The sequence below is a fragment of the Ruegeria sp. AA6 genome (assembly GCF_056542865.1).
The window spans coordinates 1-55360 of the sequence record NZ_JBQGAN010000023.1; the positions used below are offsets into that span (position 1 = coordinate 1).

52 protein-coding genes and 2 pseudogenes are annotated in these 55360 nt (G+C 53.6%); 25 read left to right on the forward strand and 29 right to left on the reverse strand.

Annotated elements, in window-relative coordinates; all coding sequences use genetic code 11:
- Window positions 1–182: 182 nt before the first annotated feature.
- Complete coding sequence (locus ACR0LN_RS19445) at window positions 183–1178, reverse strand: LysR family transcriptional regulator (protein ID WP_170570592.1); 996 nt, start codon at window positions 1176–1178, stop codon at window positions 183–185.
- A 79-nt stretch (window positions 1179–1257) separates the two neighbouring features.
- Here ACR0LN_RS19445 and ACR0LN_RS19450 point away from each other — a divergent pair, with 79 nt between their 5' ends.
- The 3 genes from ACR0LN_RS19450 (at window position 1258) to ACR0LN_RS19460 (ending at window position 3309) form a co-directional block, all read left to right on the forward strand.
- The gene (locus ACR0LN_RS19450) at window positions 1258–1572 is read left to right on the forward strand and encodes a hypothetical protein (RefSeq protein WP_170415507.1); all 315 of its coding nucleotides are present in this window, start codon (window positions 1258–1260) and stop codon (window positions 1570–1572) included.
- A gap of 75 nt (window positions 1573–1647) precedes the next feature.
- Window positions 1648–2628, forward strand: a complete 981-nt coding sequence (locus ACR0LN_RS19455) for a haloalkane dehalogenase (protein ID WP_170570589.1) — start codon at window positions 1648–1650, stop codon at window positions 2626–2628.
- 69 nt (window positions 2629–2697) lie between these two features.
- Window positions 2698–3309, forward strand: a complete 612-nt coding sequence (locus ACR0LN_RS19460; RefSeq protein WP_170415503.1) for a glutathione S-transferase family protein — start codon at window positions 2698–2700, stop codon at window positions 3307–3309.
- 204 nt (window positions 3310–3513) lie between these two features.
- Here the strand turns inward: ACR0LN_RS19460 and ACR0LN_RS19465 are convergent, their stop codons facing one another.
- Complete coding sequence (locus tag ACR0LN_RS19465) at window positions 3514–4320, reverse strand: class I SAM-dependent methyltransferase (RefSeq protein WP_170817445.1); 807 nt, start codon at window positions 4318–4320, stop codon at window positions 3514–3516.
- Window positions 4321–4462: 142 nt separating this feature from the next.
- Here ACR0LN_RS19465 and ACR0LN_RS19470 point away from each other — a divergent pair, with 142 nt between their 5' ends.
- Window positions 4463–5170 carry a winged helix-turn-helix transcriptional regulator gene (locus tag ACR0LN_RS19470; RefSeq protein ID WP_170817444.1) on the forward strand — a complete coding sequence of 236 codons (708 nt, stop codon included), beginning with the start codon at window positions 4463–4465 and terminating at the stop codon, window positions 5168–5170.
- Window positions 5171–5350: 180 nt separating this feature from the next.
- Here the strand turns inward: ACR0LN_RS19470 and ACR0LN_RS19475 are convergent, their stop codons facing one another.
- Together ACR0LN_RS19475 and ACR0LN_RS19480 are read right to left on the reverse strand one after the other, a co-directional pair.
- Complete coding sequence (locus tag ACR0LN_RS19475; RefSeq protein WP_480432008.1) at window positions 5351–7027, reverse strand: adenylate/guanylate cyclase domain-containing protein; 1677 nt, start codon at window positions 7025–7027, stop codon at window positions 5351–5353.
- A gap of 149 nt (window positions 7028–7176) precedes the next feature.
- On the reverse strand, window positions 7177–8139 hold the full coding sequence (locus ACR0LN_RS19480) for a LysR family transcriptional regulator (protein ID WP_480432011.1): 963 nt from the start codon (window positions 8137–8139) through the stop codon (window positions 7177–7179).
- Window positions 8140–8161: 22 nt separating this feature from the next.
- On the opposite strand from ACR0LN_RS19480, the gene ACR0LN_RS19485 reads away from it, so the two are divergent.
- Window positions 8162–8383 (forward strand): hypothetical protein, encoded by a 222-nt coding sequence (locus ACR0LN_RS19485; RefSeq protein WP_170825504.1) that lies wholly within the window; start codon window positions 8162–8164, stop codon window positions 8381–8383.
- Window positions 8384–8484: 101 nt separating this feature from the next.
- Here the strand turns inward: ACR0LN_RS19485 and ACR0LN_RS19490 are convergent, their stop codons facing one another.
- Complete coding sequence (locus ACR0LN_RS19490) at window positions 8485–8877, reverse strand: RidA family protein (RefSeq protein WP_480432013.1); 393 nt, start codon at window positions 8875–8877, stop codon at window positions 8485–8487.
- Between the two features lie 116 nt (window positions 8878–8993).
- Between ACR0LN_RS19490 and ACR0LN_RS19495 the strand changes: the two genes are divergently transcribed.
- On the forward strand, window positions 8994–9794 hold the full coding sequence (locus ACR0LN_RS19495; RefSeq protein WP_480432015.1) for a methyltransferase domain-containing protein: 801 nt from the start codon (window positions 8994–8996) through the stop codon (window positions 9792–9794).
- Window positions 9795–9840: 46 nt separating this feature from the next.
- On the opposite strand, the gene ACR0LN_RS19500 is transcribed toward ACR0LN_RS19495, so the two are convergent.
- Together ACR0LN_RS19500 and ACR0LN_RS19505 are read right to left on the reverse strand one after the other, a co-directional pair.
- Window positions 9841–10620: a methyltransferase domain-containing protein gene (locus ACR0LN_RS19500; RefSeq protein WP_170825506.1), complete on the reverse strand. Its 780-nt coding sequence runs from the start codon at window positions 10618–10620 to the stop codon at window positions 9841–9843.
- Window positions 10621–10895: 275 nt separating this feature from the next.
- Window positions 10896–11126: a hypothetical protein gene (locus ACR0LN_RS19505; protein WP_480432017.1), complete on the reverse strand. Its 231-nt coding sequence runs from the start codon at window positions 11124–11126 to the stop codon at window positions 10896–10898.
- Window positions 11127–11237: 111 nt separating this feature from the next.
- Here ACR0LN_RS19505 and ACR0LN_RS19510 point away from each other — a divergent pair, with 111 nt between their 5' ends.
- Complete coding sequence (locus ACR0LN_RS19510) at window positions 11238–12422, forward strand: alpha/beta hydrolase (RefSeq protein ID WP_480432019.1); 1185 nt, start codon at window positions 11238–11240, stop codon at window positions 12420–12422.
- A gap of 231 nt (window positions 12423–12653) precedes the next feature.
- On the opposite strand, the gene ACR0LN_RS19515 is transcribed toward ACR0LN_RS19510, so the two are convergent.
- The 4 genes and pseudogenes from ACR0LN_RS19515 to ACR0LN_RS19530 all read right to left on the reverse strand — a co-directional run bounded on the left by ACR0LN_RS19515 (window position 12654) and on the right by ACR0LN_RS19530 (window position 15450).
- On the reverse strand, window positions 12654–13226 hold the full coding sequence (locus tag ACR0LN_RS19515) for a carboxymuconolactone decarboxylase family protein (RefSeq protein ID WP_480432021.1): 573 nt from the start codon (window positions 13224–13226) through the stop codon (window positions 12654–12656).
- A 224-nt stretch (window positions 13227–13450) separates the two neighbouring features.
- Window positions 13451–13657 (reverse strand): annotated as a pseudogene (locus tag ACR0LN_RS19520) (transposase); the annotation flags it as partial.
- A 98-nt stretch (window positions 13658–13755) separates the two neighbouring features.
- Window positions 13756–14568, reverse strand: coding sequence for an SDR family oxidoreductase (locus ACR0LN_RS19525; RefSeq protein WP_170709464.1), 813 nt, complete (start codon window positions 14566–14568; stop codon window positions 13756–13758).
- A 12-nt stretch (window positions 14569–14580) separates the two neighbouring features.
- Window positions 14581–15450, reverse strand: coding sequence for an SDR family oxidoreductase (locus tag ACR0LN_RS19530; RefSeq protein ID WP_170709466.1), 870 nt, complete (start codon window positions 15448–15450; stop codon window positions 14581–14583).
- 163 nt (window positions 15451–15613) lie between these two features.
- Here ACR0LN_RS19530 and ACR0LN_RS19535 point away from each other — a divergent pair, with 163 nt between their 5' ends.
- Window positions 15614–16504, forward strand: coding sequence for an AraC family transcriptional regulator (locus tag ACR0LN_RS19535; RefSeq protein ID WP_170709468.1), 891 nt, complete (start codon window positions 15614–15616; stop codon window positions 16502–16504).
- A 161-nt stretch (window positions 16505–16665) separates the two neighbouring features.
- On the opposite strand, the gene ACR0LN_RS19540 is transcribed toward ACR0LN_RS19535, so the two are convergent.
- Window positions 16666–18375, reverse strand: coding sequence for an adenylate/guanylate cyclase domain-containing protein (locus ACR0LN_RS19540; protein WP_480432023.1), 1710 nt, complete (start codon window positions 18373–18375; stop codon window positions 16666–16668).
- A 224-nt stretch (window positions 18376–18599) separates the two neighbouring features.
- Here ACR0LN_RS19540 and ACR0LN_RS19545 point away from each other — a divergent pair, with 224 nt between their 5' ends.
- The gene (locus tag ACR0LN_RS19545) at window positions 18600–19880 is read left to right on the forward strand and encodes an adenylate/guanylate cyclase domain-containing protein (protein ID WP_170709473.1); all 1281 of its coding nucleotides are present in this window, start codon (window positions 18600–18602) and stop codon (window positions 19878–19880) included.
- A gap of 391 nt (window positions 19881–20271) precedes the next feature.
- Here the strand turns inward: ACR0LN_RS19545 and ACR0LN_RS19550 are convergent, their stop codons facing one another.
- Genes ACR0LN_RS19550 through ACR0LN_RS19565 form a run of 4 tightly spaced genes read right to left on the reverse strand, consistent with a single transcriptional unit; the run spans window position 20272 to window position 23844 of the window.
- Window positions 20272–21399: an HlyD family secretion protein gene (locus tag ACR0LN_RS19550; RefSeq protein WP_170709476.1), complete on the reverse strand. Its 1128-nt coding sequence runs from the start codon at window positions 21397–21399 to the stop codon at window positions 20272–20274.
- Window positions 21396–21668, reverse strand: coding sequence for a DUF3302 domain-containing protein (locus ACR0LN_RS19555; RefSeq protein ID WP_174823519.1), 273 nt, complete (start codon window positions 21666–21668; stop codon window positions 21396–21398). The genes ACR0LN_RS19550 and ACR0LN_RS19555 overlap by 4 nt, the downstream gene beginning before the upstream one ends.
- Window positions 21669–21724: 56 nt before the next feature.
- A complete protein-coding gene (locus ACR0LN_RS19560; RefSeq protein WP_170470028.1) occupies window positions 21725–22801 on the reverse strand; it encodes a DUF1254 domain-containing protein in 1077 nt (358 codons plus the stop codon).
- A complete protein-coding gene (locus tag ACR0LN_RS19565; protein ID WP_170470025.1) occupies window positions 22798–23844 on the reverse strand; it encodes a DUF1214 domain-containing protein in 1047 nt (348 codons plus the stop codon). The genes ACR0LN_RS19560 and ACR0LN_RS19565 overlap by 4 nt, the downstream gene beginning before the upstream one ends.
- A 412-nt stretch (window positions 23845–24256) precedes the next feature.
- Between ACR0LN_RS19565 and ACR0LN_RS19570 the strand changes: the two genes are divergently transcribed.
- Genes ACR0LN_RS19570 through ACR0LN_RS19580 form a run of 3 tightly spaced genes read left to right on the forward strand, consistent with a single transcriptional unit; the run spans window position 24257 to window position 25933 of the window.
- Entirely contained in the window at window positions 24257–25105 is an 849-nt protein-coding gene (locus tag ACR0LN_RS19570) for a DUF1269 domain-containing protein (RefSeq protein ID WP_480432026.1), read from the forward strand.
- A gap of 57 nt (window positions 25106–25162) precedes the next feature.
- Window positions 25163–25462: a hypothetical protein gene (locus ACR0LN_RS19575; RefSeq protein ID WP_170470019.1), complete on the forward strand. Its 300-nt coding sequence runs from the start codon at window positions 25163–25165 to the stop codon at window positions 25460–25462.
- A gap of 9 nt (window positions 25463–25471) precedes the next feature.
- Entirely contained in the window at window positions 25472–25933 is a 462-nt protein-coding gene (locus ACR0LN_RS19580) for a hypothetical protein (protein WP_170558236.1), read from the forward strand.
- A gap of 3 nt (window positions 25934–25936) precedes the next feature.
- Here ACR0LN_RS19580 and ACR0LN_RS19585 read toward each other — a convergent pair whose 3' ends face one another.
- On the reverse strand, window positions 25937–27151 hold the full coding sequence (locus ACR0LN_RS19585) for an AI-2E family transporter (RefSeq protein WP_170470013.1): 1215 nt from the start codon (window positions 27149–27151) through the stop codon (window positions 25937–25939).
- Between the two features lie 225 nt (window positions 27152–27376).
- Between ACR0LN_RS19585 and cls the strand changes: the two genes are divergently transcribed.
- Together cls and ACR0LN_RS19595 are read left to right on the forward strand one after the other, a co-directional pair.
- The gene (cls, locus tag ACR0LN_RS19590) at window positions 27377–28789 is read left to right on the forward strand and encodes a cardiolipin synthase (protein ID WP_170554407.1); all 1413 of its coding nucleotides are present in this window, start codon (window positions 27377–27379) and stop codon (window positions 28787–28789) included.
- An 86-nt stretch (window positions 28790–28875) separates the two neighbouring features.
- Window positions 28876–29109: a hypothetical protein gene (locus ACR0LN_RS19595; protein ID WP_170470006.1), complete on the forward strand. Its 234-nt coding sequence runs from the start codon at window positions 28876–28878 to the stop codon at window positions 29107–29109.
- Between the two features lie 26 nt (window positions 29110–29135).
- Here the strand turns inward: ACR0LN_RS19595 and ACR0LN_RS19600 are convergent, their stop codons facing one another.
- The 8 genes from ACR0LN_RS19600 to ACR0LN_RS19635 all read right to left on the reverse strand — a co-directional run bounded on the left by ACR0LN_RS19600 (window position 29136) and on the right by ACR0LN_RS19635 (window position 37873).
- On the reverse strand, window positions 29136–30287 hold the full coding sequence (locus ACR0LN_RS19600) for a mechanosensitive ion channel family protein (protein WP_170470003.1): 1152 nt from the start codon (window positions 30285–30287) through the stop codon (window positions 29136–29138).
- Between the two features lie 378 nt (window positions 30288–30665).
- Window positions 30666–32057, reverse strand: coding sequence for a DUF1214 domain-containing protein (locus ACR0LN_RS19605; RefSeq protein ID WP_170470000.1), 1392 nt, complete (start codon window positions 32055–32057; stop codon window positions 30666–30668).
- A gap of 310 nt (window positions 32058–32367) precedes the next feature.
- A complete protein-coding gene (locus ACR0LN_RS19610) occupies window positions 32368–32649 on the reverse strand; it encodes a type II toxin-antitoxin system RelE/ParE family toxin (protein WP_170724935.1) in 282 nt (93 codons plus the stop codon).
- On the reverse strand, window positions 32646–32930 hold the full coding sequence (locus tag ACR0LN_RS19615) for a CopG family ribbon-helix-helix protein (protein WP_170724936.1): 285 nt from the start codon (window positions 32928–32930) through the stop codon (window positions 32646–32648). Before ACR0LN_RS19615 ends, ACR0LN_RS19610 begins: the two co-directional genes overlap by 4 nt.
- 141 nt (window positions 32931–33071) lie before the next feature.
- A complete protein-coding gene (locus ACR0LN_RS19620) occupies window positions 33072–34121 on the reverse strand; it encodes a helix-turn-helix domain-containing protein (RefSeq protein WP_170724938.1) in 1050 nt (349 codons plus the stop codon).
- A 177-nt stretch (window positions 34122–34298) separates the two neighbouring features.
- Window positions 34299–35267: a plasmid partitioning protein RepB gene (repB, locus tag ACR0LN_RS19625; protein ID WP_170724939.1), complete on the reverse strand. Its 969-nt coding sequence runs from the start codon at window positions 35265–35267 to the stop codon at window positions 34299–34301.
- A complete protein-coding gene (gene repA / locus ACR0LN_RS19630; protein WP_170724940.1) occupies window positions 35267–36451 on the reverse strand; it encodes a plasmid partitioning protein RepA in 1185 nt (394 codons plus the stop codon). Before repA ends, repB begins: the two co-directional genes overlap by 1 nt.
- 366 nt (window positions 36452–36817) lie before the next feature.
- Window positions 36818–37873: a tyrosine-type recombinase/integrase gene (locus tag ACR0LN_RS19635; RefSeq protein WP_170724941.1), complete on the reverse strand. Its 1056-nt coding sequence runs from the start codon at window positions 37871–37873 to the stop codon at window positions 36818–36820.
- A gap of 1258 nt (window positions 37874–39131) precedes the next feature.
- Here ACR0LN_RS19635 and ACR0LN_RS19640 point away from each other — a divergent pair.
- A complete protein-coding gene (locus ACR0LN_RS19640; RefSeq protein ID WP_170825404.1) occupies window positions 39132–40106 on the forward strand; it encodes a YbaY family lipoprotein in 975 nt (324 codons plus the stop codon).
- 239 nt (window positions 40107–40345) lie between these two features.
- Here the strand turns inward: ACR0LN_RS19640 and ACR0LN_RS19645 are convergent, their stop codons facing one another.
- From ACR0LN_RS19645 to ACR0LN_RS19655, 3 genes and pseudogenes are all read right to left on the reverse strand, one after another.
- Entirely contained in the window at window positions 40346–41326 is a 981-nt protein-coding gene (locus tag ACR0LN_RS19645; protein ID WP_170825403.1) for a hypothetical protein, read from the reverse strand.
- 80 nt (window positions 41327–41406) lie between these two features.
- Window positions 41407–41727, reverse strand: coding sequence for a hypothetical protein (locus tag ACR0LN_RS19650; protein ID WP_170744553.1), 321 nt, complete (start codon window positions 41725–41727; stop codon window positions 41407–41409).
- A gap of 195 nt (window positions 41728–41922) precedes the next feature.
- A pseudogene (locus ACR0LN_RS19655) lies at window positions 41923–42036 on the reverse strand (IS6 family transposase); the annotation flags it as partial.
- A gap of 179 nt (window positions 42037–42215) precedes the next feature.
- Here ACR0LN_RS19655 and ACR0LN_RS19660 point away from each other — a divergent pair.
- Window positions 42216–43382 (forward strand): MFS transporter, encoded by a 1167-nt coding sequence (locus ACR0LN_RS19660; protein WP_170825402.1) that lies wholly within the window; start codon window positions 42216–42218, stop codon window positions 43380–43382.
- A gap of 84 nt (window positions 43383–43466) precedes the next feature.
- Here the strand turns inward: ACR0LN_RS19660 and ACR0LN_RS19665 are convergent, their stop codons facing one another.
- The gene (locus tag ACR0LN_RS19665; RefSeq protein WP_170825401.1) at window positions 43467–44153 is read right to left on the reverse strand and encodes a Crp/Fnr family transcriptional regulator; all 687 of its coding nucleotides are present in this window, start codon (window positions 44151–44153) and stop codon (window positions 43467–43469) included.
- Window positions 44154–44513: 360 nt separating this feature from the next.
- Here ACR0LN_RS19665 and ACR0LN_RS19670 point away from each other — a divergent pair, with 360 nt between their 5' ends.
- The 9 genes from ACR0LN_RS19670 (at window position 44514) to ypfJ (ending at window position 55261) form a co-directional block, all read left to right on the forward strand.
- Window positions 44514–46433 carry a DUF3604 domain-containing protein gene (locus ACR0LN_RS19670; RefSeq protein ID WP_170825400.1) on the forward strand — a complete coding sequence of 640 codons (1920 nt, stop codon included), beginning with the start codon at window positions 44514–44516 and terminating at the stop codon, window positions 46431–46433.
- 13 nt (window positions 46434–46446) lie between these two features.
- Window positions 46447–48336, forward strand: coding sequence for a DUF3604 domain-containing protein (locus tag ACR0LN_RS19675; protein WP_480432033.1), 1890 nt, complete (start codon window positions 46447–46449; stop codon window positions 48334–48336).
- Between the two features lie 13 nt (window positions 48337–48349).
- On the forward strand, window positions 48350–50221 hold the full coding sequence (locus ACR0LN_RS19680) for a DUF3604 domain-containing protein (RefSeq protein ID WP_170744548.1): 1872 nt from the start codon (window positions 48350–48352) through the stop codon (window positions 50219–50221).
- Window positions 50222–50278: 57 nt separating this feature from the next.
- Window positions 50279–51280 carry a SphA family protein gene (locus ACR0LN_RS19685; protein WP_170744547.1) on the forward strand — a complete coding sequence of 334 codons (1002 nt, stop codon included), beginning with the start codon at window positions 50279–50281 and terminating at the stop codon, window positions 51278–51280.
- A gap of 17 nt (window positions 51281–51297) precedes the next feature.
- Window positions 51298–52071, forward strand: a complete 774-nt coding sequence (locus ACR0LN_RS19690) for a hypothetical protein (RefSeq protein WP_170825398.1) — start codon at window positions 51298–51300, stop codon at window positions 52069–52071.
- A gap of 19 nt (window positions 52072–52090) precedes the next feature.
- A complete protein-coding gene (locus ACR0LN_RS19695) occupies window positions 52091–53005 on the forward strand; it encodes a peptidyl-prolyl cis-trans isomerase (protein WP_170825397.1) in 915 nt (304 codons plus the stop codon).
- Window positions 53002–54012: a HupE/UreJ family protein gene (locus tag ACR0LN_RS19700; protein WP_170825396.1), complete on the forward strand. Its 1011-nt coding sequence runs from the start codon at window positions 53002–53004 to the stop codon at window positions 54010–54012. Before ACR0LN_RS19695 ends, ACR0LN_RS19700 begins: the two co-directional genes overlap by 4 nt.
- A gap of 26 nt (window positions 54013–54038) precedes the next feature.
- Complete coding sequence (locus tag ACR0LN_RS19705; RefSeq protein WP_170825395.1) at window positions 54039–54227, forward strand: hypothetical protein; 189 nt, start codon at window positions 54039–54041, stop codon at window positions 54225–54227.
- Window positions 54228–54415: 188 nt separating this feature from the next.
- A complete protein-coding gene (ypfJ, locus tag ACR0LN_RS19710) occupies window positions 54416–55261 on the forward strand; it encodes a KPN_02809 family neutral zinc metallopeptidase (protein WP_171212900.1) in 846 nt (281 codons plus the stop codon).
- The last annotated feature ends 99 nt before the right edge of the window (window positions 55262–55360 follow it).

Consider the following 55360-nt stretch of genomic DNA (forward strand, 5'->3'; position numbering starts at 1 on the left):
TGCTTGTAGCTGATCGACGATGAATTCATCGATGTCACCTATGTCCAAATCCAAGCATGAGCAACCGAACGACGGTTAACGTGACAACACCGCCTTAACAACAATTGCCATCGCTATGCACAATAGTTTCGAAGAGGCGGTTCAAAATGGCAGCAGGGGATCAATTAGCTTGAAAGACGATTTCAGCCAGTCTGTTTTGGCAGCTCTATCGTTACTCCACTCTCACCCCTGAATACACTGATCAACTGCGGAAGAGAGCGTACCAAATGATCACTCAGAACGCGCACACGGGCATTGTCGCGAAGTTCCGCATGGCGCAACAGCCAAAGATCCTGACGTGGAACGAATTCGGGATCTGTTATCCTCACCAACTCGGGGTCCTGGTCGCAAAGGACACAAGGCAAAAGAACCAGACCAATGCCCGCGCGACAGGCCAACTGCTGCGTTCGCATGTCACCTATCCGCATGACTGTAGGATGGTTTGGGAAGGGGGTGCTTTTCTTCCAGGACTCTGAAGAGCCACTGGGACTAAAGCTGATCCAACCCAAGTCATCAAATGGCTTGCCGTTTCGAATTTTCTGAGCAAGTGCCTTGGAAAGATAAATCGCGCGGGCGGTTTCAGTCAGTTTGCGACCAACGAGGTGGTCGTCCGGGCTTTGTCCGAACCGCAATGCAAGGTCGGCATCACGTCTGTCCAGGTCGGACAGCGATGCGCTCGTTATCACACGCAGATCGATACCAGGATGTCTTCGCCTGAATTCGTCCAGAATCTCCAGCATCGGTTTGACCGCCAGAACATCCCCCATCGACAGGGTGAGCGGTCCGGAAATCTCGCGGCTTTGCCCGAAAGTGCGGCGATCCAAGTTGGCAATCTCATCCTCAATGGTTGCAGCTGTCGAAAGCACTTCCTGTCCAGTTTGAGAAAGCTCGATTTTGCTACCTTTTCGCTGATAAAGTGGTGCACCCGCCAACGCGCTCATCGCCTCCAACCGGCGCGCGACGGTAGAATGGCTGATTCCGAGAGCCGCGCCAGCAGCCCGAGTAGAGCCACTTCGCACAAACAGCAGAAAAAGTTTCAAATCGCCCCAGTCCATCTGTCTCATATGTGCACCAATATGTCTCAATTCAGGAAATTGCGTACCGATAGTGAGACTACTAGCTTTGGCCTGTTCGAGCAACTCTGCCCGAGATCATGCCCCAAACGCCGTCTGTGAGGCCGTGCCTGGGGTGAGAAAAGAAACACATAGGAGAACCGAAATGGCATATATTCTTGTTGACATTCTTCCCTTCAGGGAAGGCAAAACCATCGAAGATGCGCTATCCTATTTTGAGAAAGTCCGCCCGGCGATGGAACGTCATGGTTTGCGGCGCGTTGATGCCCCGCTTCGGGCGCTCAAGTCGCTGCGAGGGGCGCAACAGGCTGACCTCATCAACTTGTTCGAGACCGACGATCCCGAAACCTCGATGCAGGGCATGGCGGGAGATGCAGAGTATCAATCTCATATTGCACTGCGCGACTCGATATTCGACCTAGAGAGCGCGTCGATCATTCTGACCACGAAGCGCGCCTGAGCTATCAGGCGCCTTGAAACCGGACGAGCAAGCAGTCCTTGTCCGGAAGAAACCAACTACCTTCAAGGAAATACCATGAAACTCAAGTCAAGTATTCTGGCTTTGGCCGGAACGATGGCGCTCGCCTCGACGCCAGTTGCTGCGATGTCCGAAGGCGCAAAACTGCCGATCCCTGCAGTGTCGGAGGAACTGACGCTCGCTCCACAGAGTGTCGATGTTCTGTCTTCTTCGATGTCATATATCGAGACAGGTTCCGGGGATCCGGTCCTGTTTGTGCATGGAAACCCGACCTCAAGTTATCTTTGGCGCAATGTCATGCCACATGTGGCCGAAACGCATCGCGCAATCGCAGTGGATCTGATCGGTATGGGGACATCTGGCAAACCGGACATCGACTATTCCTTCGCAGATCACGCTCGGTTCCTCGATGCATTTGTTGCCAAGATGGGCCTTACAGATATTACGCTCGTGGGGCATGACTGGGGTGCCGCACTGGCGTGGGATTTTGCTCGGCGCAATCCCGATCTCGTAGTCAGATTAGCCTTTATGGAAGGCGTTCTTCCACCCGCGATGCCGCAGCCCAGCTATGAGGCAATGGGCGAGGAGATGGGCGGCATGTTCCGCGCACTTCAGGATGAAGAACAGGGATACGAGATGGTCATGGAGGGCAACTTCTTCGTGGAAGGCATCCTGCCCATGATGGTCAACCGCACCTTGGGCGAGCGGGCAATGCAGGCCTATGGCGCACCCTATGCAACTGTCGAAAGCCGTCTTCCAACCTGGATGTGGCCGCGCGAAGTACCGATTGGGGGAGAGCCGACAGAGAACGTTCAACTGATGGCCGACATTCAATCCTTCATGGGCGAAACGGATATGCCTGTCTTGCTGACCTACGCGGAGCCGGGCGTTCTGGTGCCGCCACAAGCCGTTCCTTTCTACAGCAACCTGATCGGTGATCTGGAGACAGTGTTTATCGGTCAGGGCTTGCACTTCATCCAGGAAGACCAGCCGGTCGCGATTGGACGCGCCATCGCGGACTGGCTGCGTCGCAACTGAGAATGTCGGGGAGCGGGTGCATTCTTCGCTCTCCATCCGCCACTACATAAATCCACACATGAGACTGAGATGACCAAGTTTTTCCACTTGCCTGCCAGCTGCTCTTCAGCGGTTCACGCGGCACTTACAATCACGCAAACCCCATTTGAGCTCGAAGTCGTCGATCTCGGCAACAAGTCACAGGCGTTTGAAGAGGCCAACCCGCTTGGAAAAGTGCCAGCACTCTTGGACGACGGCGGGCCTGCCTTCGAAGGCGGAGCCATCAACCTATGGCTCGCAGCAAGGAACCCTGAGGCAGGCTTGATGCCAGAGCTTTCTACTTATGAAGGGCGTGAAGCGTTGAAATGGTTGTTCTTCTGCTACGCAACGATTCATCCGATTTGGATCAGGCTGTTCTTTCCGCAGCGTATTGCGGGGGAAGGTGATCTTGCAGCGGTTTCCAAGCTGGCTGAGACTGATTTGATGGATAATTATGCCTTACTGGACGCGGCCCTTCGGGATCAGGATTTTCTCGCTGGCGATACGATGAGCCTGGCCGATTTATATGTGGCGTCGACACTGCACTGGGAGGCCAAGATCGACGGTAAGATCACACAAATTTTCCCTGCGCTTGCTGCCTTGAAGCAACGCGTTTTGGGTGTTCCCGGCGTGAGCAGGGCCTTTGCCGGAGAAATCACTTAGGCGACCTAACCCAAGCCAAAAACCGCAGGGCGCACAACGGACATTCATGCGACCTGCGGCATTTGTCAAAACGGGCTCGATCCTACCATTCGCCGCCTTGCAGCGGGTGCCAACCGTTTGGACAGCGGTTAAGCGGGCAAAACGGCCATTGCTCTGCAGTTCTTCAACGGCCGCTTTTGAGGGCTAGGTTTTTCGCGCCAAGCACTATGCGTTTGGTGACTTGGCCAGAACCACCTTAAAGGTGGCACCGAACTCGATCAAACCATTTGCCTTGCGGTATGGTGCAATGGCCGAGCGATGCGCCTTATCCACCGCATCTTTTCCTGCCAAGCTTATTGCTTTGGCCGCGACACCAGATGCGGCAAGACCAGCAATTGCAGCCGGTTCATCGGGATAGGACCAGGGACTGTCGACGTCGAAGACATCGTATGCTTCGAACCCGCCCTCCTCGACGAACTGACGCAGCACGGTGTCATCAGACAAAGCAAATGGGCCCGGTGCGTTGGGCAGCGGAGGTGGCAAAAGAGGCTTTAAAACTGTCACGACCTCGGCTGCCTCCATGCCTTCTGGGTCGCCCCAAGTCGCGATGGCTATTGCGCCACCGGGTGCAAGGACGCGTTTTACCTCTGACAAAGCCTCGGCGACATCCCCGGCATACTGGATGGCGTTGAAACTTGTCACCAGATCAAAGCTGTCGCTAGGGAACGGGAGTTCCTGCAAATCCCCTACGTGAAAGGCGGCTGCAGGTAACCGAGACTGGGCAATATCGATCAATGCGCTTGATGCATCGAGACCAGTCACCACCGCCCCCAGAGCGCTGGCCTTTGCTGCCGCCAATCCCGCCCCGCAGCCAATATCAAGATATCTGGTCCCCTCGCTCACGCCAGTTCGCTCAAGAACCGTATCAAATACCGGAGCGATTGAGGCTTCTTGATACTTAGCCCAATCCTGCGCCCGGCGGCCCCACAACTCCCCGTTGGTGATCCCCGTCATGGCGGTGTTCTGTGTCATCGTATTCTCCTCAATTTGCGATGACCAACTCCACCATGGCGCAATCCTTTCAGAGTAGTGCGTGGGAAGTACTGATGCTGGTATTTCAGACGTACTAGCCCAAGTGGCTTTGCTGGGTATTATGGACGCTGAGGAGTTTCTTATGAACGTCAAACCATACGGTCTTCTATGCCCGATTTCCCGCGCCAGCCAATTGCTGGAACCTCGATGGACCATTCCAATCCTGACCGAGATTTGGGCCGGAGCCACCAGGTTCAACACGTTGCGACGACGCCTTGGCAGCATCTCCCCCGGAGTTCTGTCTCGGCGACTTTCCGAAATGGAGCGCAATGGTCTGGTGGAGCGTGTCGAAGATAATGCGACCGGTTCTGTAGACTACTTTCGCACGCCCAAGTCCGAAGCTCTGGAACCGGTCATCAAGGCGCTCGGGGTCTGGGCACAACAGAATATCGAAGCTGAGGTCGCTCTCGCGGGAACGCTGGCCTCGCCGATGATGTGGAAATGTCAAAGCGTGCTCCAGGTAGATGCTCTGCCTGACAAGCGGTCAGTAATCCGCTTTCATTTCAGGGATGAGCCAACGGACTACGACACATTTTGGTTTCTGGCCCAGCGAGGAACGCCCCCTGAACTTTGCGTTCACGATCCTGATCTGGATGTCGATCTGTATGTGGAAACTACGTTGGTCGCGATGGGCGGCATCATAATGGGGCGAACCACTTTAGCCAAAGAGACGGAACTGGGGTCATTTTTTCTAAGTGGCGATCCAAGACTGGCTCGCACATTTCAAAACTGGCTGCCCCCCGCACCCTACGCAAGAGTTCCCGACATCCTTCCATTGCGACCGGAATGAGAAACCGGACATCTGCTCAAAGCGCAGCATTTGGTAGGTAAGGGCTCGATGCGGCCATTCTCCGCGGCTTGCATGTTTGGCAAGTCCAGCCCTAAGCGGCCCTTCAAATCCGAGCTTTGCAGTTACTGAAATGCGCGATCAAGCTGCCGGTTTTCCCAGCGCAACTTGGTTCCGGCACCGCTAATCTGGCAACCCTGCCCGGCGAAGCGCTTCAAAGTAACGTTCAGCGCCTTCTGAACCGCCATAGTCCACGTTGCTACGCCATTTCGAGATCGTTTCATCAGGTTCCATTTGCAGCATTTGCGCCAACGCCGCAGACGCCTTTTCAGGTTCCCCAAGCATAGCGTGAGCAGCGGCTCTCGTGCTGTGAAGTGCGGCATAGTTCTTTGAAAAGCGCAAACCTGCCTCAGCATAGGCGATAGCATCATGGTCTCGACCAAGCATTACGCAAGAGGTGGCGGCCCCTCCGGAAGCACCCACGAAAACGGCCCCATATCGGCCCAACCGGAGCGCCGTCTGAAAGCAGCTTAGTGCCATTTTAGGAAACCCGGCCCAGTTGTATCCCCAACCCATGAACAAATGCAGGCGGGCATCTAGTGGCGCTCGTTGCCGGATTTGCTCCAGCGCCACGGAAAGTCGATCCGCGTCCCCGTCGACATTGTAGTCAGCCACTGCAACACTCAGATCAAGCGTTGGGCTTTGACCCGCCATGTGTCGTCCGGCCTCGATCCAGTGTGGCAGCTTCTCGTAGTAGGATGACAGATCGCGTCGAAGATCATAGGTTCTCGCACCATTCATTGTCCAAATAGCTTCGGCATAAGCGGCGGCGAGGGTTGGTTTGGCCTCGATGGCCCTGGCGTGGTACGACAACGTCTCTTTATAGCTGTCGATGCTGGCCTCCGACCATGTGATCATGCCCATCAAGACGCACTGTTCGGCAGTCAGCTCGTCTTCAGGTAAAGCAGAGAGCTTTGCGGTCAGCGACTGGATCAAGATCCCGCTAACGGCATCCAACAGCTTTTCTACAACCTCGTCTTGCCAATCAAAGATAGCTTCGACCGAACCGTCGAACTTCTGAGTCCAGATTTCAGAACCAGAAGAGTCATTTAAGCGTGCTTCCAGACGCAATCGGTCGCCGTGTCCACGCAGCACGCCGCGAAGTGCATATCCCTCTGATGCTTCCGTGGAGGTTATTGCCGCGTTTAACCAGTTGATCGTCCGAAAATAAGAACCGAAATCTGAAGTGAGAGCTGCGGCCATTTCCTTGAGCTCAGCGCGTTGGTCGCTGCACGTGACAGGATGGATGGATAGCTTTGGCAAGCTCGTCTCTGTAAAAGAAGGCGAACTTTGCGGTGCACTCAGTTGTGGTCCATCGTGAATCCACACATCCAGGCTGCGTTGGATGTTCTTGAGCCTCTTCTTCCCAACTGCTTTGAAAGCGTCTGCCAGATTGTGTTCAAGGTTCAGATGTACGGGTTCAGAAATTGCGATACCACCGGTTGGCGCAATGCTCTCAAGCCGTGCGGCAATGTTCACACCGTCACCCAGGATGTCATCACCTTTTTCTGTGATGTCACCCACATGAACACCGATCCGCATGTTTATTAACGAGTATTCAGCCAACTGCTCTTGTAGCTGCATTGCTGCGGTTACAGCTTGCGCCGCGCTGTCAAATTGCACCAGCCAACCATCGCCCATGCTCTTCACGACACGACCTGATTGGCCGGCTATCGTTGGGGTGACGATGTCGCTTTCCAGGTGATCAAGCATTAGAATTGTGGCTTGCTCATCTTTGTGCATAAGCGCCGAATACCCAACGACATCCGCGGCTAGAATTGCCGCCAACCTTCGTTGCAACTGTTGTCCCTTGTTCGACATGCGTTCGACGATAGATGATGCGGCCCTCTACTCCAACTGCCTGAATGCGAGGTTCGCTCGGGGCTCTTTACTGATGCTCTCCGCCCTTGGCATCAGCGTCAGTTCGCGGTCCAATGCGGGGATAACCATCACTTGTAGATTGCCGCATAGCGAGGTGCGAAGAACTTGACGAAGGCTCTGACCTCGGGCCGGCGATAAGCTTCCGGCGAAATGAGCATCAGGTGCGGCACCGCAAGTTCGGGGATTTCGTCGAAGCACCGGATAAAGGAGTCGTCTGTTTCAACCAGTTTCACATTGCTGATCCCAAGGCCTTGGCCTGATCTGATCGCTGCATGCATCAGCTCGAGTTCAGTGAAAGACATAGCGATCTGGTCCGGTGCCACATGATTGGTCAACCATTCGTGGAATACATTCGGAACATCGTCCCGCTGAAAGGTAACAAACCGATGCCCGGCCAGATCATCGGTTGACTCCGGCAAGCCAAATTTGTCCGCGTAATTTCTGCTGCCGAACAAAGACCAGCGGGCCGTGCTGATCTTACGACAGATCAGGTCAGGATCGGGATCGGTTCGAGCCAGGCGCAACGCGATATCAGCCTCACCGGCCATCAGGTCCAGCGCCCGAACGCTGGACAAGAACTCGAATGCGACATCCTGATTGTCGGCAGAGAACTCGTTTACGATCTCAATCATGCGTGCAGAGAAGTTTGCTGAATAAGCTGTAATCCGGATGGGCTGTGTCGACGTCAATTCCTTCGCGCAATCGGCAAATTCGCGGACTGAAGCCTCGATTGCTTCGGCGAGAGGAACGAGGCGAAGGGCTTCTGGGGTTGGTTTGAACCCGTGCGTACCGCGCTCAAAAAGCGTTAAGCCTGTTTCTCTTTCGAGAACATCAATGCGTCGGGCAACCGTTGGTTGGGAGACCTTTAGCTTTCTAGAGGCCGCAAGCGTCGACCCTTCTCTGAAGACGGAGAGGAACACACGAATATCCGACCAATTTCGGAACCCATTCTTCATTTTTGTAGAACAGCACAATCTTGTGCCGGATACCAGAAAAACAGGTGAACAGTTACCTTTGTTGCGACAGCGCAAGTAACTCGGAAAGGAACATGAGATGGCTTCCCATACAATGTCACCCAGCATCTGGACCGTATTTGGTGGACTGTTCGGTTGGACCAAAAGAGCCTGCCCCGAAACCCGTAAGCCGCAGCCTACAGCCAACGATCTTCACGCGGAACGCGACTATATTAATGACGTGATCTGGAGTAATCCCGCTGCGTTTTCGAGTGAACTGGACGTGCAGAACATGATGAGTCTGTATCCAGGAAGGTTCTGACGACACTTGGTGACAATCGGCCAAATAAGGCAACGAGATCACATCCAAGGCAGTTGCGAGCTGTAAGTGACAGCTACGTAACCGCGTAGTGGCCTTCTCAGCTATGCGTCGTCGGCTATGATTGCATCGACTTCGATCTCGACCAACCATTCAGGGTTCACAAACCGATTGATCGCCATAATTGTGTCGACGGGTCGTGCATCGACGCAATACTTCTTCCTTGCCTCGATGGCTTCTTTCCAATTGTCGATATCTGTCAGTATGACTCGCGTCCGAACAATGTCTTGAATTCCGGAACCTGCCTGTTCGAGAGCCGCCTTGATGATTTCAAAGCACTGGGTTGTTTGGGCAAATACATCTCCGACCCCTACGGTCTTGCCTTCAGCATCGACAGGTGCGGTGCCGCCAACAGATATGTGGGGACCAACCCGAACTGCTCGGCTGAACCCAACGATTTCTTCCATCGGATTTCCATTTGAAACTAGCTGACGCATGGCATGAACCTCCTGTTTGTCCCAAGTATACCCATTTTGGCACGGCTTGTTCTTGGTTCAGGTGATGTTAGGGTTTTTTGGTAGAAAATACTGAGCATTAATGGAGGGTGGTTGGGATGGCTGATCCGTTTCAAGATGTAGATGCTGCGGGTGCGGAGTTCATTTCCGCATTTGCCGACTCGATGGACGCGCGTCAGGCCGATCCCACAATGGAAAAGATCGTTTCAAACTATCTGACCAAACTTGAGTTTGCCAAAGATAGCCTGACGGTTGAAGTCGGGTGCGGTGCGGGAGCTGTCACGCGCCGCATTGCGGAGAAGGCCAAACCCGCGCGGGTCATTGGTTTCGAGCCGTCTGTAGGCTTTGTGACCGAAGCAAGAGCGCGGGTTGGGGGCCACGACAATGTGGAGTTTGAGGTCGCTGGTGGAGCGTCGCTGCCCCTGGATGATGGCTCAGTTGATAATGTGGTAATGCACACAGTGCTTACCCATGTTGCAGACCCGGAACCTCTTTTGACCGAAGCAGGGCGCGTTCTAAGGTCGGGAGGGTGTCTCGTGGTGTGTGACGCTGACTTCTCGAAAGCGTCACTAGGAAACATGCCAGACGATCCTCTGGACGCATGCGCCAAGATATTTGTGAACGAGTTTGTCACCGACCCATTTGTTGTCGCCAAGCTGCGCGGCCTGGCCTCAAATGCGGGTTTCATAGTCGAAGACTTCAGTCTTCAAAGCAGAAGTATACTAGACAATGACCAAATGCTCCCCTGGGTCGAAGAAACGGGAAAAGTGTTGATAAAACGCGGTGAAATTGGAGAGGACCTGCACAATGGATTGGTCGCCGAGTATCGCCGTCGAGCAAGAGAGCGCACACTTTTCGGCTATCAGGTCTTTGCAACACTGATTGCGAGGCGGCCATAATCTTGTAGCCAGCGTGGCCAAGGTCAAGCGGCGCATTGTAGAACAATCAACCCTTTTTGCGCGCCACGACGATAAATTGGGTCATGGAGAAAAAGAAGCGTCCAACTTCTGCAAGGCTAAGTTGTTCGTCGAACCACGATTGCGCCACGGCGGGATCAACATGGTCATTTGCGACAGCGTATTGCTTGATAAGGTGCATCATCATGATTGCGAGGCCATCAGGCTTTAGCTGGTGATCCGTCATTGTGAACGACAAAACATCTTCCACATGGTCGCCACGCGCTTTGATCAGTGCGGGCAGTCTTTCCGGGAGGGAACCACTCACAAAGTGATGGTTCCAGGAAGTCAGCATCTTTTGCATTCTGTCGGGCTCTTCGCTGAACCAAATCAAGCTGCCAAAGTGCAGATCGCTAATGACGAGACGTCCGCCGGGTTTGACGCATCGCAGCGTGTCATCCAGTGCACCGTCTACGTCTTCGATGTACTCAAAGACCTGTACCGAGACGGCCTTGTCAGCACTCTCATCCTCAATGGGCAAGCTATTTGCGGCACCAGCCCGAAACTCCACGTTTGCGTAGACGCTGCATCGTTCTTTAGCGGCTGCTGTCATGTCAGTGCTTGGGTCGATCCCGATGACACAGCCATCCGAGCCAACTGCGCGAGCCAACTCCGCTGTTAACATCCCGTTGCCACAACCAACATCCAAAATAGTCTCACCGGGAGCCGGGCACAGCGCATCAAATGAAGCCTGTCTTCGCCGCGTCAGTTCAGCTCCCTGATAGGCGATTTCAAGTAATTTCGTTGTCTCCGCGTCAAACTTAAGCAAGTCATTACCCCCCCAAATTACCAGCCTTCTATTCGCACGACCTTACCAGACATACAGAACTCCTCGAATGACCATTTTGTTGGCAAGGCGACAGACCTTGATGGTTTACAACGAGCGAAACTCTGTGCTTCAGTTCGGAAGGGCTGATCCATATGTCCAGCTTTACTGAAGAGAGTGAAAAGGCGCGTAAGCAGTGTCGTTTAAGGCCAGCAGAAGTTGATTAATTGCAATGCAAGAGGAACCCTTCAATGCGACCCACGCGGGTGACGGTTCTTTTAAGAGTTCACCGACTTCGACGAAGAAAACTCTTGGGACAACTTAACAAGCTGTGTTTTCGGCACCACTAAGCGTTCCGCTAGTTCGACGTCGTCATTCAACAAGGCGCGACAAATTTCGTCCTCCAATTGATTTGCCAAACTAAGTAACGCGCTCGCGGTTTTGACGGAAGTTGAGGTCTCTCTAACGAGCGCAGCGCGGTTCAGGTTATTCGATGAGATCTGCGGCATGGTCTGTCTCCCCACTGGCTTCATACGCAAGCTTATCCGCATCAATTCGCCGAAACCGTTGACATATCGTTGCTGCATCGTTGAATTTTGTAGATAGCGTTGGAGGTATGCATGCGGCAGTGGGTGTTAGATCGGAGAGACGGTAAATTGTCTTCCGGTCAAGAGCATTCGACTTTGTCGCCAAAAGCCACGGAAGTATTAGAGTGCCTGATCGCTGCGAACGGGGAGGTCCTGTCGCGGGAAGACATACTTCAGTCCGCATGGCAGGGCTTGCACGTCAATCCAGATCTGGTTCGAGAGTACATTTTCGAAATTCGCAAGGCGTTGGGCGATGACGCGAAAGATCCAAACTACATAGAAACTGTTGGTCGGCGTGGGTTTCGCTTGATTGGGGCGATTTCAATTAACCCTGCGGCAAAAGACCTCTCAAATTCTAGTTCCGTGTGCAGTCAACCCAATCCTCTGCCGCCTGTAAAGTTTTGCCATTCCAAGGACGGGACTTCCATTGCTCATACTGTCTCTGGCGCGGGTTACCCTTTGCTGATTTCCGGCAGTTGGATGACCCATCTGGAACAAGACTGGCAGAACCCATCCTATGGCGATTACATCCGGCACCTTTCGGAAAAGTTCTCTGTCATTCGATACGATCAACGCGGAAATGGGCTGTCCCAATGGTCTGACGTCGACATCAGCTTTGAGGGCATGGTCGATGACATGGAAGTCGTGATCAATGCCTATGGTCATGACAAAGTGGCGATACTTGGTTTGTCACAAGGTGCGTCTGTGTCTGTGGCCTACGCTCTGCGACGGCCTGAACGAATTTCCCACTTATTGCTCAGCGGTGGATATTCACGTGGGCGCAAGCAACGCGGCAATGTCGCTGAGTTCGAGGAAAGCGAAGCTCTGGTCAAATTAATCCGCAACAGTTGGGGTAACGAAAACCCTGCTATTCGGCAGATTTTGACGACCATGTTCATGCCCGACGCGACCAAGGAAGAGATGAATTGGTTCAACGAGTTTCAAAAGCTTTGCGGGCCAGCTGAGAACATCGCACAGTTTCGCGCCTTGTTTGACGATATTGATGTGAGTGACCTTTTGGCAAAAGTCTCTGTCCCAACACTGGTGCTTCACAGCGACAGGGACGCTGTTGCACCGCTCTCCGAAGGGAAACTGCTGGCGTCTGAAATTCCGAACGCATCGTTTGTTCAGTTGAACAGCCCGAACCACTTACTATTTGCGTCCGAACCAGATTTCCCAAGAATGATTGAGAGTATTGAGAGTTTTACTCGAACATAAGGACGCGGGCATGTCGGTCGTGCCGCCTGTTTTGGTCACCGAAATTGGGAGCTACCGATACACTGGCGCTGACTATACCAGCAATCGGCGGTAGAAATGCTGGAAGTCCTGTTTGTTTGCTTGGCAACCAAGCTTAGAACTTTAAGAACTTTTGGAGCCTGAAAACCAAGCAGCCGCCCTTGCCGCGCTGGCAAAGTACATCAAGATTGAAGTACCTGGAACGTCTTCAGCTCAAGGTATATCGAGGCCATTCTCCCGTCCAAAATCGGTATAGAAAGTGTCGCTGCGGTATCGATCCAAAGTGGCTTCGTCTGCTTGTCTTGGGTCGTTGCCAGGGCTCTGGACACCGGTTCCTTCTATGAAGCGGTTCACGAGATTGAAGACACCGCAGACCTGGATAGCATCGAACAGCGCGCTCTCTGACCAGCCTGCCGCGTAGACTGCTTTTGCGTCGGCTTCTGTCATTCGGGATGGCGAGACAGTGAGCTTTTCAATGTATGCCAGCAATGGTTTGAGACGATCTTCGATTGGCGCCGTATCGCGGTCTTCCATCAGTGCCTCGATTGTTTCGACCTCAATGCCGTAGGCTTTGGCGAAAACGATGTGCGCCCCATGGCAATACGCACACGCATTCAAGCCCGAAACATAAGCTGCTATTAATTCACGTTCAGCAACTGAGAGGTCGCTCTCGCCCCTCATAACAAGGCTTTCGTATGCACAAAGCGGAGAAAGTTTGTCTGGAAAGGCTTGATAGACACTTCCAAGCGTCGCGTTCTCCGGCAGAGATGGAAACAGGCGTTTCATTCAATTCTCTTTCAATCTTGCTTTGGATTACGTTTTCTCAAAGTGAGGAACCAACGTTGTTTACGCAACCCCAAAACAATACTTGGCCGCGCACAAAAACTTTGTGTAAACACGGCAAACTGCAAGTTTGCCCGGCCACACCACGACATGTTCGTCGATTGGTGATAGGTCAGTTCTTTGGTGCCGTTCTTGAAAATTTGCAAAGTCAGCTTTCTGCGGTGAATTCAACTGATCGCCGCAACACATTCTGTGAACTTCTCAGCTGGTGTTTGATATTGCAAGGTTTTGCGAGGCCGCTCATTGAGCTGTCTTGCGATGGCACTGAGTTTCGCTTGCGAGTGCACCGATAAATCGGTTCCACGTGGTAGGTATTGGCGAAGAAGGCGGTTGGTGTTCTCGTTTGAACCGCGCTGCCACGGCGAATGTGGATCGCGTAGAACGGCCCAAACCGGACTCTCGTCGTGTCAAACGATGCCGCAGCGCAGCTTCCCGAAAGCGGACCTCGCTGTCGCTGCGGTTCCGCCAAACCTTACTCCTTCATCAACTCTTTGATCCCGCCGATAAAGGTCGCGTCGTCCTGTGTCTTGCGCCTGTCGAGCAACTCCACCGCATCCACTCCTGCCCGGTACCTGAGGCGGTCACCGCTATCATTGGCAGCGTCCCAGATGACGTCTGCAACCGTCTCTGGGGCGGACGGACTAGACGCCAGCTTTCCGAAGACTCGCCCCATGGCTTCGGCCATCGGGGCATAATCGGCGAGCCCCTCTTCCATGGCGAAGTCGAATGAACTCCCGCCAAAGTTGGTTTTGATCATGCCGGGTTCGACAATGCGGACATGGATTCCGAGTGGTTCAAGCTCGTAATGTAGTGCTTCCGACAGACCTTCGACCGCGAACTTCGTCCCATGGTAGAGCGTGCCGAGCGGGAATGTGATCTGGCCGCCGATGGATGAGATGTTGATGATCTTGCCTGCGCGGTTTGCACGCATATGCGGCAGCACGGCTTGCGTGACCTCCATCAGTCCAATCACGTTGGTATCGAACTGGCGGCGGATGCGATCCATCGAGAAAGCCTCCAGCGCGCCGTATGCTCCGTAACCCGCATTGTTGAGAAGGACGTCGATCTTGCCAAAACGGTCGATGCCGGCGGCGACGGCGTCCGTGATCGAAGCGGGATCGGTGACATCGAGACGCACGACCTGGACGTTGTCTAGTTCGGCTAGGTCGCCTGCGCTGTCGGGGTTGCGCATGGTGGCGACGACGTTCCAGCCGTTGGTTTGGAAATGTTTGGCAGTGGCCTCTCCAATGCCCGAGGAGGCGCCGGTAATCAGAATGGTCTTCATGGGGTATCTCCTTCAGGCGTTGAGCTTAAGCATATCTTCGATGCCGAAGCTGGTCATGACAGTGCGGGTGACGTCGTGAAGCACGTCATTGTACCTTTCGATCTGCGGACCAACGCCCACGTGATCCACAACGGTACGGAATGGCTTTTGCCCGAAGGGTTTGTCCAGAAGATTGACGACCGCTTCCGCGATCCGTTCGGGGCGTTGATCGGGTGTCGCCTCCAGCATCTCGGCCAAGCCGGCGGCCGACATGGCGGGCACCGCGGCAAACTCCCCGTACTGCGCCTCGCGGTCCCAGTCGGCTGGCGCGACCATTCCGTCAAAGAAGGCCGTCGGCATGGCGCCGGGTTCGATGATGCAGGATTCCACTCCGAACCCCGACAATTCGGTCCGATAGCATTCAATAATCGCTTCCAGCGCCCATTTCGACGCGGAATAGGTTCCATAGAACGGTGTCGCGATCCGGCCGATAAGGCTAGAGGTGTAGAGAACCGTCCCCCGCCCTTGCGCCCGCATATGGGGCAACGCCGCGCGCATGACACGCTGCACGCCCATGACATTCACATCAAAGACACGCGCCATATCCTCGGGCGACATCAACTCTTGAATACCGTATGAGCCAATCCCGGCATTGTTGAACAGGACGTCAATGCCTCCCAGATGTGCAATGGCTTGGGCCATCCCACGCTCGGCGCTTGCCGTGTCCGTCACGTCCATTTCGACGATGGACGCCCCCGCCGCTTCAAGCTCCGCAACTGTCTCGGCGTTATTTCCCGCGCAGCTTCGAACACTTCCTGCTACCTGATAGCCTTGTTCGAGAAGCGCGAGTGCAGTCGGCTTTCCAAACCCGCCTGCGATACCGGTGATCATAACCTTCTGCATGTCGGTCTCCATTGTTGTGACATGATCACGATAGTCTTAGCGATCTCCACGTTCTTTCATGTTCGGCCAGAATTCTTGCCTGATCCTCCAAAACCGCAGATTTCTGTTATGACAGATTTGGTGCGGGATGTTATCGATAGGCGTCACATTGGAGGCCATCAACATGAACAGCCAAAACCTGTTGTCACATGTGACTACGCTGCTCGACCAGGCAGGCGTTGCCGAGGGCGCAATCCTTCATGCGCCGAGCGGCACCCACTTGCTCCGGCATCACGCAACAACCGAACTGAATGCGACAGTCTATCGACCGCTTCTTTGCCTGATCCTGCAGGGGGCGAAGCAAGTCGGGTCCAGCGCCCGAACACTGAGGGTCGGCGCCGGACAATCGCTTATCGTCAGCCATACCTTGCCGGTTGTTTCGCGGATAACTGAGGCGTCGACGGAGGCGCCTTACACAGCCTTGGTCTTTCCTCTCGATCTCGATCTTCTCAGGTCATTAGCCCCTACGGTGTCGCCCGCCTTGAGTGTGCAGTCCGCTGATCCATTCTCGATCTGTTTGTGTGACACCGATCCAAGTCTGGCAGACGCACTTCACCGCTATTTCCTTCAGTGCGAGGAAGGGGAAGCGCGGCAACTGTTGGCACCGATCACGTCCCGCGAAATCCATGCAAGACTTCTGATCGGACAGCATGCGAAGACCCTGCAAAGGCTTCTCTGGCATGAGAGCACCGCCAGCCGAATTTTTATGGCAACCCGCGAAATACAGGCAAACCTGTCAGAAACCATCGCTGTCGGAGAACTGGCTGAGAGGATCGGGATGAGCAACTCGGCCTTCTTCGAGCACTTCAAAGCTGTCACAGGAACTTCACCGCTCCAGTATCAAAAGGACCTGCGTTTGTTGAAGGCCAGAGACGACCTGCGGACGAGCCGTGCCAAGGTTTCCGAAGTTGCATTTGCCGTGGGCTATGAAAGCTCGGCACAGTTCTCTCGAGAATACTCGCGCAAGTTCGGCAAATCGCCCCGGCAAGATCGCGAACTTGAGCCTGCGGACTGAGGCTACGTTCGGCCCAGAGCCGACCTTGATCAAGGTCAGACGTTGCTGCAGTCGCAGCCCAAATTCCGGACTTTCGCCGCATCTGCAAAATCTCAGGTGGATCGAACTGACGCTAGGCAAACGAAGCCTCCGGATTGGATCACTAATTTGGTTCTGCTATCTCAGATTGGAAGGCCTGCCTTCAGCCAACCTTCCCGCCATTGCTCCGAGCATGCGGGAACGCTGAATATGGGGAGTCTCGTTTGCTCTTTGATGTCGAGATCCGGACGAAGTTCCTTCAGTTCAGCTACCGCGGCCCTTGCTGACTCCAGGTCTCCGTTTTGAGCCAAGGATGCGATGAGCATGAGATGCGTAATCACGAATTTCGCCCTAATGGCCAAGGCGTTTCGGTTGGCTTGTACGGCTTCACCATAGCGGCCAAGTTGGAAAAATGAGGAGGCTTGCCCGACATATGCTGCGTGTCGCAATGGATCTTTCGGACTGAGATTGATCGAGTGTGTCGCGTGTTCCAGAGCTTCTTCGGGTCTGTCGAGAAAATTCAGATTGATGCCAGCAAGCATGTGAACGATCGCAGCGTTCGGATTTTCAGCTAGTGCTTGTTTAAAAACTGCGCGAGCTCGCGGCAAGTCTTGTGCAAGCATAGAGATCGAGTGTGCGGCGTAAGCCAACGCAATTCCATCCGCGCGATCACTTAACAATACACGTTCTGCTGCGGCCACGGCTGCCTTAGGCCCTTCGTCAATCGGTTTCAGTCCCTGCACCATCCTTTGGATATGCAACCACGCAAGTAATCCAGCTGCCGACGAATAATCAGGATCGCGCTCCAACGCCAGACGCGTAAGGCGAATGGCCTCACGGTTGTCTTCGTCCGTCAACAGGTGAAAATGTGACTGGGCCTGGAGATAAAGTTCATACGCATCGAGGTTTTCTGTCGGTTTTTCCCGAGCGCGGACCGTCTCGGCATGGCGAACGGACGGTTCGATCGCCGTGACAACTTCCTGTGTGACCTGATCTTGAAGGTCAAAAACATCGTCCAGCAACCCATCGAAACGATCGGCCCAAAGATGACTGCCATTCTCGGCATCAATTAACTGTCCTGTTATCCGAAGACGCTGGCCTGCGCGCCTCACCGACCCCTCCAGCACATATCTCACGCCGAGCGCCTGCCCGACTTCGCGAATGTCGGTGCTCTTACCTTTAAACGTAAAAGATGAGTTCCGCGCCACGACCATCAACCAACGAAATCGAGACAACTCTGTTATGATGTCCTCGGTAATTCCGTCGGCGAAAAACTCTTGCTCCGGGTCGCCCGACATATTGTCAAACGGCAGCACAGCAATACCGGGTTTCTCAGCTTTGCCAGTTGGACTTGTAACCGCCGAACCGACAGGCCAATGCCACACACCAACTGGGCGTGCAATGTTCTTCAACTCAGTCTGCTGGCCGCCAGAGAACGAGGCGGCGGCGTTCCTGTCCAGGCTGTTATGTGCTGTGTCAGAAAGCAATATCTGCCCCGGTTCCGCTATTGCCTCGAGACGGGCAGCTATGTTGATACCGTCACCGAATATGTCATCACCTTCCGAAACGACTTCGCCGGTATGTATGCCGATGCGGATTTGGATTTCCTGTGGTCGGTCAGCAATCTGAACAGCAATCGCGCATTCTGTTGCGGCTGATGCAGAGCGAAACTCAACAATCCATCCGTCGCCCATGCTTTTGATCAGTCGCCCATCATGGGCTGCTAAAGCGGGTATTAGATGATCCTCACGGAAAGCCTTAAGCGCTTTGAGTGTTCCGTCCCTATCCTGATCCATCAACGCCGAGTATCCGGCGACATCAGCCGCCAGCACCGCAGCAAGCCTCTTTTCCATAGTTCTCTCCCCGCTTGTTGGAAGCTAGCCTGCAGAGAGAGCACTGTCAGCCAGATAATCAGAGCAAGGAGGTCCTATCAGGAAAGCGCAACCGCTTTGGGCTCGCTCCTGCCTTGGGTGCATTGCAGCTTCCATACGCCAAGCTGATCCTTTCGCAAGACCCCGCCAATAATCCGAATGACATGAACAACTAGCTGTAACACAATATGGTTGAGGAGAGTGCTATGTCAGATGTTTTTGACCGCATTTCAGACTGGTTGCAGAAGCTGGCCTTCTTCGATGGGGATATCGGAGGTTTGGTCCAGCATTTAAGTCATCGGTTGGTCGATGGTGGAGTTCCGGTCGCTCGCGTTTCACTGGGTCGTCTGATAATGCACCCCGTTATTGGGCTGCTTGATGCGACTTGGGATGCTTCAAGCGATCGAATAGATTGGACTGTTATGCCGCGGAGTTCGGTTACGGATGATCTTTTTGACAAAGCTCCATTTGGTGAAAACACAAAAGTAACAGAAAAACTCGCTAAAAAGTTCATGCATACCGAGATTTGGGACTTGGTCGACAGCATGGATGGCGAATTTGAAATGATGCCGTCAATTCGCGCTGATCTCACTGATCCGTCTGTCCGGGAAAACTACCCAATTTACCAAAAGCTTGCGGCATCTGGCATCACTGACTACTTCGTTTTTTCTGCTCCGTTCGGAACACGCACAATAAGTTTCGACAGCGGGTCAGAGTGGCTGCTAGGTGTCTCGGTATCCTTCGCCACAAAGAAACGGTCGGGTTTTTCCGACCGGGAGATCAATGGTCTTAGGCGTCTTTCAACACCTTTGTTTGGGACGGCTCGTGTTTTTTCTGAGCAGTTCTTGGCGGCTGAATTGATGGAAGCATATTTGGGCAGGATTTCAGGTCGCTCTGTCTTAAGTGGACAAATATCGCGTGGCGATGTTCGAGAGATCGACTGTGCGCTTCTATACAGTGACATGCATGGCTCGACGGCCCTAAGTCAACGTCTGTCCCCAAAAAAATACGTCGCGGCAGTTAACCGTTACTTTGACTGTGTTGCTGGAGCGGTTCACGACCACGGGGGAGAAGTACTAAAATTTGTCGGCGACGGCTTGCTTGCCATATTCCCGTTTGACGGACGTAGAAGGTTGCCAGAGGACATGTGTGAAGCAGCATTGTCGGCCGCAAGAGAGGCGTTCCAAAGGCGGGAGGAAATCTCGACTGAGGACCGAATGGACTTCGGTATTGGTCTGCACATGGGGGCTGCCGTTTACGGCAATGTTGGCACTGAAAGAAGGCTGGACTTCACGGTGACCGGCTCCTCGGTCGCAAAGGTTAGCAGATTGGAAGACCTGACGCGGTCCCTAAGAGCTCCATTACTTGCTACCAGTGAATTTGTGAGACTTGTCTCCGAAAGTTCCGAATCTCTCGGACCGCACAGCTTGCGTGGTTTCGACGACGAAATCGAGGTATTCTCCTTCCAGCCCTTCACTTCGCTTTAGATTGCTCTGGCGGTGATGTGAGTTGCCAGTATTACAAATGAGAAATCAAAACACGATCATAAGTAGGGCAACCGGCCCAGAGCCGACCTTGAATGGGCCATTTGAATGCTGCGGCTGTAGCACGCTTTGGTGATAGTCACCGCACTTGCTCGGTTTCATTCACCTTGAAGGTCTGCACCGCGGACGAAGCAGCCAAGCGGGTGGAAAGCGATAGAGGTTGTAAGCCGGCCCAAACTGGACACGGCTGAGTCCTGCATTGCAGCTTCCTTGCAGCAATTGTTCATGCAGACCGCAGCGAACTGCGGCTTTTGTCTCGAAGCAACAGACGCTGCGGTTTGTACCGACGTCCGCTTCCGCGTTAGGGCTCGCGGTCGACCCTCAATCGCTTTTGCTACAGTCCTGGTCTGATGTAATTCAGGATTGAGTTCATCCTGACAATCACTTTGCGGATTACGTGCGTCGCCGCTGCTGAATCAGTGTACATCGCCGCTAAACCGGCTGCGCCCGGAGGGATCGTTTCCAGTATGTCAGGGTTGTCCGGAATAATGGTAACGATGAAGGGCTCGCTTACGATCTCCCCAGCCTGAAAGACCGTTCCGCTAACTTCAGCTTGTCCCTGTGAAGAAATGTCAAAGATCGTATCCACCGTGCCGGTTACCAGCTCTCCCGGTCTGATTTTGAAGGCAATTTCGGCAGGCTGGCCTGGTCGAAGATGACGCAGATAGATCTGATGCACCTGAACAACCAAGGCTTTTTCCGCGGTGTCAACGAACACTCCCGCGGGCGAAAACGGGAAAGATACCACTCTTTGACCTTCCGTGATCGCAAGGTTGTTCACAAAACCTTCGGACGGAGCACGGACAGTTGTCTCTTGAAGATTCCACTGCGCTTGATCAAGCGCCGCTTGCGCTTCTGCAAGCTTAGCGACAACGCCATCCGGTGTGAGGGCATCGAGTTCTACCTGTGCACGAGAAACAGCCGCCTGCGCTTGATCGACCGCGCCTTGTGCCGCGTCTAGATTTGTTTGGCGTGTTTCGAGACGGTTTTCGGAAATTGCTCCGCTTTCGACAAGCCTGCTATCATCCTCAAAGCGTGATTGAGCAAGGTCTCGTTGCGCGATTGCCTGACGTAGTTGCGCTTGGGCGGAGGCAAGGCTCTCACGGTCCTGCCGAATTTGTGCCTCGACACGTGAAACTGTTGCTTGCGCTCGTGCAGCCGCAATTTCGAAGGGTTCCGGATCGATGCGGAACAAAACGTCGCCTTTTTGCATCGGAACATTCGGTTCTGCTACGACTTCTACAACTTGGCCAGCGACGTTTGGCACAATTGGAACAGCTCTCGTCAAAACCTTAACGGGTCCGGAGGGCGCTCCCCATTGCATTGGAATAAATAGAAATATGAGTAGGATAACCATCCAGCCGATGGTCGAAAGCCATGTCGCCTTGGAGTTTGGAAGAACCTTGAGTTTTACAAGAACGAAGAGGACGGCAACATAAATGAGGGTAAGAAAGACAATCATGACGCGCCTTCCGACCGAGCACCGGTTTCAGGATCGGTTGCTGAATTCGCCATTGCTTGCAGCGGCGACTTTGTGAACGCCCAAATCAATGCAAGCGGCCAAAATACGCCAAAGGTAATCGCGCCCAACCAGCCAGCTACATTGATCGCATCTGCTTGGGGATGTTCCCGTTGCTTTGCAATTTTTCCAGGCAGCATTGCCAAAGTCACAAATCCTACAATGACTGTGAGGATCAGTATAACAAGTACGATCCAGGCAAAAATGTCCAATCCACTCACTCGAATTGCCTTTCTATTTTAGCGATGGCTCTCAGGATTCATGTGGCCTATTCGGCCGGAGCAATATCCGGAACACGGTAGGCTCGAAATTCTTCGACATTCGGGCGATATGCCCGAAGCAGCAGATTCCAACCATCTTCAGGCGTAAAGGCAAAGTTAGGAGCAAGTCCGCGACAGTCCTCGCCACCGAATGCCACGTCAAATGACCCGTCGTCGTTGCTTATAACGCCCTGGTTGGAGCTGACGATGTTATCCGTGTCCGACATCAGGTACTTCTGCGGGCCATACACTGTGATGGAAAAGAATGCATCGACCGGCACTTCTGGGAATGTTGCCGTATAGCAAGAGCCTCCCACCGCGTTTTCAGGACCACCGATAGCGTACATTGCGTTTTCGTCTGCCGACAAACCCCAGGCGCCTGCCGTGACATAGGTGAAATACTCCCAGTCATCGACATCGGCGACCCGTTTCTGCATCGCACCGAACGATGAAGGCAGCTTGGAATACTCAGCCAGCAGGGCGGCGCGCACCCTTTCAAGTGCCTCCGCGTCAAAGATTGGCAGATCATCCTCTGGCGCGGCGCCTGAAATCGCATACTGTGGCTGCAATTCTTGGGTAACGACACGCACATCGTCAGCAGTGGCATCTGTTCCGGTTCGAATACCAACAGCGACGAAATCGGTCTCGAAATCCTCGGACGAGAACGTGTATTGACCGTCCCCATACAGGTAGAACGGCGTCATGTGGTCTTCCGTAATGATCTGGATCGATAGAAACCGGTCGCCCACATCCGGCACATCCAACGTGAACCCCTGTCTCGCATTGACGATAGCAATCGAATAGATCGTGTCGTTATTGGGCGAAACGACCCAGCGGTCGTCGGCAGTAGACAAGTTCGTGAAGTGAAAGAACTGGTTGACGCCAGAGCGGCCCATGAAGTTAGCAAAGAACGCCCGGCTGTCGGCGTTGATATACTCGGCGGCGCTCATCCCGTAATCTTTCGGATCTGTTGACCAGCCGGAACTGTCTATGTCCGGGATATCCGCCAACGACGCCGGTGCGATCAGAGTGCTGCACAACAGGACAGCTGTAATCTTGTGGAACTTCCTGGATGCGTTTTTCATTTTGTTTCAACCTCGACTGTCAAGTCAGCGCCGGGAACCGGAACATAAGCACGAAGAATAACATAGAATGGTGTCCCGGTTGGAATGCCGTTCTGACCCTCGCCGGACGGACTGAGCGTCACGGTATAAGTTCCGTCGTCGTTTGGTTCCGCTGTATAAGTGGTTTGATCGTAGATGCCCTGATCGTTTGGTATTAGCAGCTTGTTGGCGGAAGCATAGACCGTAACGGAAAAATAGCCGCTTTCTTCAACGATGTTTGCAGGCACGGTCAGAACGTATGTGTCATCACCATTAAAAGGCTGTCTGTTCTCGTCAAACACCAGTAGGCCGTACCTCACGATGTCCGACGGCGTGCCGAGCTGGCCCTGAAATACGCCAACAGCAGCGTGGATTTCGCCCACGTCGCCGGAAACATACCCGAAGACCTGGTCGGTATCCACCAGTGGCACCGCAGTTTCGATCAGCTTTAGTGCTGCCGCCTCGGTCTCGGGCGAAAATCGCTGCACGTCGCGGTCCATGTCGCCCTGGCCGCCTTCCATCACAATCTCACCGCTCAGCGCCATGACCTCGTCAAGATTGTCGACCACGACCATTCGGGTGAAGGCAAGCCCTTGGTCGGTTTCAAGGGCCAGTTTGTGAAAATCGCCTTCGGGCAAGGTTTGCCCTGGCCGGTATAGCAGGATCGGCAAATCCGGGTTCACGAGGACGCCCGGTACGTTGTGCTTCATGTCGAAAATCGACACCGAGAAGTAACGGTCATATTGCGGCGTGCGGATGATCGCCGGGCCTTCGGACAGGCTGAACCAGTTATAGCCGTAGTTCACCGTCGCTTGTGGCGTGATCACAGTGTCATCGGTTGGATCGACGAGTCCCGTGAACTGAAAGCTGCCCGGCTCGTTGGTTTCAAGCCAACGCTGCATCATGCGCACCTGTTCTTGGTTGGGATACTCGCGAATATAGTTTTCGATGGTGTCCTGAGCGGATGCAGGTGCAGTGAAGACCGGCAGAAACAAAATTAGGGAGTAAAGTTTTCGCAGAAGCATGTCGCACCAAGTTTGTTAGAAATGGTTCACTGAATTCACACCTTTCCAAGACTAGACGGTTAGCGGGACGAAGCAAGATCATTTGAACGACGCGTTGAAATGGCGCAGGATTTAACCCACGGGCGGCATGCGGATGAGCTCCAAGTGGCCAAAAAAGCTGCCATAAACGGGTCTTTGCCTTTCCAAGTTTCGATTTTTTTGTCGGTCACTTACCTCGATCTTTGACTAATCACTCCAGAGCGATCACTGTGGAATTTGCGGCGAACCGCAATGGTCCGTACATGATAAGGGCAACGGCCTACCCAAGGAGCAGAAGTAAATAGCTATGAATATGCAATTTCAACGAACATGATTGCACCAACCAGTCGATCCAGCCTCTACAAACGCAAGGAGATTTCCAATGGATAAATACGTGGCCATCGTTTTCGATAGTGAAGAAAGTGCCTACAAGGGAGCTGACGCGATGCGTGATTTGCATCGTAACGCAGAGCTCACTGTCTATGCAGCGGCGGTTATCTCAAAGGACGCCGACGGCGCTGTCAAACTAAAGTCCAGTATTGATGAGGGACCAATTGGCACGGCTTTTGGGATTACGATTGGTGCCATGATCGGCATTTTGGCGGGTCCGGCGGCAGTGGCGGCCGGTGCTGCGGCCGCTGGAACCGCGGCAGCGGCCTCGGCCGCAGCCGGTGGAATGGCTGTAGGCGGTATGACAGGCGGGCTCTTTGGGGCATATCGCGATCTTTGGGTTGCTGGGATCGATAGCATAATGCTTGACAACATCAGCACCGAGCTCCTGCCTGGAAAATCCTGCGTCGTCGCGTCGGTTGATGAGGTCTGGATCACCCCACTGGACAGCAAGATGAAGGATCTTGGCGGGACCGTTTTCCGGAAACTTCGTGCAGACGCGGTGGACGACGAAATGGCGACAGAAATGGATGCCCTAAACCGCGAATGGGAAGCTATGGATGAAGAGCTGCAGGCTGCCAGTGATGAAGCCAGGGCCGCCATAAAGGCCCGAATGGATAGCATCAAGACCAAGATGGATGAGACCGAAGAGAAGATTGACACTCGTCTGGACGAGATCGACCGCGAGTTCGAGGCGAGGCTGCAAGCTATCGATGAGCAAATTGATAAAGCCGCGGATGCAACAAAAGCCAAGTTCGAAAAGCGAAAATCAGAAATCAAAGAAGAGTGGCAGGAGCGCAAAAACAAGCTCGCCGCTTCTGTGCGGAGAATGGCTGACAAGATCGAAGCCTGACCAGAACTTTGGGGCGAGTGACTGGAGTTACTCGCCCTTCTTTGGAAGGAGGTCTGTATGGCCACTAAAGCCGAACTGGAAGCCGAAGTCGCACAACTCCGGCAGCAGAATGAGGCATTAAAAACTCAAAAAGAGATAAGCGCTGAGAGTGACAAGACCCCGGAGCTATCTGATAACTTTCATTTACCGACGGAGCTTTCTGACGCGCTAAAAAAGCATGGGGTCGATGCGGCGGATGTAGAAGCCATGGGCAACCAGCTCGTTGATGAAATGATTACACTTCACAAAGAGCACCCGTTGGTCACGCTTCTGGGAGTCTTTGCCGTCGGATGTATCGTCGGCCGCGCATTCAAATAGGACAGTTCGATGAACCGTATTGGCAGAAATCTCACAATCATTTTTCGGACAGAACGACTGATCACGCGCCGAAGGCTGGCGGTTGTCCAACAGCAAACGGTACTGATGGCTCTCGCTGGTCTGGCTGCCTTGGCTGGTTTGGTTCTGCTGAACCTGACGCTATACCTTGTTTTGACAACTTGGATTTCGCCTGCTGGTTCAGCTGGCATCCTTACAGCTGGCAACCTCCTGCTCGCTGCGCTCTTGTCGGTGATTGCTGGACGCATAAGCGTAGAAGAGGAAATTGCACCAGCCGTCGAGGTGCGGGACATGGCCATCGCCGATATTGAGGATGAGTTGGAAGGTATGGCAACCGAAGCTAGGGATGTTGTTAACTCAGTCAAATCGTTGGGCTCGAACCCGCTAGGGTCACTATCCACACTTCTCGTCCCGTTGATTACTGCCGCGCTGAAAAACAAGGAAAAAAGTTAGAATTCACGACTCTTGATCTGGATTTCTGGATGATTTCTGCTCCATTAGTTCTTGCTTCATGGCAGCAAGCTCAGCTTCTATCTCCGATTTAGGCTTGCTGCGTGATGTGGATCCCTGCTGTTCGCTCACAGGGTGAGAGTGCTCTCCGGGAAGAACACCATCGCTTGAAAGCAGCCGTGCAAAAGGCTGCAACCCTGGGATCTGCGAGCAAACGATCATGATCACGACGGTCAACGGCACAGCAATGAACGCGCCGATACCGCCCCACATCATACCCCAGAATGCCAGCGCAACCATGACGACGAACGTGCTGAGATTGAGTGACTTACCCTGCATTCGAGGCTGTATTATGTTGCCAATGATTGCATCTCCGCCACCGTAGATCACAACAATGATCAGAGCAGGGGTAAGTGTGTAGAACTGCAAAAGTGCCATGATGGCTTGCATTGCGACGGCTAAAAAGAAACCGATGTTTGGTATGAAATTCAAAAGGAATACGGTGAATGCAAGCGATAAAGCAAAGTCGACGCCAAAGAACTTCAAAACGACGAAAGACAGAGTTGCGCTCATCGCGCTGGTGACAGCATTGATCCACATGTATTGCCTGACGCCGATGGATATCGACTTCAATATGTCGCCGACCTGACGCGCTTGCGCTTCGTTCTTGCAGAGCTTGGGCAGTTTTTCAGTGAATGCTCCGCGTTCAGCAATCATAAAAGTCAGATAAAGTACAATCAGACCAATGTTCCCAATCATTCCGGCAGCTGATGCGGCTAGCTCTGATAGGAACCCCTCAAAGTCGATCTCTTTGACCGCGCGCTCTATTGAGGCAACAACTTCAGTACCGACAAAACCTTCCAGTTGTGATTTTAGCTCGACTAATCGTTCATTGTATTTCGACGCAGCCTCCCCCATCGCCGCTGCTTGTGTTGAAACACCGTAACCAAGACCAATCAGCAGCCCGATCACAAGGGCAGTCGCGGAAAAATAGGCCAATGAGCGCTGTACACGCGTTCTCCCAATTGTCGCGGCATCCAAGCGCTCAATAAGCGCCATCGTTAGAATGAAAAGTAGTGTTGCCAAGGCAATCGGAACAAAAAAGTCGCGCCCAAACCATAGGAAAGCAACGATGATGGGCACAGTGACAGTTGTCATGAACCATACGGGAATGGTGGACTTTTGCTCAGAGCGAGGTGAGCCGTTGCTGTCTTGTGGCATAGATTCCCCAGGCGCATGTATGTTCCACTGATAGCCTATCACGTCGACCAAATCTCGATACAGAGCTTTGCATGGCAACGGTCAAAAAACCCGTGTTTTTCAAGCAAGTTGGGGAGCAGATTGTCTCGCCACTCTAGATTATTGTGCCAAATTCGGATGCCTTATGCTCTTATGAGAGGACGGTTAACTCCTTAGGATGGATCATATTAAACTGAGTGCGCGCACATGTCTGCTGAACTGATCGTTGTCGTCATCGTACTGCTGGAAATCGCAGCGATTTACTGTGCCGTTCTAGCCGTCCGCCATGCAAGGACGCCGCAAGGTTCTGTTGCTTGGGTCGTGTTTCTGATCACGGCGCCGTACCTTGCCGTGCCAGCGTTTTTGTTCCTTGGGTCTTTCAACTATGAAGGCTATCTGACAGGCCGTCGCGACAGCGATGAAGTGATAACAGGCTTGGAGGGATTCAGACAGCAGTTTCCTCCAACCAGAACTGAAAACCAGAGTATCTACAGAGCATTAGAAAAAATTGGTGACATACCTGTAGGTTCAGGTAGCGACCTGGATTTGCTCATTGATGGAGAAGCAACTTTTAGCTCCATCTTCGAAGCCCTTGCTTCTGCCAAAAGCTATGTTCTGGTTCAGTCTTACATCATTAACGACGACAAGATCGGGCGCCGCCTACGAGATGTTCTTTTGGATAGGGTTCAAAATGGCGTTTCTGTGCGACTGATTTATGACGCTGTAGGCTGCGCCAAACTTCCTAAATCCTATCTCGAGTCGCTGTCCAACGAGGGGGTTCAGGTCGTAAACGCCCATGCCTATGACGGACCGAAAAGCCGCTTCCAGATCAACTTTCGGAACCATCGAAAAACGGTAGTGGTCGACGGAGAGATTGGGTTCACGGGCGGTCTGAACATGGGCGATGAGTACATGGGCGAAGACCCAAAATTTGGTCCATGGCGGGACACCCACGCGCGGCTTACCGGCCCCATTGTTTTGCAACTGCAACTGATCTTCGCTGAAGACTGGCACTGGGCAACACGCGAAAACCTGATCAGCGAACTCGATTGGGATGTGAAGAAAACAGAAGCCGATAAAGACGCCGTTATCATCGCGACCGGGCCGGGTGATACCTTTGATACCGGGAGCTTCTATTTTTGCACTTTGATCAATGCAGCAACTGAACGTCTCTGGATCGCGTCACCGTATTTTGTCCCCGAGAACGATATTCTGACGTCGCTCAAGCTTGCAGCCATGCGGGGAGTAGACGTAAAACTCCTAACTCCTGAAGTAATCGATCACACCATTCCGTGGCTGGCCGCACTCGCCTATTTTGATGAGGTCATGGATGCTGGCGTCGAGGTATGGAGATACAACGATGGCTTTATGCACCAGAAGGTGGTTCTGGTGGATGACACGATATCATCAGTAGGGACCACCAACTTGGACAATCGCTCTTGTCGCCTCAACTTTGAGGAGACAGCAGTAATCTTTGACGAACACACTGCTTCCGAGGTTGCAGCCATGTTTGAGGCAGACTTCGCAAGATCGTTCCGATTGAAAGAAAAGCTTGCCGACCGCGGATTCAAACAGCGCCATGGTGCCCCGCTGGCACGCTTGTTGAGCCCGTTGTTGTGAGCGATCAGACAGGGCCCAAGTCGCTTGACTTTGTCGCTTGTTCTGGCACCGTTTGGTGAACCTAAACCGTACTGGGACAAGCGCCGATGGATTTAACGTCACTCATGAAAGAACTCCAGCAACGCCGCGACGAACTGAAGCTGCAATTGCATCTTGCCTCAAAAGAAGCAGAGGATGAATGGACAGAACTCCAAGCCGAATGGGACAAGTTTTTGAGCAAATCAGAATTTGACAAGTCTGCTGAAGAAGTGGGCGAAGCAGCCCGCTCACTCGGCCTCAAGATGAAAGCAGCATATGACCGAATGAAGAAGGCTACGTAGATTGCTGTGCCTCTGACAAAGGTAAGCTAGTCATAAGCGCCTGTAATGTCAGAGATCTTCAATGATTTAGCGTCGCCATTTGCCTGAAGGTGTAGGCTTTGAGTCGGATAAGCGAGTTCAGTTTCTGCATCGCGGGTTATCCTGAGGATTGCTAAAGTCAGCCGCTCTGTGACCTGAAGCAACTCCTCCCAGGTCGGTCCCTTAGTCCATGCGTAAATAATGATATCAACGGAGCTTGGCCCGAGTTCATTCACGTAGATGTATTTTGGTGCACCATCGCCAGTATCAAAGTCGCCTGATTTAAGATGGTAATCTCTGATACCGTCGCGAACGGCTTCTATCTGTTGTTGGGTAGACGAAAGCACCAGGGGAACTTTTAGATACACACGTCGCCGCTTCAGCCGTGAGTAATTGAGAACTGTGGCATTCGCTAAGTCCGAGTTGGGGATGTGTCTAGGTATCTGATCAAATCCCACAATTTTGGTTGACCTAAGGTCAATCGCCTCAACAGTTCCAAAAACGTCGCCACCAACAGCGATGGTATCTCCTGTTTCGAAGCGCTTCTCACTAATGTTAGTCATGCCAGCCACGAGATTGCGCACTAAGTCCTGAGCGGCGATGGCTAACCCTGCTCCTAAAACCCCAACTCCTGTCAGCGCGCCCGAAATATCCACTTGCCAAACACGCAACAACGACGTCAAACCGAACAGCAGAATGGCGAATTGCATTACACGCTGAACCCAGCCCGTTTCTGACGGAACCAAAGACAATTTGTCAGTCCACAGCAATGCCGCGAACGGGCCACTTAGTCGATACCATGCGCCAAAGACCGCGATAATCGCGACAGAGCCCATGATCCGTTCTAACAAGAGCTTTGCTACTCCATCTGGCACTAACAATTGAGTTGCAGCAAACAGAGCAAACGCGGACACAAGGATCTCAGACGCAGACCTTAGCTGGGCGTTGACTTCGTCTGGAAGTGATACCGAAAAACGATCCAAAATCTGCCTCAGCAGCTTTAACCCAAGTGCGGCGATCTTACGACGAAGACCAACAAGCAGAGCGCAGACTAGCACCGCCCCAACCAATTGGTCAGGGTACACGGTAGCCATCCACTCATTGAGGCTAACTGTGGCTGAAGCCACAAAGGTCTCGAACGATGTTGTGGTTAAATCCATGCGATCTACGCTGTGCACCTTGGGCCTGAAAGAGTGGCGCAAAAGCACCCGATTGACCATAGGCAGTGGTGTCTGTCGGCGCAATTGACTATATCCACCGGCACTATTTTCGAGCGGTTGAGCGGTGCCCTCCTAATTCTTCTTCGAACCGAGCGCTGAGCTCAGTACCAAGACTCTATTGCGGCAGATTGGTTTGGAAAACTCGCCGCCGCGGAACTAGCGCCAAAAATCTGGAACGCCTTCTTTTTGATTTAGCCCTCAGGACACAAAGCTCACAAAATATTGTTTTTGCAGGAGTTTTTCCCGCCTCGGCTCGCATTCAAAATTTTCAACACAATCGACTCAGGGTTAACACTCGAAGCAGCGCGCCTCACACGCTTACATTGGCTCCAGATCGTTTAGTTTCCAACTGTCGTTTCGGTAGGCCTCCGTCGGGCCGTAAAATCGAAAAAGTAAGAAGTAATTCGCAGCGCCCGTGGTCGGGAGGTAGTTAACTCCCTCGTTTAAAACCTCCGGGCCAAAGTAGACGTCCACGCTGCCATCGTCGTTGACTTTGGGCGTCGGGCTTTCTGTCGAGGCCAGTCCGATTGGGTCCGCTCCACGGATATAAGAAGCCGTCGCTACATCGTACACGAGAATAGACCAGAACTGCTCGACCGGGACATCGGCAGGAACAGTCATTCGATAGCTTTTGTCGCCTTCCAATGCTTCACCAAATTTGTCACGCGTCACCATCAAGTACGCCGTCGCTGAGCCGAGCTTCACTGGGGGCGCAATGTACGTGTAGTAAGTGAAGGCCCGATCATCGATAAAGACCTTGTTCTCGTCTTCGTAGGTCATCATCGTTTGGATCATTGAGTTTGCAACTGGTTGCGTCCATTGCGTTTCGTTGCCCCACCTGAGAGGAGGTATCACACTCAATTTATTCTGCAATTCCGCGTGAACACGGGCCATCACATCGTCAAGAATTGCCCGTTCTCCGTCGGTGGGATCAAAAGCCCCACCCCGTTCAATTCCGAGGCTGCTCAACATACCCAACGGGTATTTGTCGATCTCGCGAACCTCTTCGTGATTTATTATTTCCTGCAAACGGTCGAAGAAGCTGCTGTCGAACGGAAACTGCGCAGAATACAAAACATCGTAGATGTCCATATGCGGCAAACGCTCATCGCTGCCGTAGGGATATTGTTGGATGCCGGCACGTATGTAGGCTTCTGCACCTTCGAGGGTCGCAGGCTCGAGATCAGGCGTGATGATGCGTAAAGTACCGTAACCGCGATAGGTTTTGAGGGGCACAGGCAGATATCCTTCCGGCACCTTGGCATCGGTGTTTGCGGCATAGATGAAGTACTTTCCGCCTTCGCCTTTGTCATCGCCATCCGAACCGACATCAACGACCGGTCGCTGCCAGACATCGAGGAATGTGCCAAAGATGCTATATCTCTCAGTCGCAGCCGGAAGCTCCACCACCACTGGACCGTCCTTGACATCATAAATGAGGTTTACGTAAGGCGTAGAGTTATTGGGCGTCGGTGACTGGAACTTCCAATTGGGTGGTTTAGAAAAATAGGCGACTTGGTTGAGTTTTTGGCCTGAGTCTAATGCTCCGACAATCATTTGATTGCCAGAAACGAGCGGCTGCGCCCAAAGAGCGCTCTCGTATGCACGACGTTCAAACCGCTCCCGCTCAAAATCCCGTTCTTGCGCAGACAACTGTCCGATGGTCATCGCTATCGCCAGGAAAGTGGAAAGGGTGCGAATTAGCTTCATGATACGAGCTCCTGTTTCGGGTAACTCCTGTGACTATTTTGCAATTATGCAATTTTGTCGAGGATCACCCGGAATTGAAAACGATGGGTATGCGCGGTCGACCTCAAAATTCTACTTTGTCTCGCGTAGTGGAGCTTACAGTTCCCATGTCGAACGTCAGCTTTGCCGAAAATTTCCAGATCGCATCGCAGCTCTAGCGAACGACTGCTTCCCGCCCTCTGTGCAGAAGCTAGAGGTCGAATAGCAGAATAAGTTCGATTTCTTACCCCCTACGCTGCCTGGCTGATGCCGCCAGTTTAGACTCCGGGTTTTAATAGTCTGCGCCCTGCCGGGTATCCCAGAGACGCAGAATTTCTATCTGAGTGGGCATTACACGATAGATTAGCGTAAATGGGGTTCGCGGTACTGAAAGCTCCCGTACGTCTTGGCGTGTGTCACTTGGGTGACCTGCATACGGGTTTGCTGCAAGAGTAAGCTGAATGGCTTTGAGCTGTGCTCGTGCCTTTTCGCTGCCTTCAGGAAAAACAGACGTGTAGTAGTAGCGGAACCATTGAATGTCCCGGGCCGTATCTTCGAGAAATACAATTTTCATTGGCTATTGGATTGCCTGCTTGCGACCGGAGCAGAGAGCTCATTCTCGGTATCCCAGCTGTCTATCCAGGCATTCATTTCGTCTGCCGTGATGAACTTACCTAGATCTGCTTTTTCGACAGCTGCATCAATGGCTGCTCGCTTTGCGGCCTTGGATTCCAACATCATTCTAATTGCTCGTACAGCGAGCTGCGCAGGCGGCCGATCTTCTATCGCAGCTTCTCGTTCCAGAGACTTTCTCAAGTCTTCATCAAGACGGATTGAATATGGGCTGGTTCTCATCGCAATCACCTGTTTCCGCTGTGTAGTACAATGTAATACATCCGCATTCTATTCACAATAGATCGATGGGATGAACTTCATCTGTTGCTCTGAACTCATAAGCGAGATGGGAATTCATAAGTACGGCCTGCTCGTCCGCGGTTATTTTGAGTTTTGCGCCAACAATGCGGTTGGCTGCATGTCTCCCCGATCGATCTTTGACATCAGAGAAATCAGATAAGCCCCTGGAGACTGTATGTTCTCAGCACGCTGAAAGATGTACCCGAGAACGATGAAGCGAATAGCTGGGCCAAACGTTGATTTCATTGCATACCAGGTTTGGCCAAGCCGTAGATACTCGGCGATATCATCCATAAGCCGATCACAGTGGTGCTGATCTTTTGCAAAGCGTAGCTCTGAGCATAGCCGTGGAAAACTGCGCTCCATTTGGTCTGGAGAAACTTGAATCTGATAAAGTTTTTCTTTCTTAACTTCCGGATTCAAAGAGTCCTCTTTGTGCCCCTCAATTTCATTGTCACTGTCCCTCAAATTTTCTGTATCTGTCTGTGTTACTTCTGAGATTTCCACAGAGATTTCTGCCAATAGCTCGCAGAGTACATTCGCATCTGGTTTGCGACGCAGAGCATTGCGGACGGTGGTCATCAAATCAGAGATCGCGGTGTCATTTGCTACGAGGTCCCTAAGGCGCGCCAGAGCGGCGGAAACCTTGTCGCGGAGTACAGTGAACTCGAGAACGCGATCAGCATGCCGCTGGGCTTCTTGGATGAACTCAGCGTGCCGTTCACACAAAGGCATTAAGGAGAGCCCAGTTGCAGTGACCACCCTGCCCTGTCGATCCCGGCGCGCCCATCTCTTGCCGTTTGCGCTCATTACGCGGCGGATAAGTCCAAGCTCAACCAGCGTCGAGATATGACGCTCAACTGTCTGCACGCTGACATGGGTTCGTTTGGCGATCGCCGCGTTGGAAGCGAAGCAGATGTGATGATCATCTTGGTCCGCAGTAATCTGATCACCGCCCACAAAAGAAATCATGGCTCTCAGGACATTGAGAGTTGTGGATTTCAACCCAAGAGGTTCTCTGGCCTCTTCAACGGCGCGAAGAAGTATCCATTTTTTGGGCGTACTACTCCCCTGCCCTGCCGTCCCCGACAAGTTTGCTCCATTTGGAGCCAATGCTGCTACTGTTTTCATGATTATCTATCGGCAGACAAAAATTACCCGTTCGCTCAAGAGCGTTTTTTCTTGTGTGGCGATTCGGGTGCTGCTAGATTCTAGGTGTCTAATCTAAGAATTGCGCTTTGCGCAGCAGCCCTCGAAGCTCCGGTTTCGGGGGTTTTGTTTGTTTGCCTTCCTCCTTTCTGCTCGTCCTCAGTTCTTTTTCTCGGCGTTTACAGCTGTAAACTCAGCGTGTGAGCGCTTGATGATTTCAGCCATGTTTTTGTCCAACCAGCTAGCGAAGTCAGCGTTAGCTCCGGTCCTTTTGACCGAAACAGTTAGTGATCCGTTGGTGGATTTGATTGTAACTCCTTCAATTGGGCTGACTTCGGCTGCACTTTCTCTTTGTCGTGCACCACGTTTGGCAGCTGCTTTTAGGAGCATTTCCAGCCGATCATCTGACGACATTGATGGCTCAATGGTTGCAAGCAGGTTTGCCGCTTCATCTCCCGCCAGCTTGCCTGCAACGAAGTGTTCTGCAAGCATGGTCCATTTTGGGCGGCCTGATTTTGGGGCTGCGCCGATCATGTCACCAATCTTTGCAGGAACATGTTGCGTAACTTTTGTCAGGTGAGACAGCCCTGATTTCGAAAGGTTCAATACTTGCCGCACCGTTGCAGAGTCATGCCCGGAAGTCAGGATCGCCTCGGCGAAACGTGCTTTCTCGTAGAAGGAAAGATTGCGCCTCGCAGCATTCTCAAGCCCCTTGGCGAGTAGCGCCGAGGCATCGTCGATATCCTGAACATTGGCGCGGACCTTAATGCCAAGTTCACGACAGGCTTTCAGCCGCCTCCTCCCATAAATTGCCTCGTATCGACCGTCGGATTTCGATTTTCTGACAAGAATGGGAACTTGTTGGCCGCCGTCTCGGATACTCGATATCAAGCTTTCAAAGCTATCGTCTTCTTCGTCAGTGTTTACAGCTGTAAACTCACCAAGCCTATCGGCTGGCCCCCAATCGTCGATCAGGGCAGGGTCAATTTCCCTGATTGCAGCCAGAGAGCCTTGAAGCGCACCAAGTGCAGGGGCATTGGGTTTTGGGGTTTTGTCGATGGCCTTGGGGCTAGAGCGCGCGATGGTGTTTGCGATCCCTGACATCTCCTGAAGCGATTTTCTAGCCATTAGCTGCGTCCCCACGCTTGATGGATCATTTGCTCTACCTCGGAGCCGATCGCATCCATTGAGTTCTTTGCCCGATCATAAGTTGCGCGTGTCATTTCCGACCGCACGACCTCGTAAATTGATTGTTTGAGCATTGTGGCGTCACTGATTGCAGTGCTTTTGAGGGCCGTAGCTGACATAACGCGATCCTGAAACAGTGCTCGCATGAACGAAGCCAGTTGTTGAGACGGCACGTCTGTCGGCTCGTCACGCGTTATCAGGAACTTGAAGTTATCGTATTCGAGCGTAGCGCCAGCATCTTCAATGACTGCCATGTAAGCACCAGCGAGTTCGAGGAATTGAGCCGTCGAAGACACGTCCAGCATCGAAGGTGTCAGTGGCACAAGCAATGAACTAGCGGCGGCCATCCCGGCTATTGTCAAGAATCCGAGTTGAGGTGGGCTATCAATCAGAACTAGGTCAAAATCGCCTTCTACCTGGGCCAAGGCATTCCGTATTCTCGTAAAGAACGGATGGTCCGGGTTGGAGTGAACGGCAGATTCTGTCTCAAACTCGGAAAGAACAAGCCGAGACGGTGCCACAGACAGACCGGGGAAGTATGTCGGAAGCACAACGTCCGCCATATCTACCGGATCTTCATACCGAATAGCATCGTAGATCGTCAGTCCGTCAAACTCAATTTCCGGGCTGATGCCGCACATGGATGTAAGCGAGCCTTGTGGATCCAGGTCAACGGCCAATACACGGTAACCGCGAAGCGCAAAATAATGGGCCAGGTGAATTGTTGTGGTGCTTTTGCTGCTGCCACCTTTGAAGTTCATCAACTGCCAGACTTGGAGTTTCTCTCCTTCAGTCCGACGAGGGATATAGCGCCCCTTTTTGCGAGAGGTTTTCTCAAGCGTTTCGCGAGCCTCCCAAAGCTCATGGGCGGTATAGTAGCGTCGACCGCTACGCACGTCTTTTGGTTCAGGAATCGTTCCTTCTGCGTGGACCTTACGCATGAATTGACCTGAGACACCTAAGAGTTCGGCCGCTTCTGGGGCTGCAAAGTTGCGTAGTGATTTGGTGTTGTCAGGGGCAAATGCCGCAAGAAGATGTTCCCGGATGGCCGAGTTTAATCTCTCAGAAATTTCCGTGGCGAGAGCCGATGGTCGTTCTGCCGTAAGTGGTGTCACGGGAATCATGTAGTTGCCTCAAATTAAAGAATGTGGTCATTTTTGCGCCACTTGAGACAAACAGGCGTGATTCATTGTCCTAAGTCAAGGATTTTCGCTTATATTGTGGGTTCTACAAAGCTGTGAACTACATACGCTTTGCATCAAAGCAAAGTGGTTTACAGCTGTAAACCTCGTTGAAGCGGTTCCCGGGCTTTTATAGCTGATGAAGTTCTGCTGTGCAAAAAGTAGGCATACACACAAAACTCTTCCGAATGCTCCGCCTCGAGTTGAGCTTTTCATAACGAGCAGTTGGCACAAAAGAAGAAACGGCTTGCGCACCAAGACAAGAAATAGGGAAGGGCAGGGGGCCAATTGAGCTGATTGCGTATTTCCTCACCCCAACAGGTCCGTTGCCGGGTTTTCTGCGATATCGACGTCGTCATAGTACTTCTGCGCCTGGGCCATGGAGCGGTGTAGCGAGAGGCGCATGGCAGCTTGGATTGGTGCGCCGTCCAGTGCGGCTTGGGTTAGGAACCCAGAACGCAGACCGTGCGGCGAGGCGAAGTCCTCCGGCAACCCCGCCAACTGGAGGCGATGTTTGACGATCTGATAGATAGCGTCCGGCGAAAGCCGACGTTTCAGCACACGATCCGCTTTTGAGACTGGTCTGAACAGTGGCCCGTTCTTAATCTGTCCAACCTCCATCCAATGGACCAGCGCCTGGGCCGCGCGGCCTTTCAGCACCAGCCGCGGCGTTTCACCTTTGGTTGTCGTCTTGGTCTCCAGAAGTGAAATCCAAACCAGGCTTTTCTCGTCGAACTCCTTCAGCGAGACGTCTTCAAACATCAACCCGGTGATCTCCGAGCGCCGTCTACCACCAGAAGCCCAACCCAGCATCAAGATGGCGCGGTCGCGGCAATCCCGCCGGGACCCCCGACAGGTGGACAGCAACTGCTCGAGCACATCGCGGGTAATCGGGTGCTGCGATTTTGGGGCAGGGGGCCGGGCTGCAGCCCGGCGCGCCTTGGCACGGGCCTGCTTCACCTGCGGCGCCCCGAAAGGGCTGGTCAGGTTCTTCATTCGATGAAAGGCAAGCCAGGAGGCGATGCGCCGGTCCAGCGTCGAAGGGGCAGGGCAGGCGAGGGACTTGCGCAGCCCCTGAGCAATTAGCGCTTCTGCGGTTTCGCGCGCCACATCCGTTTCTGGTGCGTCATTCAGATCGCGGGCGTGATCGAGAATGAAGGCGAGGGCGGTGGCCTCAGATTCCGGCCAGTCCAGCGTCGCTGCGAACCGCGCGGACTTCCAGGCGGTGACATAAAGTAAATCCCGTTCATATGCCCGCAGCGTGTTTTCCGGTGTGCCGCGCACATAAAGATCAGTGAGCGCCTCCTGATCTGTTTCCGAGAGGGCAGGGGCTGCGGCGGGGAGGTATGGGGCAGGGGGCTTCATGTGTCGATTTTCCCTAACCTGTAGACTGTTCTTGCTTGTTTTCACCATGTTTCATGGTTGGCCTTACGCTGAGTTGTTCCTTTAAGTGTAGATGCGGACCAGATTTGTGCCGGTATTTGTTTACAAAATTGCAGGTTACTGTGCTGCATCTAATATGGTTTGCTGCCGGATCGGGGCAGGGGTCTACGGGTTACGGACCAATGCCGTCGCGAGTCCATTGGTTAAGGAAAACCGACACTTCATGGCCCGCATTCTGCGCCCATTCCCCGGTAAAATCAATCAAGCATGATAAGCGATACTTATCGGGTGTAATAGTATTTTGAAGATACCTTGGATGTAACGATCAAAAAGTCCTTATAATGAGCGTAATACAGGCGTAGGTCATGCTCTGTAACAGAATTCAAGAAGGCGAGGTGGGTTCTGTTGCAACAGAGCCATCTGCCTATTGTAGAGCGGCTTTGTCAGGTTATTTTCGACGGCCCGCGAGACAGGAACTGTACGTTGATTTCAAGCGTTGAGCTCGCGTCCATATTCGGTCCAAATTTCGAAAGCAGCGGCGCGGGCATGTCGAAAGGAATGGGCTGAAAGGCGGTGACGTTTGGGGCGAAACAGAGCGGCGGTTTGATCGTGTGTCACGGTGCCCTTAATTTCTGGACGCTTGCTTCAAAAAATTGAGTAAAATCAGTTCCAATTTGTGCCTTTAATTTCTGGACTGTGTCCTTAATTGCCGGACTGTGCCTTAAATTCCAAGACCGTGCATTCTGGGGATAAGTCGTGTGTTAGGCAGACGTGATCCGGTACAGGGACCCTTCGGTCCTTCACCGAATGTATGTGAGGTCCCTGGTTGGTGGCCTGTGGATATCCGAGAATTAAGGGCACAAAACCTGGGTAAATGCACCAAGATGCATCTGCGTCCAGAAATTAAGGGCACAGTGACAACAGTCAAGCGTGATAATTCACGATTCGGGGCACATGGGATGAGACGCTGAGGTAGCGCCAATGCCCACTACTATAATTTCTTAATTCGAATGTGATTTGAGTCAGCCTCTCACACCATAGCGCGCTTGAAGCGTATTGGTTCAAGAACGTAGCTGAACGTGCGATCGGGTCATGGTTCAGAAGATCATTCGTCATGGACCTTTAGCTTCCTTCTGCCATAGGTTGACGTCGAGACATAATCGAGAGGATTACGGCGATGCGAGTTTTTGAGTCTTTCCTGGCGACGATTCTTTGCTTCGCCGGGTTTGGAGCGAATGCGATGGAAACAATTACTGGAACGGCCACATTCCGGGAACGGATCGCCATGCCGCCCGGAGTGACCTTCGAGGTTCGGCTTGAGGATGTATCATTGATGGATGTCCCGGCGCAAATCCTCAGCACAGTGACGGTGAACGAAGCGGGCAACCCGCCCTACGAATTCGCGATCCCCTACAACCCCGATGTCATTCAGGATACACGGCGTTACACAGTCCGAGCGAGCCTGCGGTTAGGCGAGCGGTTACTGTTCACCACTGACACGCATACACCGGTGTTAACGGACGGCGCTGGCATGGATGTGGAGATCAACATGGTTCAAGTACAAATCCCGGTTGAACGGCCCCGCCGAATGATCGGAGAGTTCGTCTATTCTGCAGACGCCGCGACGTTTACAGAATGCGGGACAAAAGACACTTACCCGGTCGCGATCGAGGGCGCTTACCTTGATGCCGAACGCGGATACCTGGATGCACAGGCCGCGCCGATGACGCCGGTCGTTGTAGTACTCGAAGGCGAGATAGCGAAACGCCAAGGCATGGAAGGTGGCAAGCGCGATATGCTTGTGATAGAGCGGCTTGCCGGGTTCGTACCAGGACTGACCTGTGAGCGCGCAATGGCGGACGCGGATGTTGAAAACACCTATTGGCGTATCCTATCGATTGCAAGCCGCGTGCTCGAGAATACCGAGGCCGAGCGAGAACCCCATTTTATTTTGCGCTCCAGTGAGGGGGCTTTTACGTCGACTGTCGGCTGTAACATCATCAATGGAAGTTACGCACTTGAAGGCTCCGCGCTGTCTTTGACTGCTGGTCCCATGACGTTGACGGCTTGCCCACCGCCATTTGATAAAATCGAGCGTGCCTGGACCAAAGGTATGGCTGCGGTGAGCGAGGCGGTCGTGACCGGTCCGACGATGGAGCTGCTTACCGCCGATGGTATGACGGTCGTATTCCTCGAAGCCGTAGCCTTGCCCTGAAACGGCACTTTGTCGAACCTTCCAGGCCTTATCTGTCTGTCGGGTGCCGCGGTTTTCGATTGTCTTCACTAATACAATGATTTTGCCCTTGCCTGTGACGTTGCAAACGGCCACGCGTTTGGGGGTATTGCCGAGGTCAGGTATCGGCTGATCAAAACGTTCATGGTTCCGGGCGATGTCGATCTCGCGCACGCAACGAACGTCATCAAAAACGATATTTGCGTCAAACTTCTTTGACTTCAGTCTTTGGGCGCAAGTTTGGCTTGAATGATAAATTGCGTGACCGGGTCAAGGTTTTCACTGTCCAACAAGGCCAACAGCTGTTCATCCAGCTGAGTTTCGTTCCAGTCCCGCATCGCAATCGCAATTTCCATTGCCAATGCACTATCGTCCTTTAATACCTCGGCGAAGACCCCAGTAATCCGGTTTCTGAATGCAGGAGATACCGTGCCACAATCGGCCAATGCACGCACAAGCGATCGCTTGCTGTTCGGCTTCAAGGTCTCCGTCTTCAATGCATCGCTGACGACTTCAATGGCCGACAATCCGTCCATGGCGATCCCTGACAGAGCCCATTCATACACGTAAGCCGAGTTTGAATGCATCGCTTGTGAATACCGGGATTGAACCGCTTTTCTCGCCCTGTCATCGTCAATTTGCAGCCCCATCAGTCGGATCGAAACCGGAACAAAGCTTAGCCGGTTAATGGTGCCGAATTCTTGCAGCAACATGTCTACAGGAACCTTGTTGCGCAAAATCTGGATGCTGCTGTAGGGGGCACGATCTATTTCGATCAGTGCGGTATCGCGTAGCACCAAGTCTTTGTCCGAAAGAAACTGTGCAAAAAACTCAACCCGTTCGGCGTAGTTCCCTTTGCCCGGTCGCCAATGCTCACCCACGATCCATAGAGCTTCGAGAAATTGCTCTCTGTCGGGGGTCAGAGAAAAAATTCTGGTCCATTTGCGCGACAGCCCACGCCCGGCCGCATCTTTGGTTGTGGTGCCAAAAGTCAGCAAAATTAACTTGTCAGGGTCGGCCCGGAATGCAGCACGCGTACGGCTATCGATCAGGAAGGGGATTTCGGGCATCCGCTCAAGCCCTTCGGAAGTGCCTTTTATGACCCTTACGGGAGTGAATTTGAAGGGATTATCCGGAGCAGGCCCGGACAGAACGACGATCTCGGCTGCAAGTAGGTGATCTGCGAGCGTTGTCTCTGGCAATGTCGTGCACACCGGGCAAGCGTTTACCATTCTTGGCGTGGAAACGAAACCGAATACGATGACGACAAAAAGCAAAAAACTTACCGCACTTCGATTGCGATCAGGGCTGCGCGATGACCTGAGATTTTGCTGCCACTTAAGCATTTATCGAATCCCCCCAAGCCTTCTGGATCGATCAAAACGATACGTCCGTATTCCGACCGGATAAGTCCTTGGCCTGTCAAGGTGCCAAATTGAATCGAGGCTATCGGCAATGAGATATTCGCCAGTTCGGGGATTTCCAGTTGGGTGGCGTGGACGACATCGGTTTGGGCCGACCCATGGAAAATACCTTCAGAGCCCGTCGAGGCGGCTAAATGCAAAAAACCTGCATCAGAGCAGCTGACCACTGCAATTTTCAACCTGGATTCATACTTCAAAGAACCTGGTAACAAAACCAAAATTCTATTCCGCGACGTTACTATCCAATGCGATCGGGTCGAGAGTTCTGATACGTCCGTAGTTCAATTCGATCAGGCCTTCTTCCTACATGCCCTGGAGGCGTTGGGGCGCTTCTGAACATGTGATGTTGGCTAAATTGGAGAGATCTTGCTGGCTCGCTTCGCCATGATCTCTTCCAGATAGCGATAGGAAACGCCGTATCGAACATAGAAGAACACTGCGAATAGGATCACATACTCCGGTGCCTGTGCACCTTTGAAAGAAATCATGAGCTGGCTTTCGACTTGATACGACCGACAGACATTCACTCGCTAATTCCGAAATCATCAATGGTCGAAGGATTGCAACGGAACCCTCTCAACAAACATAAGAACTTGATCTTGCTTCAATCGGCCCTAATGCTCGAGAACATCTTAATTATTTCATATTGGCAACTGAAAGTAACGTATTGATCCTGATTAAGCGCCTTGCAATTGTATCTGGTGTCTACGTCTATGCTGCGTCAAACGCACTGCTTTCCGGTGGCCTTGGTCCGGTGAGCCGGGACTATGGCATCACCGAATTACAAGTCGGCATAATCCTAAGTCTCGGCGCGTTGGCTGTTGTACCCACAGCGCCCCTATGGGGCGTTTTGTCAGAGCGCGTGGGCCGCCGTTCCCTGGTTTTGACCGCTATTCCGTTTGTTTTGCTCAGCCCGTTGATAATGGCGCTGGTGTTCTCAAACATGTTGGTTCTGGCCAGCAGCGCAACGGTCTATACGCTTGCAGTTGCCCGCACCGTAAAGGGCGTGTTCGGTGGGGCGCTCATTCCGTCGACGCAGGCGCTCATTGCCGATACTACAGACAGCAAGACGCGCGTCTCAGGCATGGGTCTTATGGGGGCTTCCGTCAGTTTGGGCGCACTTTCAGGTTCAATGCTGCTCTGGTTGACCGCCGAGCGGGGCATTGCAGTCGGCTTTGTTGCGCTTCTTCTAGCAGGCTTGTTTGCGTTTTTTCTGTCTTTGAAATTTCTTCCGACCTCGCAATTACATATCCGGCCAAGGACGAAAAAACCCATTCGATTGTCTCGGTTCTGGAAATTCTTTGCGATCACGATGGCAGGCTTTGCTGGCTACACCATGGTGGTTCCGATCATCGGGCTTAAACTAATGGATGACCTGCAAGTAAACAGTACCGAGGCAATGAAATCAACAGGCTTTATTCTTGCAGGCGCAACTCTGTCGTTGACGATATCACAAGTGTTTGTGGCAACACGAAAGGGATGGGATGCGCGTCGGTTGCTGCGGTCAGGCAGTATTGGCGCTTTGGCCGGAATAGGGATCATGATTCTGGCGGATGATGTGTTGGTTCTGGCGATTGGCATGATCGCCGTTGGTGCTTCTCTGGGGGCAGTCGCTCCTGGCGCTATGGGTGCGCTCAGCTTATCGGCCGGTACAACGGATCAGGGTCGAGTGGCGGGCATCAATACGGCTTTTCGCGGAATGGGAATTGCTGCCGGGCCGGTTCTCGGCACTGCACTTTACAGTTTTGGTACAGACGCGCCACTTTGGGGCGCGTTGGCGCTTGTGTTTTGTGTTGCGGCGTTGAGCTTGTCTTGTCGGCAACCCAATGTTTGAGCCGCACAGCCAAAAAGAACCATCCATTCTCGGCTAAACCTCTACACGCGTTTACGCGGATCGCTCACACCTCGTGAACACAGTTCACAGCAATGCCAACAGTCCCTTGGGATCCGTTATGGTTATGCTGGCGCGTCCGAGGCTTATCAGTTTTTTGCGCTCCAGTTCCGCAAGGCGAGAAGAAACAACACCGCGCGATAGGTTGGTCAAGGTAGCGATCTCTCGGTGCGTGGCATCGACGATCGCTGGAACAGGAGGGTTGGGTTCATACAGCCCGGCCATTCTGGCCAGGACGGCAACAAGGCGTTCATGGCTTCCGCGGCGCATGAGATCATGGGCAAAACCAATCGCCCGCTCTTGGTTTTGGATCTGGTTCAACAACAGTCGACGCCAAATATCCGGGTAAATCTCAGCAAAACTCACGAACTCGTTGCTTTTGACAACCAAAATGGTCGAAGGGCGCGTAGCATACGCGCCGATTTTACGTCTTTTTGTTCCAGCCAGCCGTGCTGCTCCAATCCACACCCCAGGGTGCATCAGAAAGCTCTTTTCGATCACGTTTTCAGTTCCTGCTGACTCGATAGCAATCGCACCCGAGGCCAACCCGAAGAGGTCACTGGCAGGGTCGTCGATGGAATAAAGCGGCTGCCCGGCATCAAGCGTTACATGGTGAGTGATGCCCAGGAACGCGTCCAGCAATTCACCCGATAGGGTTGAAGCCCAGCCATGATGTGAAAGATATTTTTTCGCATTTGCGCTTGATATGTGCATTCAATTCCGCCTTCTGTCCGAATTCGGACAAATAGATTTATTCGAATGGCTACAGTCAAGGGGCGAATCTGACATTTCAGACATAGGTTTGCGATTCTTTAGGGTGACTGATGTCTCCATTGGAACGGTTTTTCTCTCTCGGCTGGTTCAGGCGGCCTCCTATGTATTGGCAGCTTCACCGGGGCATTCAATGCCCCCAGTCCGGCTTAGGTCCGCGAACATCTGCCACCACTCATGGTTCCGGATTGGCAGGCTGCGGGGGACCGTACCGAGTTGATTGGGGCGTTCTGACAGGCCCGGAATCGAAAGCGCGCCGATCCATCATCCATAACAATTTGCCCACACAGTAAGGAACACCTGATGCAAAAAATCATTCCTTCTCTCGCTGCGACACTTTTTGCGACGGGCGTTTTTGCACAAGAAGCTCCGCCCGAAGCGTCCGATAGTGTTTTGAAGGGGCGCCCTTATTCCCCCTATGCCGACCGCGCGTTTCCGACGCGGCCATTGTTCGGCGACACGCATGTCCACACCGCGTTGTCGGCTGATGCGGGAGGCGGTGGAACAACACTTTTGCCACGCGACAGCTATCGATTGGCTCGTGGTGAGCAGGTGATTTCTAACACTGGTCAACCTGTCAAACTCTCCCGTCCCCTGGATTTCTATATGATCACAGATCATTCCGATGGGATGGGCGCCATTACCGACATTTTGTCCGGTGCGCCCAACATCATGGCCGATGAACAAGGGCGACAATTTCACGAAGCCTTTGCAGAAGGTGGGCAAGCGGCCCGTATGGCAGCTCAGGAACTCACAAAACAGTTTGCACAAGGCACAATTTCGTCCGAACTCAACTACCAGCCCGGCAATCCGGCCTACAAGCGGGTCTGGGATGATATCATCGCCGCGGCGGAAGAGTTCAACGACCCCGGGGTATTCACCACTTTCATCGCCTTTGAATGGACCTCATTGGTCTCGGGCAACAATCTGCACCGCAACGTCATTTTTCGAGATGGGCCCGAACGCGCAGGTCAGGTCGTGCCCTACACCACAACACCACCTATGGGGTCGAGCAATCCGCGTGACCTCTGGGCTTGGCTCGAGAACTACGAAACGGTCACGGGTGGCGACGTTACCGCAATTCCGCATAACGGCAACCTTTCAAGCGGCATGATGTTCCCGCTCGTTGATGGTTTTGCCGATGGCGCGCCGCTCGATCCGGCATATGCCGAAGCACGCCAAAAGTGGGAACGGCTTTACGAATGGACCCAATTCAAAGGGGATGGCGAAGCGCATCCCATGCTATCGCCCGAGGATGAGTTTGCCAACTTCGAGACTTGGGATTACGGCAATCTCGACGCGACAGTTCGAAAAACGCCCGAGATGCTGCCGGGTGAATATGCAAGGTCTGGTTTGTTGCGTGGGCTGGAACTGGGCGCTGTACTTGGGTCCAACCCCTACAAGTTTGGTGCCGACGGCGCTACTGATACGCATACCGGCCTGACCACGGCGCAGGAAAACAACTTTTATGGCAAATTTACTGCTTATGAACCCAACGGTGAACGGGCGGCGCATGTCGGAAGGACATATCCGAACGGTGATGTTGCGTATGACTCGTCCATCTATTCAGCCGCGGGTTTGACCGCTGTCTGGGCTACGGAAAATACTCGTGGTGCGATCTTTGATGCCATGGAACGGCGCGAAACCTACGCGACGACCGGATCGCGCCTATCCGTAAGGTTCTTTGGTGGCGATTATGAAGCCGACGCGATGAACCGTCGTGATCTGGCTCAGGTCGGTTACTATGGCGGGGTCCCCATGGGTGGTGATCTTGCGACGCCTGCAGACGGCGAAGCGCCTGACTTCCTCGTCTATTCTCTGCGTGATCCGTCGGGTGCAAATCTTGACCGCGTGCAGATCATCAAGGGTTGGATCGATGCCGAGTCCGGCGAGGCCATGGAAAAGGTCTATGATGTCGCGTGGGGGGGTGACCGGTCTCCGGATGAGAACGGAAAACTGCCGCCGGTTGGCAATACCGTCGACCTGTCGGTGCCGTCCTGGACAAACACCATCGGTGCGCCCGAGCTTGGTGCCGTCTGGACCGATCCGGATTTCGATCCGGCAGAACCCGCATTCTATTATGCCCGGGTCATCGAAATCCCCACTCCACGGTGGACGGCTTATGACGCTGTAAAGTTCAATGTTCAAATGGCGGACAGCGTTGTGATGACCACACAGGATCGCGCCTACACATCGCCCATTTGGTACACGCCCACAAATTGAGGAGTGCACTTTAATGATCAGGGAACTCGCTATTTCCGTTTCACTGCTCGCATTCGCGGGGGCGATCCACGCCCAGGACACGCCGGCTGTTGCTCCTGCAGGCGACTATTCGCCCTATCCGAGTCAGGATTTCCCCAATCAGGTTTTCTTTGGCGATACACATCTTCACACGTCGTTTTCAGCGGATTCGGGTTTGAACGGCAATTTGCTGGGCCCGGATGAGGCTTATCGTTTTGCGAAAGGGGAGACAGTCGTTTCCACAACCGGGCAGAATGCGAAACTAAGCCGCCCCCTTGATTTTCTTGTTGTTGCTGATCATGCAGAAAACTTGGGACTACCCGTAGCGATTGAAGAAGCCAACGAGGATCTGCTGGCGACCGAATGGGGGCGTCAGATCTATGAGATAGCCAAACCCGGGACGTTTGAAGCTAGACGGGACGCTCAGAATTTCTGGGCTACGATGCGGCAGACCGGCGTGAACGAGCTAGCCGATAACCAGGACATGTCGATTACGATGTGGCAACGCGTCACAGACGCCGCAGACAGGCACAATATTCCTGGTGCATTCACCGCCTTCATTGGTTTTGAATATACCCTTGACCCCTCCGGCAACAATCTGCACCGCGTCGTGGTCTTCAAGGATGACAAGGAGAAAGCAGATCAGATTATTCCGGTTTCAGTTTACGAGGCCCCGGACCCTGAGGACCTTTGGGACTGGATGGCTTCTTACGAGGAGCTGACCGGAGGGCAACTCCTGGCCATCCCGCACAATGGTAATCTGTCGAACGGGCTTATGTTCTCGGAAACCGGTCTGCTAAGTGGTGTACCGATTGACGCCTCTTACGCTGAGCGGCGCATGCGCTGGGAGCCTTTGTACGAGATCACTCAAATGAAGGGCGATGGTGAAGCACACCCGTTCCTGTCTCCCGATGATGAGTTTGCCGACTTCGAGACCTGGGACGGTGGTAGCTTTGGAGTCGAGCCCAAAACGCCCGAAATGCTGCCCAATGAGTATGCCCGAACCGCTTTGATGCGTGGTCTTTCAATAGGGGATAGGTTGGGGGCGAACCCATTTAAGTTTGGTGTGATCGGGTCGACTGACAGCCACACGTCGCTTAGCACTGTCGAGGAGAATAATTACTTCGGTAAATTTCCAGCGGTGGAACCAACTGCCGACCCGATCAGATTTGATGAGGCTGCAACAGCGCGCCTTGCAGAGGACGACGCGCAAAAGAACTTTACGCGAAACACTAGTGCTGGCGGGCTTGCTGCGGTTTGGGCACGTGAGAATACGCGCGAAGCCATCTTTAACGCGATGATGCGAAAAGAGGTCTTTGCGACCACAGGGACACGTATCCGGGTTCGTGTCTTCGCGGGTTACGATTTTGATGAATCCGATCTCCCTCGGTCGGACTTCGCGGCGCATGGCTACGCCAATGGCGTACCTATGGGGGGTGATTTGGGAAAGAGTGAAGACCGTGCGCCGCGTTTCCTTGTTCGTGCTTTGCGGGATCCGGATGGTGCCAACTTAGACCGTGTGCAGATCGTAAAGGGATGGAACAACGCCGATGGCACAACGTCGGAGCGCATCTACGATATTGCTTGCGGCGGACGTGCTCTTGTTTCAGCGAAGTGCTCGGCTCCGGTCGGCAACACCGTAGATGTAGCGAATGCCAGCTACACCAATGAGATTGGTCAGGCGATCCTTGGTGGCTTCTGGCAAGATCCCGAGTTCGACCCGACGCAGGCTGCTTTCTACTATGTCAGAGTATTGGCAATTCCGACACCTCGTTGGACGACGTATGACGCAAAATTCTTTGGAGTAGAAATTCCGGAGGATGTCCCAACATCAATCCAAGAACGCGCCTACACATCGCCCATTTGGTACACGCCCGCAAATTGAGGAGTACGTTGCGATGAAAAAGCTCGCTGCGCTTTCTGTATCCACGCTTGCTCTGGCAGGGGCGCTTCACGCTCAGGACACGCCGCCGGTTGCTCCTGCCGGCGAATACTCGCCCTATCCAAGCCAGGATTTCCCCAACCAGGTTTTCTTTGGCGACACCCATGTGCATACGACCTATTCCGCTGATGCCGGTCTGATCGGCAACACATTAGGGCCGGACGCGGCCTATCGCTTTGCCAAAGGCGAAACGGTCACGTCATCAACCGGGCTTCCAGCCCGTTTGTCGCGTCCGCTCGATTTTCTCGTTGTTGCCGATCACGCCGAGAATCTTGGGACGGCGCCATTGCTTGCGGCGCGTGACACCCGGCTTCTCGAAACAGAATACGGGCAGTCGCTTCAGGCTGCCATTGATGCGGGGGATTTACCCGGCGCGTGGGAGATTTTTTCTGTGACAAAGGCGTCTGGGGAAGACCCACTCGCTGATGTACCCGGCGTCTATGACAGCGTCTGGCAAGAGATTACCGCGGCTGCCGAAAGCCACAACCAGCCCGGTGCCTTCACTGCATTTATCGGGTTTGAATGGACCTCGACCTTTGATCGCTCGAACCTGCATCGCAATGTGATCTATCGCGGCGGAAAAGAGAATGCCGATATGCGACTACCCTATTCTGCCTACGACAGCGTGGATCCAGAAGATCTATGGGACTGGATGGCGCAATACGAGGCGGATACAGGCGACCGCCTTCTGGCCATTCCACACAATGGAAACCTTTCTAACGGGCTGATGTTTGACACTGTCAAGCTTGACAGCGACGAGGCGCTTGATGCCGAATATGCGGCACGCCGCGCCCGTTGGGAGCCGCTATATGAAGTGACTCAAATGAAAGGGGATGGTGAAGCCCATCCCATGCTGTCACCTGATGACCCGTTTGCGGATTTTGAGACATGGGACAAGGGCCAGCTTGGTCCCAATCCCAAGACGCCCGAGATGATCCCAAACGAATATGCGCGCGAAGCGCTCAAGCGAGGTTTGGCCTACCAGACTGAATTTGGTGTGAACCCGTTCCGGTTTGGGATGATCGGCTCGACCGACACACATACTTCACTCTCAACTTCTAAAGAAAACAACATGTTCGGTAAGGTTGTCGCCCTCGAACCGACAGTAGACCCGATCCGGTTTGAAGAAGTGGTGGGGGGCATAGGAGGTGACGAAAGTGTTGCGCAATATGCGTGGCAGACCAGCGCCTCCGGTTTGGCTGCCATCTGGGCGCGCGAAAACACGCGCGAAGCCCTTTTTGACGCGATGATGCGCAAGGAGGTCTATGCAACAACAGGTACGCGCCTGCGCGTCCGTGTCTTCGCAGGGTACGACTTTGATGCCTCTGACCTCCCTCGGTCAGATTTCGCGGCTCACGGTTACGCCAATGGCGTACCTATGGGGGGTGATCTGGGAACGAGTGAAGGTCGTGCGCCGCGCTTTTTGGTGCGGGCGTTGCGTGATCCGGACGGGGCCAATCTGGATCGGATTCAGATCATCAAGGGCTGGCTGAATGCGGATGGAACGACCAGTGAAAAGGTCTTTGACATTGCATGCGGTGATCGAAAGGTCATCGACGGTCAATGCGCTGCTCCGGTCGGGAATTCTGTTGATTCCGATGAAGCCACTTACACAAACGATATAGGCCAACCGATCCTTGGAGCCTATTGGGAAGACCCGGAATTCGACCCAGATCAAAGTGCTTTTTACTACACGCGTGTTCTGGAAATCCCAACCCCGCGCTGGACGACCTATGACCACAAGTTCTTTGGTGTCGAACTGCCGGAAGGCGCGCCTGAGGCCATTCAGGACCGGGCCTATACCTCACCCATTTGGTACACGCCCTGATCCTAAAACCCGAAAAAAGCGCGGCAAACGCGTGAAGTGATTTAAACGAGGTGACAAATGAAGATGTTTTTGCGTGACAAGCGTCCGATGATGGGCGCGGCCATCATTGCTACCCTTACAGTTCTGCCGGTAAAACCAGCGATTGCGGTTGAAGGAGGGTTGGGCGCCTATTTTCTGGGAACCAGAGATACGTTTGCCGGTTTCGTGCCCGAGCCGGGAACTTACACAAGCCTTACATTCGACCATCTTGATGGCAGCGTGGACGGCGTTTCGCTTGCGGGTCTTCCGATTGCGGCTGACGCAGACCTCGAACTTAATCTCTGGCGACTGGGTGTTACTCAGGTGTTCGACGCGCAGCTCTTTGGCGGAACACCCGCCATAAACCTCACTGTTCCTTTTCCTGTTGCTGAACTCACGTTCACGGCAATACGGCCTCCGTTGCAAGGAGCCAGCATTGACGATACGTTGTCCAGTTTTGGTGACATCAGCCTGACCGGACTGGTGGGTTGGCATCGGGGCAATCTGCACTATAGTACGGGGCTGACCGTTTATGCCCCGACTGGAGAGTATAATACGGCATCCATCAATCTGCAGGAGCGCACAGTTCAAGTATTGAATGCAGGCAAGAATGTCTGGTCGTTCCAGCCCTTCTTTGCCGCGACGTGGTTCGTTCCGGAACGTGGTTTTGAGGTTTCAGGAGCGGCCAGCCTTTTGTTCAGCGAAGAAAACGATGCGACCGACTACCAGACGGCCCCTGCGTTTCAATTAGAAGGCGCGGTGGTGCAGCGCTTCCGCTCGGGCTGGGGTGTTGGCCTCGCTGGCTATACCTACCATCAGCTTGAGGATGACAGTGGCGCAGGTGCTGAGCTTACCCGGATCGCCCTGGGGGCCAGCAGCCTGCGGGCTCAGGTCAGCGGGATTGGGCCTCTCGTGACTTACGAGGGCGGAACGCTGTTGGGCGCCGATGCTTCCCTCAAGCTTAAATACACACATGAGTTTGCGGCAAAGCGGCGGTTCGAAAGCAATGTCCTGACGGCCGTGATTTCATTGGCGTTCTGACCTGCGGGACTTTCAACATGAAGCTGACACTGTCATGGGTTATTGCAGGAGTTCTGGTCCCTTGTGTTGTCCTGGCACAGGAAAAATCGGAGTCGCTTCAATCGGCGGCCAACGATCCGACAGCGTCGATCATGTCTTTTCAGCTGCAAGGCTTTCATTCGTTTGACCTGCACAACTCTTCCGAAGACAGCAGCCTGCTTCAGTTTCGTGCTGCGATCCCGTTCACTCTCGGACAAACAAACCATATTGCGCGGCTTACGCTGCCTTACGTGACGGACAGCCCCACCGGGCAGGCCGGACTGAGCGACACGACCCTGTTTGACCTCATGACTTTTGATCGGCGTTGGGGGCGTTTCGGTGTTGGCGCGGTCGCCTTGTTGCCCACGGGCAGCGATGGGCTGAGCGCGGATAAATGGGCGCTGGGTCCAGCTGTTGGTTTTGCAAAGCAAGAGAATTGGGGGCTTTGGGGGGCGTTTAACCAGAATCTCATCACGGTCGCCGGTGACGACAATCGGCCAGACGTGAATCTGTCCACACTGCAACCGGTGTTCAACTACACCCTTGGAAACGGCTGGTCGGTCGGCACGTCGGAAATGGTGTTTGTCTACGACTGGGACGCTGGCGACTTCAGCAGCGTTCCGCTGGGGTTGAAAGTGTCCAAACTCAACCGAAGCAGGGGGCTACCATGGCAATGGTCATTTTCCTACGAACACAATTTCGACGATGACGCCATCGTGGCTGCCGACACGGTTAGTTTCACGCTGAAATTGCTGGTCCCCAAGAGCCGATGAAATTGGATCGGAGATAGATGTGAACAAACATTGGCAATCAACCAATTCGCCGCGCCCAAGTGATCCGGTGTCAAACAAACAGAACGTGTTGCAGAGGGTCATCCGGGAACCCTTTGTCCATTTTGCCATTCTCAGCATCGCAATCTTCGGCTGGTTCAAGCTGGCGCAGCCCGCGGAATGGACAGGTGAGCCCGATGCGCGCGTCATTGTTCTCGAACAACGGCAAATCGATCTTCTGGCTGCCCAGTTCGAGGATACATGGCGGCGCGCTCCGACCGACGAAGAACTGAACAAACTCAAAGCCGACTGGCTGAACCGCGAGGTGCTTGTGCGCGAGGCTTTGGCGCTTGGGCTGGATGGCAATGATGAGATCATCCGCAACAGGTTGGTGCAGAAGATGAACTTCCTTCTGACCTCCGAAGCGGGCGCGGCCCGTCCCGATGATGAGGTGTTGCAAACCTATCTGTCAGACAATGCCGAGGCGTTCACGACCACTGCGCGGATTGCGGTCAGCCTTGTTTATCTGGGGCAAAACCCCAGCGGCACGTTTGTTGGCCAGACGCGGGCGCGTTTGGCTGCAGGGGAAGATCACCGCCAGTTGGGCCAGGCGTCGCTGCTACCGACGGGGTTTGATCTGAGCGTCCGATCTTCATTTGATGGCAACTTCGGAACGGGTTTCTTCGACCAGTTGCAACCCTTGCCATTGGGTGAATGGAGCGGACCCGTTCAGTCGTCCTTCGGGCTTCATATGGTTAGGATAGACAACAGATGGGACGCTACTCTGCCGCCTTTTGGAGCGATCCGGGATCGCGTTTTGGCGGATTGGCGCGAGAAGCAGGCCGAGCGCGCGAAAGAGGTTTTCATAGAAAATCTGAGATCCACTTATTCGATCCAGGACCTTGGGGTAGCAGGCATCTTAGAGAGTGAATCATGAGGCACTTTCTGCCCTTACTTGCGCTGTTGGCGGGGCTTCTGGCACCGGCGTTCGTACACGCCCATGCGTTGGAGCCCGGTTATCTTGAGATTTCGCAGGAAACCGACAGCGATTGGTATGTGTTTTGGCGCAAACCGGACGTTCAGGGCGCACCGATGGATATTGACGTTGCACTTCCTGATGTTTGTAGCGCACCCACCTTCGATGCCCCTGTCTTTGACGGTCGCGCCTGGACACAGGTCTGGCGCATGACCTGCACCGAAGACCTGCGCGGCAACACGATCCTGATCGACAAGCTTGATGCGCAGCGAACGGACGTCTTGCTGCGGGTGGGGTATCTGGACACCGAGAACATGGCCACATTCCGCCTGACACCGGATGCGCCTGCCGTCACGCTGCCCGCGCAGCAGGGGTTGGTTCAGACGCTATGGCAATACGGCGTGTTGGGGTTCGAACATATCCTCGAAGGCTGGGATCACCTGCTTTTTGTCTTTGCCCTGCTGGTGCTGATCCGCAACCTGCGCCAGCTGATCTGGGCCGTGACCGCCTTTACTGTCGCGCATTCGATCACGCTGGGTTTGGCCACCTTTGGAGTTCTGAACGTGCCCGGCCCTCCTGTCGAGGCCGTGATCGCGCTGTCTATTGTCTTTCTGGCAACCGAGGTTCTGCGGTCTGACGACAAACCAAAGACACTGGCGAGTCGGTTCCCCTGGGTGATTTCGTTTGGGTTCGGCCTGTTGCATGGCTTGGGTTTTGCCGGTGCGCTGGCCGAGATCGGTCTGCCTGAACAGGACATCCCGGCGGCTTTGCTGGCCTTTAACCTCGGGGTCGAGGCGGGGCAGCTTGCGTTCATCTTTGCCGTGCTGGGCGTGTTCGAGGTGCTGAAAAAGACAATGCAGATCGTCTGGGGCTGGTCCTTCGCGCCAGGTCCCTCGCGCCAATTTCTCGGATATCCCATCGGATGCATTGCCGGTTTCTGGCTGGCCGAGCGTTTGGCTGGGTTTTGATTCAACACAGAAAAGGAGAATAGACAGTGAGTAAGTTACTGGGGGGTGCGATGGTTGTCGCGATACTTGCGATTGCCGGCTGCGACGTGGTGGACCCCGACTGCACACCAGAAAAAGCTGCGAAACGCCAGGTCCAGCAAGCGACGATTGGCGTCAGCACGAATAGATGCACACCAGCTGAGACTGCGCGCGATACCGCAGGTATCGACGGTTGAGGAATTCGGGCACTCCAAAGCACTGGATGAATCGTGAGTGGTGAAGAAGTGACGCCCGGTATTGTCCTACAGAAACCGTAGTCACTGTGCCAGTTTTTGGAGGCCCGGATCGGTTCCCCGTTTGAACCTCGTAAGACGGGGAACCGACAAATTTAAACTTTGATACGCCCGGATGGGCCGGAGGCCATATGCGCTGGAAAGGACGACGTACAAGCAAAAACATCGACGACCGGCGCCACACGCCGCGTGGGGTATCTCGAGCCGGTATGAGCGGCGCGGGGTTGATTGTGGTCGTCGTAATCGGCCTGCTTTTTGGTGTCGATGTCACGCCGTTTTTGGGCGGCGGTGGTCAGGTTGCTCCTCCGCAAGCAAATGCCCCGGTTCAAATTGACGACGAAACCGAAGAGTTTGTGGCTGTCATACTTGCCGACACGGAAGCGATCTGGTCCGAGATTTTCGCGAATTCGGGCATTCAATACACGCCGCCGGTTCTGGTCCTGTTTGCAGGCAGAACTCAATCGGCCTGCGGCAGCGCCGCTTCGGCAACCGGCCCGTTCTATTGCCCTGTCGATCAGCGTGTCTATCTGGATACGTCGTTCTTTCAGGTGATGGAGCAACGGCTGGGCGCGCGTGGTGATTTTGCCAAGGCCTATGTCATCGCGCATGAGGTCGCGCATCATGTCCAGAACAGCCTGGGCGTTCTGGAACAGGTGAACCGCGCAAAAAGCAGGTCCAGCCAAGCCGAGGCAAATGCCTTGTCGGTTCGGGTCGAGCTTCAGGCTGACTGCTACTCAGGCGTCTGGGCCCGCGCCGTTGACAAGCGCTTTGGCGTATTGGAACCCGGCGACATAGAAGAAGCCCTAAACACGGCCGCCGCAATCGGTGACGACGCACTGCAACGCGCCCAGCGTGGCGTTGTTGTCCCTGACAGTTTTACTCATGGCACCAGTGCTCAACGGCAAAACTGGTTCCATCGCGGATACCAGACAGGTGACCCCAACAGCTGCGAAACCTTCGCAGTAGACCAACTATGACTTTCAAGGGTGTTGTCACGTTAACTTCCGACCCACCAAGGAATGCTGATGCCCGGACTTCAAGCAGCTCGAGTGGCGGCATTCCAGGCGTCAAATGCT

Bases quoted from the DNA above. Each gene is read 5' to 3' on its own strand.
- ACR0LN_RS19450 (WP_170415507.1), top strand. From the start codon at position 1,258: ATGGCATATATTCTTGTTGACATTCTTCCCTTCAGGGAAGGCAAAACC.
- ACR0LN_RS19455 (WP_170570589.1), top strand. From the start codon at position 1,648: ATGAAACTCAAGTCAAGTATTCTGGCTTTGGCCGGAACGATGGCGCTC.
- ACR0LN_RS19460 (WP_170415503.1), top strand. From the start codon at position 2,698: ATGACCAAGTTTTTCCACTTGCCTGCCAGCTGCTCTTCAGCGGTTCAC.
- ACR0LN_RS19465 (WP_170817445.1), bottom strand. From the start codon at position 4,320: ATGACACAGAACACCGCCATGACGGGGATCACCAACGGGGAGTTGTGG.
- ACR0LN_RS19470 (WP_170817444.1), top strand. From the start codon at position 4,463: ATGAACGTCAAACCATACGGTCTTCTATGCCCGATTTCCCGCGCCAGC.
- ACR0LN_RS19485 (WP_170825504.1), top strand. From the start codon at position 8,162: ATGGCTTCCCATACAATGTCACCCAGCATCTGGACCGTATTTGGTGGA.
- ACR0LN_RS19490 (WP_480432013.1), bottom strand. From the start codon at position 8,877: ATGCGTCAGCTAGTTTCAAATGGAAATCCGATGGAAGAAATCGTTGGG.
- ACR0LN_RS19495 (WP_480432015.1), top strand. From the start codon at position 8,994: ATGGCTGATCCGTTTCAAGATGTAGATGCTGCGGGTGCGGAGTTCATT.
- ACR0LN_RS19505 (WP_480432017.1), bottom strand. From the start codon at position 11,126: ATGCCGCAGATCTCATCGAATAACCTGAACCGCGCTGCGCTCGTTAGA.
- ACR0LN_RS19510 (WP_480432019.1), top strand. From the start codon at position 11,238: ATGCGGCAGTGGGTGTTAGATCGGAGAGACGGTAAATTGTCTTCCGGT.
- ACR0LN_RS19515 (WP_480432021.1), bottom strand. From the start codon at position 13,226: ATGAAACGCCTGTTTCCATCTCTGCCGGAGAACGCGACGCTTGGAAGT.
- ACR0LN_RS19525 (WP_170709464.1), bottom strand. From the start codon at position 14,568: ATGAAGACCATTCTGATTACCGGCGCCTCCTCGGGCATTGGAGAGGCC.
- ACR0LN_RS19530 (WP_170709466.1), bottom strand. From the start codon at position 15,450: ATGCAGAAGGTTATGATCACCGGTATCGCAGGCGGGTTTGGAAAGCCG.
- ACR0LN_RS19535 (WP_170709468.1), top strand. From the start codon at position 15,614: ATGAACAGCCAAAACCTGTTGTCACATGTGACTACGCTGCTCGACCAG.
- ACR0LN_RS19540 (WP_480432023.1), bottom strand. From the start codon at position 18,375: ATGGAAAAGAGGCTTGCTGCGGTGCTGGCGGCTGATGTCGCCGGATAC.
- ACR0LN_RS19545 (WP_170709473.1), top strand. From the start codon at position 18,600: ATGTCAGATGTTTTTGACCGCATTTCAGACTGGTTGCAGAAGCTGGCC.
- ACR0LN_RS19550 (WP_170709476.1), bottom strand. From the start codon at position 21,399: ATGATTGTCTTTCTTACCCTCATTTATGTTGCCGTCCTCTTCGTTCTT.
- ACR0LN_RS19560 (WP_170470028.1), bottom strand. From the start codon at position 22,801: ATGAAAAACGCATCCAGGAAGTTCCACAAGATTACAGCTGTCCTGTTG.
- ACR0LN_RS19565 (WP_170470025.1), bottom strand. From the start codon at position 23,844: ATGCTTCTGCGAAAACTTTACTCCCTAATTTTGTTTCTGCCGGTCTTC.
- ACR0LN_RS19575 (WP_170470019.1), top strand. From the start codon at position 25,163: ATGGCCACTAAAGCCGAACTGGAAGCCGAAGTCGCACAACTCCGGCAG.
- ACR0LN_RS19580 (WP_170558236.1), top strand. From the start codon at position 25,472: ATGAACCGTATTGGCAGAAATCTCACAATCATTTTTCGGACAGAACGA.
- ACR0LN_RS19585 (WP_170470013.1), bottom strand. From the start codon at position 27,151: ATGCCACAAGACAGCAACGGCTCACCTCGCTCTGAGCAAAAGTCCACC.
- cls (WP_170554407.1), top strand. From the start codon at position 27,377: ATGTCTGCTGAACTGATCGTTGTCGTCATCGTACTGCTGGAAATCGCA.
- ACR0LN_RS19595 (WP_170470006.1), top strand. From the start codon at position 28,876: ATGGATTTAACGTCACTCATGAAAGAACTCCAGCAACGCCGCGACGAA.
- ACR0LN_RS19600 (WP_170470003.1), bottom strand. From the start codon at position 30,287: ATGGATTTAACCACAACATCGTTCGAGACCTTTGTGGCTTCAGCCACA.
- ACR0LN_RS19605 (WP_170470000.1), bottom strand. From the start codon at position 32,057: ATGAAGCTAATTCGCACCCTTTCCACTTTCCTGGCGATAGCGATGACC.
- ACR0LN_RS19610 (WP_170724935.1), bottom strand. From the start codon at position 32,649: ATGAAAATTGTATTTCTCGAAGATACGGCCCGGGACATTCAATGGTTC.
- ACR0LN_RS19615 (WP_170724936.1), bottom strand. From the start codon at position 32,930: ATGAGAACCAGCCCATATTCAATCCGTCTTGATGAAGACTTGAGAAAG.
- ACR0LN_RS19620 (WP_170724938.1), bottom strand. From the start codon at position 34,121: ATGAAAACAGTAGCAGCATTGGCTCCAAATGGAGCAAACTTGTCGGGG.
- repB (WP_170724939.1), bottom strand. From the start codon at position 35,267: ATGGCTAGAAAATCGCTTCAGGAGATGTCAGGGATCGCAAACACCATC.
- repA (WP_170724940.1), bottom strand. From the start codon at position 36,451: ATGATTCCCGTGACACCACTTACGGCAGAACGACCATCGGCTCTCGCC.
- ACR0LN_RS19635 (WP_170724941.1), bottom strand. From the start codon at position 37,873: ATGAAGCCCCCTGCCCCATACCTCCCCGCCGCAGCCCCTGCCCTCTCG.
- ACR0LN_RS19640 (WP_170825404.1), top strand. From the start codon at position 39,132: ATGGAAACAATTACTGGAACGGCCACATTCCGGGAACGGATCGCCATG.
- ACR0LN_RS19665 (WP_170825401.1), bottom strand. From the start codon at position 44,153: ATGCACATATCAAGCGCAAATGCGAAAAAATATCTTTCACATCATGGC.
- ACR0LN_RS19670 (WP_170825400.1), top strand. From the start codon at position 44,514: ATGCAAAAAATCATTCCTTCTCTCGCTGCGACACTTTTTGCGACGGGC.
- ACR0LN_RS19675 (WP_480432033.1), top strand. From the start codon at position 46,447: ATGATCAGGGAACTCGCTATTTCCGTTTCACTGCTCGCATTCGCGGGG.
- ACR0LN_RS19680 (WP_170744548.1), top strand. From the start codon at position 48,350: ATGAAAAAGCTCGCTGCGCTTTCTGTATCCACGCTTGCTCTGGCAGGG.
- ACR0LN_RS19685 (WP_170744547.1), top strand. From the start codon at position 50,279: ATGAAGATGTTTTTGCGTGACAAGCGTCCGATGATGGGCGCGGCCATC.
- ACR0LN_RS19690 (WP_170825398.1), top strand. From the start codon at position 51,298: ATGAAGCTGACACTGTCATGGGTTATTGCAGGAGTTCTGGTCCCTTGT.
- ACR0LN_RS19700 (WP_170825396.1), top strand. From the start codon at position 53,002: ATGAGGCACTTTCTGCCCTTACTTGCGCTGTTGGCGGGGCTTCTGGCA.
- ypfJ (WP_171212900.1), top strand. From the start codon at position 54,416: ATGCGCTGGAAAGGACGACGTACAAGCAAAAACATCGACGACCGGCGC.